This is a genomic window from Stenotrophomonas sp. STEN063, from assembly GCF_056854515.1.
Genome location: NZ_JBXFWF010000033.1, coordinates 1 through 46,883, shown reverse-complemented (window position 1 = coordinate 46,883; position 46,883 = coordinate 1). Strand labels below are relative to the sequence as shown.

45 protein-coding genes are annotated in these 46,883 nt (G+C 64.6%); 10 read left to right on the top strand and 35 right to left on the bottom strand.

Going from position 1 to position 46,883, the window contains the following annotated elements:
• Positions 1-200: 200 nt before the first annotated feature.
• A complete protein-coding gene (locus AC1VWL_RS10745; protein ID WP_482986670.1) occupies positions 201-1,649 on the bottom strand; it encodes an outer membrane protein transport protein in 1,449 nt (482 codons plus the stop codon).
• Between the two features lie 200 nt (positions 1,650-1,849).
• Between AC1VWL_RS10745 and AC1VWL_RS10740 the strand changes: the two genes are divergently transcribed.
• On the top strand, positions 1,850-2,542 hold the full coding sequence (locus AC1VWL_RS10740; protein WP_481614750.1) for a rhomboid family intramembrane serine protease: 693 nt from the start codon (positions 1,850-1,852) through the stop codon (positions 2,540-2,542).
• 221 nt (positions 2,543-2,763) lie between these two features.
• On the opposite strand, the gene AC1VWL_RS10735 is transcribed toward AC1VWL_RS10740, so the two are convergent.
• Both AC1VWL_RS10735 and AC1VWL_RS10730 read right to left on the bottom strand, forming a co-directional pair.
• A complete protein-coding gene (locus AC1VWL_RS10735) occupies positions 2,764-4,176 on the bottom strand; it encodes a S41 family peptidase (protein ID WP_482986669.1) in 1,413 nt (470 codons plus the stop codon).
• A gap of 116 nt (positions 4,177-4,292) precedes the next feature.
• Positions 4,293-5,522 (bottom strand): murein hydrolase activator EnvC family protein, encoded by a 1,230-nt coding sequence (locus AC1VWL_RS10730; protein WP_482986668.1) that lies wholly within the window; start codon positions 5,520-5,522, stop codon positions 4,293-4,295.
• A 166-nt stretch (positions 5,523-5,688) separates the two neighbouring features.
• Between AC1VWL_RS10730 and AC1VWL_RS10725 the strand changes: the two genes are divergently transcribed.
• The 3 genes from AC1VWL_RS10725 (at position 5,689) to AC1VWL_RS10715 (ending at position 8,635) form a co-directional block, all read left to right on the top strand.
• Positions 5,689-6,342 carry a DUF4097 family beta strand repeat-containing protein gene (locus AC1VWL_RS10725; RefSeq protein WP_296252547.1) on the top strand — a complete coding sequence of 218 codons (654 nt, stop codon included), beginning with the start codon at positions 5,689-5,691 and terminating at the stop codon, positions 6,340-6,342.
• Positions 6,343-6,403: 61 nt separating this feature from the next.
• The gene (locus tag AC1VWL_RS10720; protein ID WP_481614753.1) at positions 6,404-8,113 is read left to right on the top strand and encodes a M28 family metallopeptidase; all 1,710 of its coding nucleotides are present in this window, start codon (positions 6,404-6,406) and stop codon (positions 8,111-8,113) included.
• Between the two features lie 150 nt (positions 8,114-8,263).
• Positions 8,264-8,635 (top strand): VOC family protein, encoded by a 372-nt coding sequence (locus tag AC1VWL_RS10715; protein ID WP_482986667.1) that lies wholly within the window; start codon positions 8,264-8,266, stop codon positions 8,633-8,635.
• Positions 8,636-8,685: 50 nt separating this feature from the next.
• Here the strand turns inward: AC1VWL_RS10715 and rarD are convergent, their stop codons facing one another.
• Entirely contained in the window at positions 8,686-9,597 is a 912-nt protein-coding gene (gene rarD, locus AC1VWL_RS10710; protein WP_482986666.1) for an EamA family transporter RarD, read from the bottom strand.
• Entirely contained in the window at positions 9,594-10,496 is a 903-nt protein-coding gene (gene yedA, locus AC1VWL_RS10705) for a drug/metabolite exporter YedA (protein WP_482986665.1), read from the bottom strand. Before yedA ends, rarD begins: the two co-directional genes overlap by 4 nt.
• 199 nt (positions 10,497-10,695) lie before the next feature.
• Between yedA and AC1VWL_RS10700 the strand changes: the two genes are divergently transcribed.
• Positions 10,696-12,030, top strand: a complete 1,335-nt coding sequence (locus AC1VWL_RS10700; protein ID WP_482986664.1) for an MFS transporter — start codon at positions 10,696-10,698, stop codon at positions 12,028-12,030.
• Positions 12,031-12,360: 330 nt separating this feature from the next.
• On the opposite strand, the gene AC1VWL_RS10695 is transcribed toward AC1VWL_RS10700, so the two are convergent.
• From AC1VWL_RS10695 to AC1VWL_RS10680, 4 genes are all read right to left on the bottom strand, one after another.
• Entirely contained in the window at positions 12,361-14,013 is a 1,653-nt protein-coding gene (locus tag AC1VWL_RS10695; protein ID WP_482986673.1) for a M28 family metallopeptidase, read from the bottom strand.
• A gap of 257 nt (positions 14,014-14,270) precedes the next feature.
• The gene (locus AC1VWL_RS10690; RefSeq protein ID WP_482986663.1) at positions 14,271-15,203 is read right to left on the bottom strand and encodes an MBL fold metallo-hydrolase; all 933 of its coding nucleotides are present in this window, start codon (positions 15,201-15,203) and stop codon (positions 14,271-14,273) included.
• An 85-nt stretch (positions 15,204-15,288) separates the two neighbouring features.
• Complete coding sequence (locus tag AC1VWL_RS10685; protein WP_482986662.1) at positions 15,289-15,582, bottom strand: hypothetical protein; 294 nt, start codon at positions 15,580-15,582, stop codon at positions 15,289-15,291.
• Between the two features lie 22 nt (positions 15,583-15,604).
• The gene (locus tag AC1VWL_RS10680) at positions 15,605-16,906 is read right to left on the bottom strand and encodes a tryptophan--tRNA ligase (RefSeq protein ID WP_481615756.1); all 1,302 of its coding nucleotides are present in this window, start codon (positions 16,904-16,906) and stop codon (positions 15,605-15,607) included.
• Positions 16,907-17,027: 121 nt separating this feature from the next.
• On the opposite strand from AC1VWL_RS10680, the gene AC1VWL_RS10675 reads away from it, so the two are divergent.
• Complete coding sequence (locus tag AC1VWL_RS10675; RefSeq protein WP_482986661.1) at positions 17,028-17,855, top strand: hypothetical protein; 828 nt, start codon at positions 17,028-17,030, stop codon at positions 17,853-17,855.
• A 199-nt stretch (positions 17,856-18,054) separates the two neighbouring features.
• Here the strand turns inward: AC1VWL_RS10675 and AC1VWL_RS10670 are convergent, their stop codons facing one another.
• The 5 genes from AC1VWL_RS10670 to AC1VWL_RS10650 all read right to left on the bottom strand — a co-directional run bounded on the left by AC1VWL_RS10670 (position 18,055) and on the right by AC1VWL_RS10650 (position 21,693).
• The gene (locus AC1VWL_RS10670; RefSeq protein ID WP_282269033.1) at positions 18,055-18,276 is read right to left on the bottom strand and encodes a CsbD family protein; all 222 of its coding nucleotides are present in this window, start codon (positions 18,274-18,276) and stop codon (positions 18,055-18,057) included.
• 190 nt (positions 18,277-18,466) lie between these two features.
• Positions 18,467-18,604 (bottom strand): entericidin A/B family lipoprotein, encoded by a 138-nt coding sequence (locus tag AC1VWL_RS10665; protein ID WP_303748520.1) that lies wholly within the window; start codon positions 18,602-18,604, stop codon positions 18,467-18,469.
• Positions 18,605-18,658: 54 nt separating this feature from the next.
• Entirely contained in the window at positions 18,659-18,811 is a 153-nt protein-coding gene (locus AC1VWL_RS10660) for an entericidin A/B family lipoprotein (protein ID WP_296248941.1), read from the bottom strand.
• 144 nt (positions 18,812-18,955) lie between these two features.
• On the bottom strand, positions 18,956-19,876 hold the full coding sequence (rocF, locus tag AC1VWL_RS10655) for an arginase (RefSeq protein ID WP_482986660.1): 921 nt from the start codon (positions 19,874-19,876) through the stop codon (positions 18,956-18,958).
• A 179-nt stretch (positions 19,877-20,055) separates the two neighbouring features.
• Positions 20,056-21,693 (bottom strand): mechanosensitive ion channel family protein, encoded by a 1,638-nt coding sequence (locus tag AC1VWL_RS10650; RefSeq protein WP_481615750.1) that lies wholly within the window; start codon positions 21,691-21,693, stop codon positions 20,056-20,058.
• Between the two features lie 421 nt (positions 21,694-22,114).
• Here AC1VWL_RS10650 and AC1VWL_RS10645 point away from each other — a divergent pair, with 421 nt between their 5' ends.
• Positions 22,115-23,320, top strand: a complete 1,206-nt coding sequence (locus AC1VWL_RS10645) for an NnrS family protein (RefSeq protein ID WP_482986659.1) — start codon at positions 22,115-22,117, stop codon at positions 23,318-23,320.
• Positions 23,321-23,329: 9 nt separating this feature from the next.
• On the opposite strand, the gene AC1VWL_RS10640 is transcribed toward AC1VWL_RS10645, so the two are convergent.
• The 19 genes from AC1VWL_RS10640 to moaA form a co-directional block, all read right to left on the bottom strand.
• Entirely contained in the window at positions 23,330-23,995 is a 666-nt protein-coding gene (locus AC1VWL_RS10640) for a sulfate/molybdate ABC transporter ATP-binding protein (RefSeq protein ID WP_482986658.1), read from the bottom strand.
• A complete protein-coding gene (gene modB, locus AC1VWL_RS10635) occupies positions 23,985-24,668 on the bottom strand; it encodes a molybdate ABC transporter permease subunit (protein WP_482986672.1) in 684 nt (227 codons plus the stop codon). Before modB ends, AC1VWL_RS10640 begins: the two co-directional genes overlap by 11 nt.
• 2 nt (positions 24,669-24,670) lie before the next feature.
• Entirely contained in the window at positions 24,671-25,411 is a 741-nt protein-coding gene (gene modA, locus AC1VWL_RS10630; protein ID WP_482986657.1) for a molybdate ABC transporter substrate-binding protein, read from the bottom strand.
• A 21-nt stretch (positions 25,412-25,432) separates the two neighbouring features.
• Positions 25,433-26,209, bottom strand: coding sequence for a helix-turn-helix domain-containing protein (locus AC1VWL_RS10625; protein ID WP_482986656.1), 777 nt, complete (start codon positions 26,207-26,209; stop codon positions 25,433-25,435).
• A 7-nt stretch (positions 26,210-26,216) separates the two neighbouring features.
• On the bottom strand, positions 26,217-27,428 hold the full coding sequence (locus tag AC1VWL_RS10620) for a coproporphyrinogen III oxidase (protein WP_481615129.1): 1,212 nt from the start codon (positions 27,426-27,428) through the stop codon (positions 26,217-26,219).
• A gap of 44 nt (positions 27,429-27,472) precedes the next feature.
• Positions 27,473-28,804: an MFS transporter gene (locus AC1VWL_RS10615; RefSeq protein ID WP_296248926.1), complete on the bottom strand. Its 1,332-nt coding sequence runs from the start codon at positions 28,802-28,804 to the stop codon at positions 27,473-27,475.
• 23 nt (positions 28,805-28,827) lie between these two features.
• Complete coding sequence (locus AC1VWL_RS10610) at positions 28,828-29,718, bottom strand: peptidylprolyl isomerase (RefSeq protein WP_482986655.1); 891 nt, start codon at positions 29,716-29,718, stop codon at positions 28,828-28,830.
• Positions 29,719-29,721: 3 nt separating this feature from the next.
• Positions 29,722-30,426, bottom strand: coding sequence for a respiratory nitrate reductase subunit gamma (narI, locus tag AC1VWL_RS10605; protein ID WP_004146540.1), 705 nt, complete (start codon positions 30,424-30,426; stop codon positions 29,722-29,724).
• Positions 30,423-31,103 (bottom strand): nitrate reductase molybdenum cofactor assembly chaperone, encoded by a 681-nt coding sequence (gene narJ / locus AC1VWL_RS10600; RefSeq protein WP_481615131.1) that lies wholly within the window; start codon positions 31,101-31,103, stop codon positions 30,423-30,425. Before narJ ends, narI begins: the two co-directional genes overlap by 4 nt.
• A complete protein-coding gene (gene narH, locus AC1VWL_RS10595; protein WP_303748512.1) occupies positions 31,100-32,644 on the bottom strand; it encodes a nitrate reductase subunit beta in 1,545 nt (514 codons plus the stop codon). Before narH ends, narJ begins: the two co-directional genes overlap by 4 nt.
• Complete coding sequence (locus AC1VWL_RS10590; RefSeq protein WP_482986654.1) at positions 32,644-36,399, bottom strand: nitrate reductase subunit alpha; 3,756 nt, start codon at positions 36,397-36,399, stop codon at positions 32,644-32,646. The genes narH and AC1VWL_RS10590 overlap by 1 nt, the downstream gene beginning before the upstream one ends.
• A 69-nt stretch (positions 36,400-36,468) precedes the next feature.
• Positions 36,469-37,887, bottom strand: coding sequence for a NarK family nitrate/nitrite MFS transporter (locus AC1VWL_RS10585; protein ID WP_296248914.1), 1,419 nt, complete (start codon positions 37,885-37,887; stop codon positions 36,469-36,471).
• Positions 37,888-38,035: 148 nt separating this feature from the next.
• The gene (locus AC1VWL_RS10580) at positions 38,036-38,407 is read right to left on the bottom strand and encodes a DUF7009 family protein (protein WP_482986653.1); all 372 of its coding nucleotides are present in this window, start codon (positions 38,405-38,407) and stop codon (positions 38,036-38,038) included.
• A complete protein-coding gene (mobA, locus tag AC1VWL_RS10575; RefSeq protein WP_482986652.1) occupies positions 38,404-38,979 on the bottom strand; it encodes a molybdenum cofactor guanylyltransferase in 576 nt (191 codons plus the stop codon). Before mobA ends, AC1VWL_RS10580 begins: the two co-directional genes overlap by 4 nt.
• Positions 38,951-39,451, bottom strand: a complete 501-nt coding sequence (locus AC1VWL_RS10570; protein ID WP_482986651.1) for a molybdenum cofactor biosynthesis protein MoaE — start codon at positions 39,449-39,451, stop codon at positions 38,951-38,953. Before AC1VWL_RS10570 ends, mobA begins: the two co-directional genes overlap by 29 nt.
• Position 39,452: 1 nt before the next feature.
• Positions 39,453-39,713: a MoaD/ThiS family protein gene (locus AC1VWL_RS10565; RefSeq protein WP_482986650.1), complete on the bottom strand. Its 261-nt coding sequence runs from the start codon at positions 39,711-39,713 to the stop codon at positions 39,453-39,455.
• Positions 39,710-40,972 (bottom strand): molybdopterin molybdotransferase MoeA, encoded by a 1,263-nt coding sequence (locus AC1VWL_RS10560; protein WP_482986649.1) that lies wholly within the window; start codon positions 40,970-40,972, stop codon positions 39,710-39,712. The genes AC1VWL_RS10565 and AC1VWL_RS10560 overlap by 4 nt, the downstream gene beginning before the upstream one ends.
• A complete protein-coding gene (gene moaCB, locus AC1VWL_RS10555) occupies positions 40,969-41,967 on the bottom strand; it encodes a bifunctional molybdenum cofactor biosynthesis protein MoaC/MoaB (protein WP_482986648.1) in 999 nt (332 codons plus the stop codon). The genes AC1VWL_RS10560 and moaCB overlap by 4 nt, the downstream gene beginning before the upstream one ends.
• Before the next feature lie 8 nt (positions 41,968-41,975).
• Entirely contained in the window at positions 41,976-42,956 is a 981-nt protein-coding gene (gene moaA, locus AC1VWL_RS10550; RefSeq protein WP_482986647.1) for a GTP 3',8-cyclase MoaA, read from the bottom strand.
• A 195-nt stretch (positions 42,957-43,151) separates the two neighbouring features.
• Between moaA and AC1VWL_RS10545 the strand changes: the two genes are divergently transcribed.
• Complete coding sequence (locus AC1VWL_RS10545; protein ID WP_482986671.1) at positions 43,152-43,556, top strand: ribonucleotide reductase subunit alpha; 405 nt, start codon at positions 43,152-43,154, stop codon at positions 43,554-43,556.
• 28 nt (positions 43,557-43,584) lie between these two features.
• Here the strand turns inward: AC1VWL_RS10545 and AC1VWL_RS10540 are convergent, their stop codons facing one another.
• Together AC1VWL_RS10540 and AC1VWL_RS10535 are read right to left on the bottom strand one after the other, a co-directional pair.
• On the bottom strand, positions 43,585-43,911 hold the full coding sequence (locus tag AC1VWL_RS10540) for a hypothetical protein (protein WP_296248894.1): 327 nt from the start codon (positions 43,909-43,911) through the stop codon (positions 43,585-43,587).
• Positions 43,912-44,128: 217 nt separating this feature from the next.
• Positions 44,129-44,749, bottom strand: a complete 621-nt coding sequence (locus tag AC1VWL_RS10535; RefSeq protein WP_482986646.1) for a TetR/AcrR family transcriptional regulator — start codon at positions 44,747-44,749, stop codon at positions 44,129-44,131.
• 151 nt (positions 44,750-44,900) lie between these two features.
• On the opposite strand from AC1VWL_RS10535, the gene AC1VWL_RS10530 reads away from it, so the two are divergent.
• Positions 44,901-45,746, top strand: a complete 846-nt coding sequence (locus AC1VWL_RS10530) for a universal stress protein (RefSeq protein WP_482986645.1) — start codon at positions 44,901-44,903, stop codon at positions 45,744-45,746.
• A gap of 568 nt (positions 45,747-46,314) precedes the next feature.
• Positions 46,315-46,746, top strand: coding sequence for a CBS domain-containing protein (locus AC1VWL_RS10525; protein ID WP_282269090.1), 432 nt, complete (start codon positions 46,315-46,317; stop codon positions 46,744-46,746).
• Positions 46,747-46,883: the final 137 nt, after the last annotated feature.

Here is a 46,883-nt window from a genome sequence, read left to right as displayed (position 1 = left end):
CCGCCCCCCCCATCCCTCCGCGCCCGCCCCCCCCCCCTAAGCCCCTGCGCCCGCTGACCTAATAATTCCGTCCAGTTCCCCCCCCCCCCCCCCCCGCGCCCCCCCCGCTCCTACAAATGCATGGCTGCCATGCCGTGCAACACACAAACAAAAAGCCCCGCTTGCGCGGGGCTTTCTGCATGCATCAATTACAGGTCCGCTTAGAACTTGTAGTTGATCGAGGCAGCCAGGATGTCGCCGCCCACGTCGTACTTGCCCTTGACCACATTGCCAGTGGCCGAGGTGACGTTGATGCTCGGCTCATTGGTGAACAGATGGGTGTAACCGAAGTTGAACTCGGTCTTCTCCGACGGGGTCCAGCCGAGGCCAACCGACAGCCACTTGCGGGTCACGTCCGGCACGCGCACGTCGCGGTGCTCGATGCTGGTCGGCGACTCGTCATAGGCCACACCGCCACGCAGGGTGATGGTGTCGGACAGCTTGTACTCGGTACCGAGCGAAGCAAAGGTGGTGTCGTTGTAGTGGAAGCCCAGGGTGTTGTCCGGCTGGTTCGAGGCGAAGTCGACGGTGACTTCATCGAACGCGGTCTTCCATGCGGTGCGCGACACGTCGCCCATCACGGTCCAACGATCGTTGACGCGGTGGGTGACGCTCATCGAGAACGACGCCGGCAGGGTCACCGTGGCCTTGCCCGAGGTGTCCACGAACAGGCCGCTGCCCGGCTGGCCGAGGGCAACCGAGACATTCTGCGGAACGGTGAAGTTGGCCTTGCCGCCGGTGATCTTGTGCTCGACCTTGGAGCGGTACGTGAAGGCGATGTTGGTGTCTTCAGTCGGGCTCAAGGTGGTGCCGAGCAGGTAACCGACGGCATTGTTGTCGCCTTCGATGGTGACGAAGCCATCAGCGCTGCCCGGCGAGAAACCACCGGCGGCGGCGGCCTGGCCTGCTGCAGCAGCGGCGGCGGCGATCTGTGCCGGGGTGCGGCCAGCGGCAGCTGCGGCTGCGGCGGCACGCTGCTGGGCGGCACCGTTGACCACGGCGCCCATGTCCAGCGCGTTGGACAGTTCGATGGTCAGGTGCTCAACGAACACCGAGGCGCCGAACGACACATACGGGTTGACGTCGTAAGAGAACGCGGCGCCCAGGTCGATGGCCTTCAGGTCGGTGGTCACGCCGCTGTAGCGGCCCACCCAGTTCTTGTCGTAGTCGGTCTTGAAGCCGAACGGTGCAGTCAGCGACAGGCCGAAATGCATGTTGTCGTTCTCACCGAACGGCAGGTGGAAATACGCAGCCGGGACCGGCGCGATCATGCCGGCGTCGCCGCCGTTGCCACCGGTGATCTCGGTGCCGGTACCCGGGCCACCCGGGCCGGAGTTACGGCCAGAGGCCTTGGTGAAATCCGCGGAGAAGCTGATGGCACTCAGGTCAGCCTGGAACTGGCGACCGTCGAGCAGGCGCATCGAGGCCGGGTTGGTGGCGACAACCGAAGCGTCGTCCCATGCGCTGGTGGAACCAGCAAAAGCGCGGCCGAGGCCCTTGGCGCTGTTTTCCTTCAGCTGGAAGGCAGCAGCATCGGCGTGGCTGAAAGCCAGGGCGCCGGCGATGCCGACAGCAAGGGCAGTTACGCGAGCAATAGCAGAAGCGGTCATAGTGGAAGCTCTCTCCGTAAACGGTAATGGTCGTTTTGCGCCTGCACTCCCAAGCAGCAAGCTACTTGACAGTGCGCCGGAGTCCCCTCCCGACATACGACGCCGTATGCAGTATCACCCACGCTCGTTAACTAAACAATAACGACGTAAGACATATTCCCAGCCCGCACCGGGCAGTCCCGGGTTAGGCTTCCGCACTCATGTTCGTCTCCATTCCTTCCAGAAATAAGTCAGGCCTGCGCTGGGCGGTGCCCTTGCTGTGCCTGACCTTGCTGGCCGCCTTCCTCTGGTCAATCTCACGGCCGGATGAGGCGCGACGCTCGTTGTGGCTGGACTGGGGTGCACTGGCCACCGGCCTGGGCAGCGGCCAGGACTGGTGGGCGGCATTACGCGACGGCAGCGTATTAAGGTTGTTCACCGCGCTGTTCCTGCATGCCGATTGGTCACATCTGCTCGGCAACCTGGTGTTCCTGCTGATCTTCGGCCTGCCCGCAGAACGCGTACTGGGGCCGTGGCGCCTGCTGCTGCTGTTCCTGTTTGGCGGCGCCATCGCCAACCTCGCCGCGCTGTATGTGATCGGCTCACCGGAGCGCACCATCATCGGTGCAAGCGGCGCGGTGTCGGCACTGATGGGCGCGTATCTGACCCTGTTCCCAAGCGCCAAGCTGGGCGTGGTGCTACCACTGGGTTTGTTCCTGGAATTCGTGCGTGCGCCGGCGTTCCTGCTGATCGGCGTGTGGGCAGCCCTGCAGGTGGTGTTCGCCTATATCGGCCCCAGCTTCGGCATGGTGGCCTGGTCGGCACATGTAGCCGGCTTTCTGTTTGGCGTGGCTTACGGGCTGTATGTGCGTGCGGCGATCGCCCGGCGCCTGCGCAAGCGCAAGGGCTTCTAGCCCTGCCTGTTCTTTTTGTGGGAGCGGCGTAAGCGGCGAAGCCCGCGATCCATCAGATCGCGGGTGGGCCGTGCCTTGGGTAGAGCCGAACCATGTTCGGCAGGGGCCTTACCGGTGAAGCCCCTGCCGAGCATGGCTCGGCAATACCGCTGGGAAAGCCCCTTGCCGAGCATGGCTCGGCACTACCGCTGGGAAAGCCCCCTGCCGAGCATGGCTCGGCACTACAGAGGCTTCTCTTCCGCTGCAGGCTTTTCCTGGGCTTCCGGCTTCGCGGCCTCCGCCGGTGCAACAGGCTTCGCTTCTGCAGCTGGCTTCGCCTTTGCCGCCGCTGCAGCCTGCGCTGCCGCTACCGAGCCGGGGTGCTTGAGCTCCTGCAGGGCGGACTGGATCGGGGCATCGCCCGGCAACACCACGCCGGCCTTGCTGCCCACCGCTTCGTCATCACCACGCAGATGGCCGGGCAGCTTGGCCTCGCTGTAGTCGCTCAGGCTGGCCGGCAGGTCGTTGACCGCGTCGGCCGGATCCGGCGTCAGTTCCACGTCAGGCAGGATGCCGGTGGCCTGGATCGAGCGCCCGCTCGGGGTGTAGTAGCGCGCGGTGGTCAGCTTGACCGAGTCGCCGTTGTCCAGCGGCAGCACGGTCTGCACCGAGCCCTTGCCGAAGGTGCGGCTGCCGACCACGCGGGCACGACCGTTGTCACGCAGGGCGCCGGCCAACACTTCCGAAGCACTGGCCGAGCCAGCGTCGGCCAGCACCACCATCGGTGCGCCCTTGAGCAGGTCGCCCGGGGTGGCGTCGAACCTGGCATCACTGATCGAGATGCGGCCGCGGGTACTGACGATGCCGCCCCTCTCCAGCAGGTCATCCGCTACCTGCACGGCAGCAGTGAGCAGGCCGCCCGGATTGCTGCGCAGGTCCAGCACCAGACCCTTCAACTTGCCACCGGCCTGCGCCTGCAGCTGGTTCAACTGCTTCTGGAAGTCGGCACCGGTATCGGCCTGGAAGGTGCTGATGCGGATATAGCCATAGCCCGGCTCCAGCATCTTGCTGCGCACGCTGGTGACGCGGATGGTCTCGCGCATCACGGTGACATCGAAAGGCTTCTGTTCGCCGCGGGCGATGGTCAGCACCACGCTGCTGCCGGCCTTGCCGCGCAGCGGTTCGCTGGCATCGATGGCGTTGATCGGGGTGCCGTCGATGGCCACGATCAGGTCGCCGGCCTTCAGCCCGGCACGCGCGGCCGGGGTGTCGTCGATCGGCGACACCACCTTCAAGGTGTTGTCCTGCTGCAGTACCTCCACGCCGATGCCTTCGTAGGCACCATTGGTCTGCTCGTCGAAGGCCTCGGCATCTTCCTTGTCGAAGTAGGTACTGTGCGGATCCAGCTCCAGCAACAGGCCGCGCACGGCGGACTGCATCAGCTTCTTGTCATCCACCGGATCAACGTAGGCCGCACGCACGGCGTTGTAGACACCGACGAAGCGGCGGATCTCGTCCAGGGGTACGCGTGAGGTGACCGATTCCTTGGCATCGGGATCGTCCGCCTTGGACACCTTGTCCGGGGCGCTCTGGGCCAATGCAACAGCCGGTGACAGGGCCAACAGCAGGGCAGCAGCAAGACGGGCTACACGCATGAACCACTCCATGAGATTACGGATGCGCAATAACCGCGCTGGACCCGATTATGCGCGAAGCCCGGCTAAATTCTTGTTGAATCGACGCAGCCCGCTGCGCCAGCACTCAGCGGGCGTTACTGCCGCTGCAGCCAGGTCGAGGGATCCACCGGCTGGCCGTTGCGGCGCAGTTCAAAATACAGCGCGGTCACACCCTGGCCACCGGAGTTGCCGACCTTCGCCACCGCATCGCCACGCTTGATGCTGGCGCCGGCGTCCTTCAGCAGGGTGTCGTTATGCGCGTACAGGCTCATGTAACCGTTGCCGTGATCGACGATCAGGATCATGCCGTAGCCGGTCATCCAGTCGGAGAACACCACCGTGCCATCGGCCACGGCGGTTACCGTGCTGCCGGCCGGTGCACCGATCAGCACGCCGGCGCTGTTGCGGCCATCCGGCAGACGGCCGCCATAGCGTGCCAGCAGGTTGCCCGACAACGGCCAACCCAGGCCGCCAACCCGCGGTGCCGGCGCGTTGGCGACCACCCGCGGTGGCACCTTGCCCGGCGTTGAACGGGCCGGGCTGCGGGTGGAGCCGTTGTTGTTGGCAGCGGCTGCCTGCCGCGCCTGTTCGGCAGCGCGACGGGCGGCCGCGCGGCGCTCGGCTTCGGCGCGGGCAGCCGCGGCACGCAGGCTGGCCAGCACCTGCTCCAGCGCGCGCGCGTCCTTGCCCAAGGCTTTCTCGCGCTCGCTACGATCCTGATAGCGGGTATCCAGTTCGCTCAGCACGCTGGCGCGCTGGCGGCGGTCCTGGGCCAGCGCTGCGGCCTGCTGGCGTTGCTGTTCGCGGGCCTGTTCCAGTTCCTTGCTGCGCGCGACGATCTGCTTCTCGGTGCTGGTCAGCGCCTGCAGGTCGGTGGTCAGGGCGGTGATTGCCCTGGCGCGCTCGCGCTGCAGGTAGCGGTGGTAGGCCAATTCGCGATTGGCTTCGGCCACGCTGTCCTGCGACAGCAGCAGCTTCAATGGCGCGTGGTTGCCCAGCTGGTAGGCGCCTCGCAGCAGCGTTGCCAGTTGCTGGCGCTGCTGGGCCAGGCCGCTTTCCAGCGTGGTCCGGCGCTGCTGCAGGGCCACCAATGACTGTTGCTCGCGCTGCACCGCCGCCTCGGCCTCGGCCACCGCGCGGCCGCTGCGGGCGACCTTCTGGTCGGCCTCGCGCAGGCGCTGGCTGGCTTCACCGCGCTGCCCTTCCAGCTGGCGCCGTTCCTGCGAAACACTCCTGATCTCACCACGCAGCTGCTGCAGCTTCTTCTCGGTATCGCGCGAGCTGTTCTGCGCCGATAATGAACCAGCCAACAGCGCGCCCAGCATCAACAGGCAAGCACCGCACCATGGCGACAGGGCCGCAGGTCGTCGGGAACGGGGCTGGTGACTGGGCTGGCGCAAAGAGGTTCCAGTGACTTCAGGCAGATGCGGATTGTACCCAAGCGTGGTGCCATGCCGCCCAGTCCATCGGCATTTCCACAGTGGAGATCTCATGAAACGTCTATTTCTACTTCTGCTGCTGAGCGCGAATGCCCCATTGGCGCTGGCCGCCGACGACATCAGCAAGGTCAATGGCAGCATCCAGACCCAGGCCGGCAACACCTATGGCGACCTGGAAACCGTCAATGGCAGCATCCAGCTGGCTTCTGGTGTGCAGGCCAACAGCGTCGAGACCGTCAACGGCAGCGTGCGCACCGAAGACAATGTGCAGGCGCACAGCATCGAAACCGTCAACGGCGGGATCCACGGCGGCCGCAACCTGGTGCTCACCCACGGCCTGGATACGGTGAACGGCGGCATCTATGTGGATCGCGGCAGCCGCATCGGCGGCAATATCGAAACCGTCAACGGCAGCATCGGCCTGGTCGCCGTGCAGCTCGGTGGCGACATCGAAACCGTCAACGGCGACATCACCGTTGGCATTGATTCAGTTGTCAAAGGCGGCATCAAGGTCAATCGTCCCTCGTTCGGCATCTCGCTGACCGCGCCGCGCAAGCCGCGGATCGTCATCGGCCCGAACGCGGTGGTCGAAGGCTCGCTGGTGTTCGAACGTGAGGTCGTGCTGCTGGTGCACGACTCGGCGAAGATCGGTCCTGTGACCGGGGCCACGCCACAACGTTTCGATAGCGAAACCGCGCCACGCTGAACGCGCATTGCAGGCCAATCCTGCCTAGAATCCGGGTTCGATCTTGCAACCCGGAGTTCTCATGCATCGCAAACTGTTGTTGTGCCTGGCCGCGACCGCGGCCCTGGCCGCCTGCAAGCAGGAGGCCCCGGCACCGGCCTCTTCCGCGCCGGCCCCTGCACCGCCGCCGGCCCACACCTTTGCCGGTGGCATCAATGCCGCCGACTTCGGCGAGCTGGTGAAGACCCTGGCCTCGGATGAATTCGAAGGCCGCGCCCCGGGCAGCAACGGCGAAGAACTGACGGTCAACTACATCCGCGACCAGATGCAGCGCATCGGCCTGCAACCGGGCAACGGCGACAGCTGGTTCCAAGAAGTGCCGATGACCGAAACCACGGCAGATCCGGGCACCGTGCTGAAGATCCAGCAGGGCGGCGCCAACCGTGACCTGGTGTTCGGCACCGACATGGTGATCGGCACCCGCAGCGGCCAGCCGGAAATCAAGATCGACAACAGCGAACTGGTCTTCGTAGGCTACGGCGTGGATGCCCCCGAGCAGAACTGGAACGACTACACCGGCCAGGATTGGAAGGGCAAGACGGTGGTGATGTTCGTCAACGACCCGGGCTTCCACACCGACGATGCCAAGTTGTTCGATGGCAAGCGCATGACCTATTACGGGCGCTGGACCTACAAGTTCGAGGAAGCCGCACGCAAGGGCGCTGCCGCCGCGCTGATCGTGCACGACAGCGCCGGCGCTTCCTATGGCTGGGATGTGGTGAAGAACTCCTGGGGTGGTGCCCAGTACGACCTGCCCGCCGCCGAAGACAGCCAGCCGCGCCTGCAGGCACAGGGCTGGCTCAGCGCCGAAGCCGCGCGCAAGCTGTTCGCCGATGCCGGGCTGGACCTGGACAAGGCCTACAAGGACGCCAGCAAGCGCGGCTTCAAGCCGGCACCGCTGAATGCCAGCCTGTCGCTGGACCTGAAGAGCACCATCGCGCAGAAGAAGTCGCGCAACGTGGTCGGCGTACTGCCGGGCAGCAAGCGCGCAGACGAAGCCGTGCTGTACATGGCGCACTGGGATCACCTGGGCAAGCACGAAGGCGAGGAAGGCGACAACATCTACAACGGCGCGGTCGACAACGCGACCGGCGTGGCCGGCATTCTTGAAGTGGCCGATGCGATGGCGCACCAGCAGACCCCGCCGGAGCGCTCGGTGGTGTTCCTGGCGGTGACCCTGGAGGAATCCGGCCTGCTCGGTTCGCAGTACTACGTGAACCACCCGACCTTCCCACTGGACAAGATTGCCGGCGTGATCAACATCGATGCGATGTCGGTCAATGGCCGTGCGCGTGACCTCACCGTCACGGGCTTTGGCAGCTCCGAGCTGGAAGACCTGCTCAAGCCGCTGGCCGCCAAGCAGGGCCGTACCCTGCATGCGGAAAGCTCGGTGCAGAGCGGCTTCTACTTCCGCTCCGATCACTTCAACTTCGCCAAGGCCGGCGTGCCTGCGCTGTATGCCGATGGCGGCGAAGACCTGATCGACGGCGGCGTCGAGGCTGGCAAGCGTGCTGCCGAAGCCTATGGCAAGGACCGTTACCACGGCCCGAAGGACGAGTACGATCCGGCCACCTGGAAGCTCGACGGCATCGTCGAAGACCTGGAACTGCTATACGGCGTTGGCCAGCAGCTGGCCGGCGGCGATGCCTGGCCGAACTGGTATGAAGGCAACCCGTTCAAGGCCAACCGCGACGCGATGATGAAGAACAAGGACAGCAACGCGGCCAAGTAAGCCGCTGCTGATCGCGAGAGAACGGCGCCTTTGGGCGCCGTTCTTTTTTGTGTTGATACCTGTAAGGCGCTACGCACCAATCAGCAGCAGACACGTTGATGCAGAGCCGCTAACGTCAGCACTTCACCGCCAACCCGCAGGTCGCTTGAAATGCTGCACCACGTTTCCTTCCCGGTACGCGACCTCGCCCTGGGCGGCGCGTTCTACGATGCCGCGCTGGGCGCGCTGGGTTTCTGCCGTGTATTCGAGGACGACACCGCCATCGGCTATGGACTGGTCGACGATGAAGATCTGTTCTGCCTGAAGCTGCGCGATGACGCCAGCGCTGCAAGTGCGGGTTTTCATCTGGCCTTCGCCGCGCCGGATCGTCCCGCGGTTGATCGCTTCCATGCGAGCGCGCTTGCCATCGGTGGCAGCGACAACGGTGCGCCGGGCCTGCGCCCGGACTATGGGCCGCTGTACTACGCAGCGTTTCTGATCGACCCGGACGGGCACCGCATCGAAGCCGTCATCAACCGCTGAGTGGCGTAGCCCGGGTAAGCGCAGCGCACCCGGGCTACGGCACGTGCCGCTTACGCAGCCGGCGAAACCACACGCGCCATGCGCGCCTTGCGCACACCCGCCACCGCGAACACCACCAGGCCAGCCCAGATCAGGCAGAAGCCGACCAGCTGACTGGCATTGAAGGCTTCACGGAACACCAGCACACCGACCAGGAACTGCAGGGTCGGCGCGATGTACTGCAGCAGGCCGACCACGGTCAGCGGCACCCGCCGCACGCCGAAGGCGAAGGCAATCAGCGGGATCGCGCTGACCGCGCCGGCCAGCACCAGCAGCACGTCGTTGCCAACGCCCCAACCGGAAATGAAACCGCCGCCATGGCCGGCCTCGGCCCAGATCACATAAGCCAGCGCCGGTGCGACCATGAACAGGCTTTCCACACCCAGCCCGCTCACCGCATCGACAACCACCAGCTTGCGCAGCAGGCCATACAGGCCAAAGGTGATGGACAGGCCAATCGCGATCCACGGCGGACGGCCGCTCTGCCAGGTCAGCCAGGCCACGCCCAGCGCCGCCAGCGCTACCGCCAGCCATTGCAGCTTGCCCAGGCGCTCGCCCAGCACCACTACGCCAAGCAGCACGCTCAGCAGCGGGTTGATGAAATAGCCCAGGCTGGTTTCCACCACGTGGCCGGCGTTTACCGCCCAGATGTACAGGCTCCAGTTGAGCGCGATCAGCAGGCTGGACAGGCCCAGCAACCAGAACCGCCGCGGCGTTGCCCATACCTCGGTCAACCAGCCCCAGCCGCGCATGATGCCCAGGCCACCGACCAGCAGCACCGCACTCCAGACGATGCGGTGGGCAATGATCAGGAACGAGGGCACCTCCTTGAGCAGGTGCCAGTACAGCGGGAACAGGCCCCAGATGACGAAGGCCAGGGTGGTGGCCCAGAGGCCGTTGCGGGTTTCGCTGTTGCTGTTCATGCGCGACGCAGCCTTGCAAGGGTGATGACCACGACGCCGGCCAGGATCACCGCCATCGCGCCAAGATCGGAAATGCTGAAACGCTCATGCGCGATCCACGCGCCCAGCGCCACGGCAATCACCGGATTGACGTAGGCATAGCTGCTGGCCAGCACCGGGCGCACGTTGTGCAGCAGCCACACGTAGGCGGTAAAGGCGATGATCGAGCCGAATACGGTCAGGTAGCTCACCGACAACAGACCCTGCAGGTTGGGTAGCGCGCTGATGCGTTCACCGCGCAGCAGGCCAACACTGATCAGCACCACGCCACCACACAGCATCTGCCCGGCGGCCGTCATGAACGGCGATGGCAGGTCGCGGCCGCGCGACCAGATCGAGCCACCGGCCCAGCCCAGCGGCGCGATCAGCAACAAAATCAGCCCGGTCGGCGTCGCGGTCAGGCTGCTGCCGGCGTTGAGCCAGACCACGCCGACGAAACCAATGGCGATGCCCAGCCACTCGCCAAGCGTGGCCTTCTCGCCACGGATGGCGGAGAACAGCGCCATCCACAACGGAACCGAGGCCACCGCCACCGCGGCCAGACCGGATGACACATCGCGCTCGGCCAGCACCACCATGCCATTGCCGAGGAACAGCAGGCACACCCCCATCACCGCCACCGTCTTCCACTGCGCGCGGGTCGGCGCGGCGACACCCCGCCAGCGCAGGAAGGCATAGAGCAGGCTGCCGGCGAGCAGGAAGCGCGTGCCGGAGATCACCGTCAGCGGCGGCAGCCCGCTTTCCAGCGCGAGATGAATGCCGAGATAGGTCGACCCCCACACCACGTAGACCAGGAACAAGGCCAAAACGACAAGGCCACCCCTGGGAGGAGCAGCCGGCGTGGATACGGGGGAGGACATGAGGCGGTGCCACCATTCGGGGGAAGGTGAATTCTAGGGCACAGCGGCGCCGAGATCAGTCTGAAAAACAGCATGCTGTATTCGTTTGGCAAGCTACCTACATCATCCATACACGCACTGCGGTAGCGTGGAGGCAAGCACAACGTCACCACGGCGTGCGTCGTCCGGCCCTTGGCCATCAAGCGAGGACAGCTCCTGCATGAACACCGTCACCGCCAGCGCACCGGCAGCCTCCGACCGCGCCGCCCTGCGCCGCTCCATCTCCAATACCTTGAAGGGCTCGGCCGGCAATCTGGTCGAGTGGTACGACGTCTATGTGTACTCGGTGTTCGCGGTGTACTTCGAGTCGCAGTTCTTCTCGGCCGCCGACAAGAACTCCACCATCTACGTGTGGGCGATCTTCGCGGCAACCTTCCTGATGCGGCCGATCGGCGCCTGGTACTTCGGCCGTTTCGCCGACCGCTATGGCCGCCGCCGCGCACTGACGGTTTCAGTGACGGTGATGGCGGCCTGCTCGTTCCTGATCGCGATCACCCCGACCGCCGCGCAGATCGGTGGCGCGGCGGCGCTGATCCTGTTGTTCGCGCGGCTGGCACAGGGTTTCGCCACCGGTGGCGAGTACGGCACCAGCGCCACCTACATGTCCGAAGCGGCGATCCCCGGCCGGCGCGGCTTCCTGTCCTCGTTCCACTACGTCACCCTGGTTGGCGGCCACGTACTGGCGCAGCTGACCCTGCTCGGCATGTTGCTGCTGTGGGACAAGCCCGAGATCTCCGCCTGGGGTTGGCGCATCGCCTTCGGCATCGGCGGCATCGCCGCCATCGTGGTGTTCTGGTTGCGCCGGAGCATGGACGAATCACTGACCTCCGATTCCATCGAAGCCGCGAAGGATGGCCGCGCCAAGGCATCCGGCTCGATGTACGAACTGTTCGTACACCAGTGGCGGCCGTTGCTGTTGTGCTTCCTGATCACCGCAGGTGGCACGGTTGCCTTCTACACCTACTCGGTGAACGGGCCGAAGATGATCCAGAGCGCGTTTGCGGGTAACGACGTAATGACCGGGACCGTGATCAACCTCGGTGTGCTGACCTTTTTGATGCTGCTGCAGCCGGTCGGCGGCTGGCTGTCGGACATCGTCGGGCGCAAGAGCCTGCTGGTGTTCTTCGGCGTCGGCGGCGTGCTCTATAGCTGGTACATGATCACCCAGCTTCCGCAGCAGCATGATCCGCTGATGGCCTTCCTGGTACTGGCAGTCGGCTTCGTCATCCTCACCGGCTACACCTCGATCAACGCAGTGGTGAAGGCCGAGCTGTTCCCCACGCATGTGCGTGCGCTGGGCGTTGGCTTTGGTTATGCGATGGCCAATTCACTGTTTGGTGGCACGGCACCGCTGCTCTATCAGGGCGCGCTGAAGACCGGGCATGTGGATACGTTCGCCATCTATGTCACCGCGGTGATTGCGGTGTCGCTGGTGGTGTATGTGTTCTTCCTGAAGAACAAGGGGCCGAACTGGTTGGATGGTACGCGACGGTAAAGGCTTGGGCTTGGGCTTGGGCTTGGGCTTGGGCTTGGGCTTTGGATTTGGCCCTGCTCTTATGCCGTCATTCCCGCGCAGGCGGGGTATTCAACCGACGAATGTCGGGTCATCGCTCTATGCCTTTGCATTTGCCTTTTGCATTTGCCTTTTGCATTTGCCCTTTTCCCTGCCTTCGTCCTGCCAAATGCAAACAGCAAAAGCCAGAGCGATTCCCGCCTTCGCGGGAATGACGACATAAAAGCAAAAGCGAACAGCGAAGAGCAAAAAGCAAAAGCCGGCGGACTCAGTCCGCCGGTCCTCTCATCACTCAGCGCCGGGCAACATCATTCAACGCCGAGCAGCATCACTCGCTTCACGTGCAGCCTCGAACTCCGCCCCCTTCTGCCACGTCGGCCACTTCCGGCTGTTGGCCAGCTCCAACCCCATGTCGTAGACCAACAAGGTGTCGGCAGCCAAACCACGCGCGTCCCACTGCGGCGACCACGCGTCGCAGGCCTGGTGGTAGCACTTGGCAAAATAGGCATCACGCAACGCGCGGCCGGCGGCAACGCCGCCGTCCAGCTTGTCCAGGCCGGCGCCGACGGTGATCGCCGGCACGCCCTTGCGGGCAAACGCGAAGTGATCGGCGCGGTAGAAGAAGCCAGCCTCCAGGTTCGGATCCGGCGACCAACGACGGCCACGTGCCTGGGCAACGCGCTGCACATCGTCTTCCAGCGAAACCCGGCCATTGCCCCAGGTCGCGATGTCAGCGGTTTCGCCGTCCGGGCTGAACATCTCGATGTTCAATACCGCAGCGGTGGTCTCCAGCGGTGCCAGCGGGTGCGCGGCGTAGTAGCTGGCGCCGAGCAGGCCCTTCTCTTCGGCCGTCAACGCGATGAAGTACAGCGAACGCTGCGGGCGCGGGCCGGCGGCGAACACGCGGCCCAGCTCCAGCACCGAGGCCACGCCGGTGGCATTGTCAATGGCGCCGTGGCGCACGGTCTGGCCGCTTGCGTCCGGCTGGCCGATGCCGAAGGCGTCCCAGTGCGCCGAGAAGATCACCGACTCCTGCGGATGGCTGCTGCCTTCCAGCTTGGCCACCACGTTACGGGTGACCACGCGCTCACGCTTGACCCAGAAGCTGGTGGTGAGACTGGCGTCGCCGAGCTCGACAGGACGGAAGTCGGCCTTCATCGCCTTGCGCTTCTCGGTCTCGAAATCGAGGCCAGCGGCGCTGAAGATGCGCTCAGCCAGGGCCCGCTGCATCCAGCCGCGTACCGGCGTATGTGCGGCCAGGGCCTCGTCGTTGCTGCGCTCGATATCGAACAGCGGCGAAGTACCCGACGCCTTCACCGTCGCCCACGGATAGGCGGCCGGTGCGGTCTCGTGCACGATCAGCACGCCCTCGGCGCCGCGGCGTGCGGCTTCTTCGAACTTGTAGGTCCAGCGGCCGTAATAGGTGACCGCCTTGCCGTCGAACGCACCGGGTGCTTCGGTCTCGAAGTCGGCATCGTTGATCAGCACGACGGCGATCTTGCCGCTCAGGTCCAGACCCTTGTAATCGTCCCAATGCCGTTCCGGCGCGGAGATGCCATAGCCGATGAACACCAGCGGCGTGTCCTGCTGGTCGACCACACCGAACGGGCTAAGGCTCTGCAGGGTGATGTCCTCACCGTTGACCAGCGGCACCGACTTGCCGTTCAAGTTCAGGCTGGCCTGTACCGGGCCGTCCACCGTGGCGCGGACCAGCGGCACTTCCTGCACCCAGCTGCCGTCCTTGCCACCGGGCTGCAGGCCGGCCTTCCGGAATTCGTCGACCAGATAGTCCACCGTGCGCTGCTCACCGGCCGAGGCCGGGGCGCGGCCTTCGAACTCGTCCGAGGCGAGGATGCGCACATGCCGCGACAGCGCTTCCGGATCGATGCCACCGCCGGGCAGGTCATTGGCCGCCGAGGCGATGCCGCCGACAAACAGGCAGGAAGACAGCAGCAGGATGCGCATCGGGTTCACGGCAACTACCAACGACAGAATGAATGGCAGATTCTAACCGCCAACGGCCTTGTAGGAGCGGCGTAAGCCGCGAAGCTGATGAAGCAACAGCCACGGCAACAGCACAAAAGCACCCCTCCCCGACCCTCCCCTGCGCTACGCGCAAGGGAGGGAGCGGTAGTGCCGAGCCATGCTCGGCAGGGGGCTTTCCCGCAAAGTCCCTCCGCAGTGCCGGGCCATGCTCGGCACTACCGGAAGTCCGCTCGCTTTCAGCGCTTCTCGCGGTCCAGCCAGCAGGCCAGGCCTTGTGCGTTGAGTTCGATATCCATTGCCAGCACCCGCAGCACTTCAGATGCGTCCAGCGGGCTGCCCTGCAGGCGCAAGCGCGCTACATACAGCGCACCGAGCGCATCCACCAGCAGGCGATGGCGTTCCGGTTCGCCGTTGCAGCGCTGTGCGATCGCCACCATCGCGTCGATCTGCTCGTGCAGTTCCTGCGCCAATCGCGCCGTGCCTTCGACCCGGCCGTAATGGGTCAGGTACATGCCTTCCGGCGCTTCCTGCATCAAGCGCAGGATCGAGGCATGCATTGCCTCCGGCTCGAACTGCACCGGTGAGGAGGTGGGAATGATGAACGCACCGCCAGCATGATCCAGCTCGCGATACGACAGGCCAAACGTGTCGCCGGTGAACCAGCTGCGACTGGCCGCATCCCACACGCAGAAGTGATGCCGTGCATGTCCCGGCGTGTCCACGCAGACCAGCTCGCGACCCGCCAACGAAACCCGATGCCCATCCTCGGCAACCACCACGCGCTCGGCCGGCACCGGCACGATCTGGCCGTAGCTGCGCGCGATCTCGGCTTCGCCATACACCGCTGTTGCGCCGGCGATCAGCCGGGTCGGATCGATCATGTGCTGGGCACCTCGCGGGTGCACGACCAACCGCGCATTGGGCAGCTGCTGCATCAGCGCACCGGCGCCGCCGGCATGATCCAGATGCACATGGGTGACGATCAGCCAGTCGATATCCGCAGGCGTCAGACCCGCCTGCGCAATGCAGGCCAGCAGATTCGGCAGGGAATGTGTGGTACCGCAATCGACGAACGCGCCACGTCCGTCCTGCACGATCAGGTAGGCCGCATCGAAGTGATCGCGCTGGAACGCGGTATCGATGGTGTGGATGCCATGGGCAAGAGACATGCGGCAACTCCGGCAGAAACTGGCTTCGATCCTGCCAGCCGCCCTGCCCGCACTCAACCCGGACTTTTGTCGCAGCCGCGTCGGCTCAGTGCTGCAGTACGCGCGGGCGCAGCAGCAAAGCCAGCACCATCACCGCCAGGAAGCCACCGTAGGCATACAACACGGCGAGGATCTGCTTCCACAGGCCTTCGGCCACCTCGGTTGCGCCCACGTGGTAACCCCACAACATGAAGCCGATGCTGGCCGCGAGGGCCAGCACCAGCATCGATGCATCAAACACGCTGCGCCGGCGATTGCGCGGCTGGCGCGGAAACCACCAGTACAGCGCTCCCATCACGCAGAACCAGGGGAGAAACAACAACAACGACAACCAGGCCACCGACGTGCTCCTCCGCAGGTGATTACTCCTTCGCTGCAGCCTCGCGCAGTTCGCGCAACGCCGCCAGCACCGGCTCCACTTCCACTTCGACCTTGAACAGCTCGCTCTGCAGCGCATCGCCCTGCTCGGCCTGCTTGAGCACGGCGATCAGCTGGCCGGCATCGCGCGGTGAATCGAAGCCTTCGCTCTGGATCAGCAGCGTGCCTTCGCCATCGAGCAGCTTGAAATAGAAGCGGCCATCCTTCTCGCGGTACTGCTTGAACAGCGGCAGCGCCGCCTTGGCAGCGACCGCCGCCTTGGGCTTGTCACCGGCTGCAGACAGGTCACGCAGGCCAACGGCGTGGCGCAGCTCCTTCAACAGCGGGATGGCGAACTGCTCGCGCAGCTGCTGCCCACGCTTGCGCAGGATGGCTTCGATCTTCTCAGGCTCGGCCATCAAGGCGTTGTAGCGCTCGCGCAGCGGCGACAGCTCGGCGTCGATGCGTTCGAACAGCTGCTGCTTGGCATCGCCCCAGCTGATGCCCTCGGCAAAGGCCTTGGCAAAGGCTGCGGTCTGCTCCGGGCTGGCGAAGGCCTGGTACATCTGGAACAGCGCCGAGCCCTCGGTGTCCTTGGGCTCGCCCGGCAGGCGCGAGTCGGTGAGAATGGAGAACACCAGCTTCTTCAGCTCCTCGCGCGGCACGAACAGCGGGATGGTGTTGCTATAGCTCTTGCTCATCTTGCGACCGTCCAGGCCAGCCAGGGTGGCCACCTGTTCGTCGATGATCACTTCCGGCAGGGCGAAGTATTCCTTGCCATAGACGTGGTTGAAGCGCTGGGCGAAATCGCGCGCCATCTCGATGTGCTGGATCTGGTCACGACCCACCGGCACCTTGTTGGCGTTGAAGATCAGGATGTCGGCGGCCATCAGCACCGGGTACATGAACAGGCCGGCGCTGACGCCTGCATCGTCGTCGAGCTGTTCCTCGCGGTTCTTGTCCACCGCCGCCTTGTAGGCATGGGCGCGGTTGAGGATGCCCTTACTGGCGACCACGGTGAGGAACCACATCAGCTCGGTGGTTTCCGGGATGTCGCTCTGCCGGTAGAACCACACCTTGTCCGGGTCCAGGCCGCAGGCCAGCCAGCTGGCGGCGATCTCCAGGGTCGAACGCTGGGTGCGCTCGGGCTCCTGCGCCTTGATCAGGCTGTGCAGGTCGGCCAGGAAGAAGAAGCTCTCGATATCCGAGGCCTGGCTGGCGGCAATGGCCGGGCGGATCGCGCCGACGTAGTTGCCGAGATGGGGAGTGCCGGAGGGGGTGATGCCGGTGAGGACGCGGGTAGTCATGTAAACCAAGCTGACGAGCGGATGAACCGGGCCAGTGTAACCGCCCCAGCCTGTCCCCGCCCTCAACCCCGTTGCCCGCGCCCGGCCGTTTCATGCCACGTACCCCGCCAAGGAGCCTGCCATGTACCGTTTTCTAGCCAGTGTGTTGTCGGTTGTCGCGCTATGCGGGTTCAGCCCGGTACGGCCGGCGGATGAGAGCCCGGTGCTGCTGTCGGTGATCGACCGCGACGACGGGCAGGAGCTGGACCTGCATCCGCACCGGGGCCAGCAATGGGTGGCCGGCAACCCCGGCCACCGCTACAGCGTGCGCATGCAGAACCGCAGCGGCCAGCGTGTGCTGGTGGTGCTGTCGGTGGACGGGGTCAATGCCATTACCGGCCAGACCGCCTCACCCAGCCAGTCCGGCTATGTGCTGGAGCCGTGGCAAAGCAGTGAGATCACCGGCTGGCGCAAATCCAATGCCGAGGTGGCGCAGTTCGTGTTCACCAGCTCCAGCGACAGCTACGCCAGCCGCACCGGCCGCCCGGCCAATGTCGGGGTGATCGGCATCGCCGTGTTCAACGAGGCCCGCCGGCCGGTGTATGACGTGCGCCCACTGCCGATGCCGCGGCCGCGGCCGATGCCACAGTACGAGGACCGTGCCGAGGCCAGTGCGAGCGCAAATTCCAGCGGGCGGGCGGCTGAAGCCGCTGCACCCAGTGCGATGGCCAAGAGTGAATCGCGGCAGCGGCTGGGCACCGGTCACGGTGAGCGTGAGTGGTCGAGCTCGTCGCTGACCAGCTTCGAGCGTGCAAGCCGTAATCCGGTACAGGTCAGCGAGGTGCGTTATGACTCGCGGCAACGGCTGGTGGCGATGGGCATCCTGCCGCGCGGCTATCGTCACGTGGACAACTCGCCACAGGCGTTCCCCAGCGGTTTCGTGCCGGATCCACCGGCGCGTGGGCGCTAAGTTGCTTGCCTGCCGCTGATTTGTGGGAGCGGCGTAAGCCGCGAAGCTGATCAAGCCCCATCTCTCAGCAACTGTGTCATCTGATGATGCCCCTGCTTCGCGGCTTACGCCGCTCCCACAAAAGCAAAAGCGAAACCGATGCCAGAGGACTGGCATCGGTTTCTGATTGAGGCGGACGACTTCCCTCAGTCACCCGGCATCAGTGGTAATCGGGGTAGTCCTTGTGCAGCGCCTTCTGGAAGTCGCGCACTTCAGTTTCGGCGCGGTCCTTGGCCCAGCCATAGCGTTCCTGCAGGCGACCTGCCAGGTATTCGGCGTTGCCTTCAGCCACCTTCATGTCATCGTCGGTGATGTCGCCCCACTTGGCCTGTACCTTGCCCTTGAGCTGGGTCCACTTGCCGGAAATGATGTCTTTGTTCATTACGCTGCTCCTTCGGGGGATACGCGGTTGATTCGCGTGGGACCACCTTCACCGAAGCGCTGTTGGCATCAGGTCCATGTTTCGTTGTGTACTGCTGACCTTGGTGAACATCGCTTCAGCCAGCGGACCACGCGCATGAAAAAGGCCGGCATTGCCGGCCTCCTTCATTCATCTGCAGGACCCTGCCGGATCAATGACCCTTGGCAGCATCCTCCACCTTTTCACCAGCCTTCTGCACGTCCTTGCCTGCACCGGCAACGGTATTGCAACCAGCCAGCACCGCGACCGAGAACAGCGACAACATCATCAGGGCAACCAAACGCTTCATGTGTTTCTCCTGTGGTGGTTCCATCGGTGCGGTCCACAACGGACCGCGTGTTCATCAGCACTTGCCGTCTTTGCAATCCTGCGCCTTGTCTTCGACCTTTTCACCGGCCTTCTGCATGTCCTTGCCTGCGCCCGCCACGGTATTGCAGCCGCTGAGCATGCCAACCGAGAACGCGCCCACCAGGGCCAACATCAACAGTCGCTTCATCATTCGTCTCCTCCTCCCTTTCAAGGCAGATGCCGTGGCCGGTGACCGGCGGCAGGCACTTCGTGTGTGAAGACGAATCTGGCGGCTCGGCCGTGTGCTCCGCGTGAAGTCGCGCAGCACACGTTCAGTGATGTCGGCCGATTGTTAATCGCGCATCAGCGTGGATTTGCCGAACAGGCTCTCCACCAGGTCCACCGCAAGTTCGGCGGTGCGGTTCTGGTGGTCGAGCAAGGGGTTCAGCTCGACGATGTCCAGCGAGCCCATCAAACCGGTGTCGGCAATCATCTCCATCACCAGCTGCGCCTCGCGGTAATTGACGCCGCCCGGAACCGTGGTGCCCACGCCCGGCGCGATGCTGGGGTCGAGGAAATCCACGTCGAAACTGACATGCAGGTGGGTATTGGCATCGATGCCATGCAGCGCGGCTTCCATCGTCCGCTTCATTCCTGCTTCGTCGATGTAGCGCATGTCGTAGACATCAACGCGGTGCTGCTTGATCAGGCGCTTCTCTTCCGGGTCGACCGAGCGGATGCCGATCTGGTGGACCTGCCACGGTGCGATCGCCGGGGCGCTGCCGCCGAGGTGGGTCAGGCCTTCCGGGCCGAGACCACACAGGCAGGCCACCGGCATGCCGTGGATGTTGCCTGACGGGGTGACATCGGAGGTGTTGAAGTCCGAGTGCGCATCCAGCCACAGCACGCGCAGCTGCTTGTCCTGCTCACGGCACCAGCGCGCGACTGCGGTGATCGATCCAACGCCCAGGCAATGGTCGCCGCCAAGCATGATCGGCATGCGGCCTTCCTTCAGCTCGGCGTAACTCGCCTCCATCAGCGCGTGGTTCCAGGCGACTACTTCGTCGAGGTGACGGTAGCCCTGCACCGGGCCGGTCCATGGATTGCGCGGACCATCGAGGTTGCCGATGTCGCGCACGTCCACGCCGCGTTCGACCAGCGCCTCAGGCAAGCCCGCAATGCGCAGCGCCTCCGGACCCAGCCGCGCACCACGCGCGCCCGCACCCACATCGGTAGGCACGCCAATCAGCGACACCGGACGAAAACCAGCCATACGACCTCCGTTGCAAATGAAATCAGTTTAGCGAGCGGCCGCGCAAAGGCCTTGCGGCAGCGCGGCAAACCAAGGCAGGGCAAGCCTTCTGGCGGCTGCCGAGCAGGTCCGGGCGAGCTTACGCCGCGCATATGTCAGCCGTGCGCAGCCGGCTCAGGCAACGGCTACCTGCGCGGCGATCATGCCGCCGGGCCCTGCGGATCCCAATCGGCGGGCGCGACGATCTTCGGCAGTTCAGGGTCGGCAATGTAGTTGGGCGACATGATCTGCACCCCGGCCGCGTTGAACGCATCCTGGATGTTGGCGTGCAGCGCGCTGAGGATCTCCGCGCGCAGCGGGAACTCAACGATATGCACGCGCAGCACATAGGCAACATAGAAGTCATTGAGCGCGGTCTGCAGCACATAGGCGGCAGGCGCGCTCTGCACATGTGCGGTCTTGCCGGCCGCATCCAGCAGCAAGCGCTGCACCTGCCGCCACGGCGTGTCATAGCCGATGGTGACGCCGGTCTCCAGCCACATACCCGCGGCCTGGGGATCGCGCGAGTAGTTCAGCAATTTGCCACTGAGCACGTGCATGTTGGGAAGACTGACTTCCACCCCGGTCAGGGTGCGGATGCGGGTAGTGAACAAACCAATCTGGATCACCTGCCCCTCGACATCGGCCACCTTGACCAGGTCGCCAATCGACATCGTCCGCGCATAGAGCAGGGTGAAACCCGCCGCTGCCTGGCCGACGATGCTGGAGCCGCCCAGCGAAATCATCACGCCCAGCAGCACGCTCAAGCCCTTGAAGGCGTCGCTGCCCGAGCCGGGCAGATAGGGATAGGCCATCACCAGCGCAAACAGCCAGATACCTCCCACGGTCAGCTTGCGACTGGGCTCGGCCAGTTGGCGGTCGATGCCAAACAACTGGAAGCGTCCGTTCTGCACGCCCCGGAACAACAAGCCGACAATCTGGCTGCACAGCCGCGCCAGCAGAAAAATGACGATCGCGGTGACCAGCCCCGGTATCGCCGCCACGCCTGCCCACAGCCAGGCCTTGGCCTGGGCCGCAACCCAGGCCGTCATCGCCCTGGCCCAGGGCTGGGTGTAATCAAACTGATGGAAGACGTAGCGCAGCCATTCCTCTGCCAGCAACAACACCGCCACCAGCAGCAGCGCGCGCGACAGCCAATCGGCCAGTGCGTTGGCACCATGCAACATCTGCCGGACCGGCGCGCTGCGCAAGGTCCCCGCCCTTCGACCGACCCACGCCAGCATCGCCGCACGTAACCTGCGTGCCGCCCACGCCAGCAACCAGATCAACAGCCCTGCCAGCAGGGTGGCGACAAGACAATGCAGGACGCCACGGAACATACGGCCCGGCGCACGCTCAGCCGCGACGACCGCGTCGTCGAGCCGGCTGCGTACCGCCTCACGCACCTGGCCCAGCGTCTCGCCTTGCGCGGCATCCACATCGGCAGGCGTGATGAGGGTGACCACCTCGCCACCAAGCAGCAGGATCGCGCCATCAGCGGTGTCGTTGAAGGTGACCCTGGGCACGCCGGGCTCATCGACGATGCGCTTGATGTTGAACTCGGTGACCGCTGCACGCTGCGACGGCGAGCGGCCCATGAACGCACTGCGGAAGGTCAGGATGTCGCGGTTGTAGAAACGCACCGTCGCTGCGGAAGCGACGTCGACGGACGCCTCTTCGGTTGCGGCCAATGCCGACGCAGGCGCCAGCAGCAGCGAGACACACAGCGCAAGCAGCACCCATACCGTCAAGGCGAACCGGCGTAGCAGGAACCAGACTTCAAGGTCGCCACGGAACATCTTTCTGCTTCCCCGCAAGAAGAGATGACTGGCCACTGGCGTGCTGCGTCGACCTGCCGCCAACCAGCTTCACTGGCAGCAGCACGGTAGGCCGGCTGCCTGCTTGGGCCATCATCGCACCATGGCAGGCGGATTGCCTGCCATCACGATCTGCGCCCCTTGCCGCTCAGCGGCTGCACCACATGTCGACCGCACTACATCAACGTAGCCCGGGTAAGCGCCGCGCACCCGGGAAGACCGGACTGGCCATCCCTCAAATACTGCGCCAGCCCCCGGGTGCGCTGCGCTTACCCGGGCTACGGCCAGCCATCAATCAATCCCGCGATGTCCGCTGTGGCTTCTTCCTGCCCTTGCCGGCGCCACGCGGCACGGCTTGATATTGGTCAGTACCGACGGCGAAAGACGGGCGGATACTCGCCGCGTGAACACGTCCACTACCAGCCTGCCGCTGTTCAACGCGCCGCACCGGCTGCTGTTCTTCATTGGTGTCTGCAACCTCGGCCTGGCGATGGGCTGGTGGGCGTTGTGGCTGGGCGGGTTGCAGCTGGGCACTCCCCTGCCCGCGCCCGGCTTGCCGCCGGCCTGGCTGCACGGGCTGTGGATGCAATACCTGGTGCTGCCCAGTTTCATCTTCGGCTTTCTGTTGACCGTGTTCCCGCGCTGGATGGGATTGCCAGCACTGCCGCGCTGGCAGTACGCGGGCGTTGGCGGCGGCCTGTTCGGCGCGCAGATCGCGCTGCTTGCGGCCAGCCTCGGCTGGCAGCCGGGAGTGTGGCTGGCCCTGCTGTTGGCGCTGCCGGGTTGGGCGTTCGGCCTGGTCGCACTCGGCCGTTTGCTGCTGCAGGAGAAAGGCCGCACCTGGCATGCGTGGTCCTGCTGGTCCGGCTTGCTGCTGGGCTGGATAGGTCTGCTCTGCTTCGCGATTGCTGCCGCAGGCGGCGATGTCCGCTGGCAGGCACTGAGCGTGTCGATCGGCACCTTCGGACTGTTGCTGCCGATCTACACCAGCGTCGCCCACCGCATGTTCCCGTTCTTCGCCGGCAATGTGGTGCCGGGTTATCAGGCATGGCGGCCACCGCAGTGGCTGGCGACCCTGTGGGCGCTGTGCCTGCTGCACCTGCTCGGCGAAGCGCTGCTGCCACTGGTCATGCTGCTGGCCGATGCCGGCTTGCTGCTGTTGTCGCTGTACTCGCTGTGGCGCTGGTGGCCACGCGGCCCCAAACCGGCCTTGCTGGCGGTGTTGTTCTACGGGCTGGCATGGTGGCCGCTGGCGACGCTGCTGTATCTGCTGCAGGACATCGCCGCGCTGTCCGGCCATCCCGGCTGGCTGGAACGCGCGCCACTGCATGCCTTGGTCATTGGCCTGTTCGGCAGCCTGCTGGTGGCGATGGTCACCCGTGTGACCCAAGGCCATTCCGGGCGTGCACTGGTGATGCCGGTGGTCGCCTGGATCGCCCTGCTCGGCCTGCAGCTGGTTGCACTGCTACGCATCCTCGCACCGCTGCTGGACGATCCCTGGCGCTGGCATGCCGTAGCCGCTGCCGGCTGGCTGCTGGTACTTGCACCGTGGCTGCTGCGACTGGGATGGATCTACTGGCGCCCGCGTGCGGACGGCAAGCCGGACTGAGCGCCGCGCTCAGACCTGCACGCGGCCGTCGGCCAGATGCACCACCTGCTGTCCGAACATAGCCACGTCTTCCGGGTCATGGCTGATCAGCAGCAGCGGGATGCCGGTCTGGTCCAGCACCGTTTCGAGTTCCTGGCGCAGATGCGCACGCAGGGCGTGGTCAAGTGCAGCGAACGGCTCATCCAGCAGCAGCGCCTGCGGCTTGGTCACCAGTGCCCGCGCCAAGGCGGTGCGCTGACGTTGGCCGCCGGAGATCTGCGACGGCAACAGGTCCCCGAGGTGATCAATGCGGAATGCCTGCAGCCATTGCTCCACCGCATCGACGCGGCGGGCGCGCGACGGATTCAACAGACCCTGCTGCAGGCCGAAGCCCACGTTCTGCCGCACCGTCAAATGCGGGAACAAGGCGTAGTCCTGGAACACATAGCCGATGCGGCGCCGCTGCGGTGACAGGTTGATACCTGCCGCCGCATCAAACAGTGCCTGCCCGTGCATGCGGATCACACCGGCATCCGGCCGCAACAGCCCGGCCACTGCCTTCAAGGTCAAACTCTTGCCCGCGCCAGACGGGCCGAACAACACCACGTTGGGCTGGGTGCAACGCAAGGCCGCCTGCAACTGGAACTGCTGCCCCGCAGCCTGTAGCTGGCGACGGATATCCAGTTCAAGCCACATTGCGTGCCCCCTCCTGCCGCCGCCCGACCAATCGTGCAGCAAGCAGCAGCACGCTGATGCAGACCAGCGAGGACAGCAGCACCAAGACGTTGGCGCGACCATCATTGCCGGCCTGCACCGCTTCGTAGATGGCGATGGACAAGGTCTGGGTGCGGCCGGGAATGCTGCCGGCGACCATGATGGTGGCGCCGAACTCGCCCATCGCGCGGGCGAACGCCAGCAGCAGGCCGGCAAGAATGCCGCGCCATGCCAGCGGCAAGGTTATCCGGAAGAACAGCGCCAGCTCGGACACGCCCAAGGTACGCGCGGCCTGCTCCAGCTGCCCATCCACATCCTCGAAGGCCGCACGCGCCGGCTTGAACACCAACGGAAACGACGCGACTGCGGCAGCGATCACCGCTGCCTGCCAGGTAAACACAAGATTGATGCCGAAGCTGTTTTCCAGCCATGCACCAAGCGGGCCCTTGCTGCCGATCAGCACCAGCAGGTAGTAGCCCAGCACCGTCGGCGGCAACACCATCGGCAGGGTGAATACCGTGTCCAGCAACTCACGGCCGGGGAAGCGCCGCCGTGCCAACAAGGCACCAAATCCGACACCGAGCACGAGGTTGATCGCGGTCGCCCAGCCGGCCACCTTCAGCGACAACCACAGCGCGCTCCAGTCCAGATCCACCATCAAGGACTGCCGAAGCCGTGCCTGTGCAGGATGGCCTGGCCCTGCGCCGAGCGCACGAAGGCGATGAAGCGCTTGGCTTCGGCGGCATTGCGGCTGGCCTTCACCATCGCCAGCGGATACGCGATGCCGCCGGCAACCGGCACCTGGAAGGCACGCTGCACGCGCTCGCTCATCGCCTGTGCATCGGTGGCGTAGACGAAGCCTGCATCCACTTCTCCGCGCGCGACGTAGTCCAGTGACTGGCGCACGTTCTGGGTGCTGATCATCTTGGCCTGCACCGCCGGCCACACCCCGGCCTGCTGCAGCGCGCCGCGTGCATAGCGCCCGACCGGCACGCTGTCGGGATTGCCGATGGCAACGCGCTTCACATCGGCCTTGGCCAGCGCCGCCAACGTGGTCGGCTTGTTGCTGGCCTGCGGCGGCACCACCACCCACAGGCTGTTCTGCGCGAATACGTGCTGGGTTGCCGGATCGATCAGGCCTTCGGTATTGGCCTGTGCCATCGTGGTCTGGTCGGCCGAGGCCAGCACATCGACCGGCGCGCCGCGCGCTATCTGCTGCAGCAAGGTGCCGGAGGCGGCGAAGTTCAAATCAACCTTCGTGCCCGGATTGGCTTTTTCATACGCAGCGGAAATCTCGCGAAAGCTTTCAGTCAGGCTGGAAGCAGCGGAGACTGTCAGTTCAGCCGCGCCTGCCGGCAGCGTGGCGGCCAGCAACAACAACGCCCACAGCTTGTTCATGCGTGCATCCTCGGTTGGGCATCATTCGCTTGCGTCATCGGTGGCCGCCATCAAGGCCAGCCGCTCGGGTTGCAGCAGGATGATCTCGCGCTGCTTCACCGCGATGACTTCTTCGTCGCTCAAGCGCCGCAACACCCGGCTGGCCGTTTCCGGTGCCATGCGCAGGTAGTTGGCGATCTCGGTACGGGTCATGGTCAGGTTGAAGCGGTGTGCGGAAAAGCCGCGTCGTGCGTAGCGGTTGGAGATATCCAGCAGGAATGCCGCCATGCGCTCTTCGGTACGGTAGTTGGCCGCCAGCAGCGCCGCCTTGCCGATCTCGGCGCTGAGCAGGCTGAACAGCTTGGCCTGCAGGCCTGGCATGCGACTGGCCAGCATGCTGATGCGCGGAAACGAGATGCGGCACAGATGCACGGTATCCAGCGCCACCGCATTGCAGGGGTAGCGCGAACCGTGGATGGCATTCAGGCCGATCACTTCACCGGGCAAGGCGAAGCCCAGCACCTGTTCGTTGCCGAGGCTGTCGTCGACAAAGGTCTTGACCATGCCGGCGCGCACCGCAGCGATTGCATCGAAGGGTTCACCCGCGCGGAAGATGTAGTCACCGGCGTGGTACGGCCCAACGTGGTCGACCATCACATGCAGCTCGTTCAGCGCGGTCTTGTCATAGCCCTGCGAGCTGCAGGCATCGGAGAACGCACAGGTCGTGCAGAAATGCAGCGCGTCACCGTCGCCGGCAGCGGCTGGATTCGGCGTCGCGGTTCCCAGGGGCCCGCGCGGTGGGGGTGTAGGTGACGTCATTCCGTTTTCAAGCAACAGCGGCCAAGGGGCGGAAGCACGCTGCGATCATACGCCACAGCAGCTCACCTTCGTTCTGGATCAACAGCATGTCGCCGTCACGGCGCAGCCAGCCGCGTTCGATGAACATGGCGACGCGCTCCCATGCGTGCTCGAAACAGGCGTCGAACGGCTGCGCGTTGCGCCATTCAAACGCACGCATGTCCAGCGCGTGGTCACAGGCCAGGCTCTGCACCACCTCATCGGTCATGCGTTCATGCTCGGAAAGAATAAGCCCGGAGGATATCCCCGGCTGCCCAACCACCAGGCAGGCGCGCCAGTTGCGCGGCTCCGGCTCGATACGGCAGATGACATCGCCTATCTGGCTGCAGGCGCCCACGCCGATGCCGAGCAGGTCATGGCGCTCGCGCCGCGGTACCCCGAGCAGGTCGCAATGACGCTGGCCATCACCGTTGCGCAGCGGCATTGGCAGGTCCACCCGCTGGTAGTGGTCACCGCCCAGCGGCAGGTAGCCGGCCGCACGCAGCAGCCGCCATGCCTGCAGCCAGTCCGTTGGCAACGGGTACTCGGGCAGCAAGGCAGGCGACGGCAGGATGATGCGTTCGGGCGCCAGCTCCAGCACACGTTGCAGCCGCTGCAGGAACGACACATCGGCGTAGCACGGCACGCGCAGCTGGTAGTAACACGCGGTGAAGCCGGTCTGCTGGGCTTGCGCCAGCATCGCCGGGCCATCGACGCCGGCATGGTCGATCACCGTCATCCGGGTACAGCCGACCTCGCGCAATGCAGCCGGTGCGACATCGCTGGCCGCATCCAGCCGCACTTCCACCTGCGGCCGGGCGATGGTGCACAGCTGCTCCGGCACCGCGTCCAACAGGCGGCCCAGCAGGGCGGGCGGCAGGTGCTCGACGATGCCGGGCTGCAGCACCATCGCCGCCACTTCGCGGTCGCTGGCCAGCATCCTGGCATGCAGGCGCAGGCATACCAGCAGCGCGTCCAGCACGTTTTCGGCGCGCTCCAGCTCATGTGGGGGTGCGCAGAAACCCAGCGTCAAGGCACGTGGAATCAGATGCTCGTTGCTGGCCTGCATGGCCGCACGCCAGCCCGCCTCGGCGAAGCCGGGGCTCAGCTCCGCCGGCGCCGGGAACAACACGTGCGCGGGTTGCTGCAGCAATGCAACATGCAATGTGGCGTCATCCATCCCGGCGGTCTCTACTGACATGCAAGCATCCTCGCGCAGCGACCGCCGGGTTTCACTGATCTGGATCAAGCCCGCCGCTGTTTCTCCGCGGCGGCGGCATCGATGGCTTCGGGCAGGTCGGTCTCACGATCCAGCTGCGGGAAGTTGCGACGCTCCATCCGACGGATGGCGAAGTGCATCCACGCCAGCGCGATGCTGACCAGTACGAACAGCAGCATGAAGCAGCTGCTCCAGATGCCGAGCGCATCATTCAAGGCACCAAACACGATGGGCAGGATGAAGCCACCGAGGCCACCGATCATGCCGACCACGCCGCCCACCGAGCCCACGTGCTGAGGGTAGTAGACCGGGATGTGCTTGTAGACCGCAGCCTTGCCCAGCGACATGAAGAAGCCGAGCACGAACACCAGCACGGTGAACAGGGTCACGCTGATCGCCAGGTGGAAACTGATCTCGCCGTGTATGCCCTGCACGATGTAGCGGGTATCCGGATAGGCCAGGATGAAGGTACAGATCACCGACACCCCCAGCGTCCAGTACATCACCCGACGTGCACCGATGCGGTCTGACATCCAGCCGCCCACCACCCGGAACAGGCTGGCCGGGATCGAGTAACACGCCGCCAGCACGCCGGCCGTGCCCACGTCCATGCCATAGGCGCCGACCAGATAATGCGGCAGCCACAGTGCCAGCGCGACGAAGCCGCCGAACACGAAGAAGTAGTACAGCGAGAAGCGCCACACCTGCAGGTTCTTCAGCGGCGCCATCTGCTCGGCGAAGGACATCGGCTTGACGCCGCTGCGGCGGCGGTCTTCCAGCGAAGGATCTTCCTTGCTGAACAGGTAAAACAGGATGGCGGTGACCGCCAGGCCGACCGCCCACAGCTTGGCCACCATCATCCAGCCCGAGGCCACCATCACCAGCGGTGCCAGCAGCTTGGTGACCGCCGAGCCGATGTTGCCGGCACCGAAGATGCCCAGGGCGGTGCCCTGCTTCTCCGGGGGAAACCATTTGGACACATAGGTGACGCCGACCGAGAAGTTGCCACCGGCGATGCCGACGAACAGCGCCGCCAGCAGGAACTGCGGGTAGGTCTGTGCATAGGTCAGCAGCCAGGTCGCGACTGCACCGCACAGCATCACCAGGGTCATCACCTTGCGCCCACCGAACTGATCGGACCAGATGCCGAGGAAGACGCGGATCACCGAACCGGTCAATACCGGGGTGGCGATCAGCAGGCCGAACTGGGTGTCATTCAGGCCCAGCTGCTCGCTGATCTGGATGCCGATGATGGCGAAAATCATCCACACCGCGAAACACACGGTGAAGGCGAAGGTACTCAGCCACAACGCACGTTGTTGCTCGCCGCTGCTGATGTTCTGCAAATTCTGGCTCATTGCCGCTCCTGGGGGATTACGTCTTACTCAGCTTGTGCTTCGATGTCTTCCAGCCCACGTACCGGGTAACGCTCCCGCAGTTCGAGCAGGAACTGCTGCACGTCGCGCTGGCGCACCTGCAATTCGAGGTAGTCGCTGATCTGCGGCTGCACCTGCGCGAAACTGAGCGCTGTTCCGGCCTCCAGCGCATCGATGCTGACCACGTGATAGCCCCAACGCGATTCCACCGGGAAGCCCGCCAGGCCCTGCCGCAGGCGGAATACCTGGCGATCGAATTCCGGCGTGGTCTGGCCGCGTTGCAGCCAACCCAGCTCGCCACCTTCGCTGCTGGACGGGCACTGCGAATGGCGCGCGGCCAGATCGGCGAACAGGTGCGGCTGTTCCAGCAGTTCGGCAATCAGCTTCTCGGCCTGGGTGCGGGCCTTCAGCCGGCCAGCGATGTCGTCGGCCGGTGCCGCCAGCAGGATGTGCCGCACACGGATACGGTCGGGCGAGCGGAAGCGCTCGGGGTTCTGCTCGAAATAGCGCTGACAGTCGTCCTCGCTGGGCACGCGGTCTTCCAGCGTCTGTTCGATCAGCTGCTGGATGCGTGCTTCCTCGCTGGTCTCCTGGCCGACGCCGGGGGCGTCGGCCAGACCAAGCCGCTCGGCTTCCAGCCGCAGCAGCTCGCGTACCACCAGCGCACGTGCCGCATCGGCACGCGACTGCTCCGGGCGCATCGCCCGGTGGTATTGCATCTCGCGGGCGATATCGGCCTCGCTGATCGGTGTGTCCTGCACGTACAGGCTGCACGGTGCCGGTTGGCCAAGGCTGCGCGGGCCATCATCGGCGTCGTGATGGTGGCCGGCCTCGGCCGGCACCGGTGTCTGCGAGTCGATGACGGTGATCGGGAGAATGCGTGGCAGGCTGCCCATGGCTTACTCCCGCGGACCGTAGCGCAGCGTGGCCTGGCGACGACGCACAACCTGGTACGGACGCCACAGGTAGCTGATCGGCACGCTCCACACATGCACCAGGCGGGTGAACGGGGCGATCAACACCAGCGTCAGGCCGAGGAAGATGTGCGCCTTGTAGACCCAATGTACGCCTTCTACATAGTCGGCCGCACCGGCACGGAAGGTGACGATGTGCTGCGCCCACTCGGCCAGCATCACCATCACGCCGCCATCGAGATGGCCGGCGGAAACCTTGATGCTGTACAGGCCAAGGCAGAGCTGGGCGAACAGCAGCACCAGCACCAGCGTGTCACCGAAGCTGCCGATCGCACGTACCCGCGCATTGGTCAGCCGGCGTACCAGCAGGATGGTGATACCGACGAAGCACAGCGCGCCAAAGAAGCCGCCAACCACCATCGCCAGCAACTGCTTCTGCGAGGAGGTGATGAAGGGCTCGTACAGCGCGTGCGGGGTCAGCAGGCCGACGAAGTGGCCGCCGAGGATGGCGATGATGCCGATGTGGAAGCAGTTGCTGCCGAAGCGCATGCCGCGATCGGACAGCAACTGGGTGGAGCCGGTACGCCAGCTGTACATGGCCTTGTCATAGCGCGCCCAGCTGCCGATCAACAGCACCGCCACCGCGATGTAGGGATAGAACTGGAAGGCGAACTGATTGAGGTAATTCATGGCTGGATCTCCCGCGGCTGCGCGCGTGCCGGTGAACGATGGGGTGGATCGCAATCCTGCGAAGGGGCATCGGCGCCAAAGCGCACCGCTTCCTCTTCCCACAGGCGGTCCATGGCTTCGACGGTGTCGTCGCGCACTTCTTCGCTGGCCCGCTGACGCAGCACGGCCAGGTTGACCTTGCCCTCGCCCGCCTCGACCAGGATCTCCAGCAGCACCGCATGCGGCAGCTGCCGCTCGGCGGCACGGGCGGCGAGCATGCCGGCGATGTGGCCGATGTGGTGCAGCCAGTCCTTGGCCTCGGCCTGCGGCCGGTGCGAGAGGTATTCCAGCAGCAGCGGCAGGTAGTCCGGCAGTTCGCGCGCATCCAGCTCGAAACCGTTCTTGCGATAGGCGTCGATCAGGTCGACCATGGCCTGGCCACGGTCACGCGATTCGCCGTGGATGTGTTCGAACACCAGCAGGCTCATCGAGCGGCCACGGTCGAAGGTGGCCAGCCAGCGGTCCTGCGCGTCCAGCGGATCGCTGGCGAGCAGATCACGGACGAAGGTCTGCAACTGCCTGCGACGGGCCGGCGACAGCGCCGGATCGTCGCAGGCCTCAAGCAGCTCCTCGCCATGCTGCCAAAGCTCATCACGCGGATAGTCCAGCAGGACACCAATCAGCTTGAGTACACTCATTTCACCACCTCATGCCGGTGCTGGCGGTTGGGATGCACCGCGAAGGTGGTGCTCTTGCGCTGGGTGAACAGATCGGCCGGGCTGTCGCCATTGCAGCCATTGCCGAAGGTGAAGCCGCAACCGCCACGTTCGCCGAAGGCGTCGTTGGCGTACTCGCGGTGCGCGGTCGGGATCACGAAGCGATCCTCGTAGTTGGCGATGGCGAGGTAACGGTACATCTCTTCCACCTGCCTCGGGGTCAGCCCGACCTGTTCGAGCACACGCATGTCTTCCACACCATCCACGTTCTTGGCGCGGCGCCAGGCACGCATCGCCATCAAACGCTCAAGTGCGCGGATGACCGGCGCTTCATCACCGGCGGTCAGCAGGTTGGCCAGGTAACGCACCGGGATGCGCAGCGAGGCGATGTCCGGCAGCTCGCCGCTCATTCCGACATGGCCACGCTCTGCCGCCGACTGGATCGGCGACAACGGCGGCACGTACCAGACCATCGGCAAGGTGCGGTATTCCGGGTGCAGCGGCAGCGCCAGCTTCCAGTCGATGGCCAGCTTGTAGACCGGCGACTGCTTGGCCGATTCCAGCCAGCTGTCGGGAATGCCTTCAGCACGCGCGGCCTCGATCACCGCCGGGTCGAACGGGTCCAGGAAGATGTCCAGGTGCGACTGGTACAGGTCCTTCTCCGCCGCTACCGATGCGGCCTCGGCAATGCGGTCGGCGTCGTACAGCATCACCCCGAGGTAGCGGATGCGGCCCACGCAGGTTTCCGAACACACGGTGGGCTCGCCCATCTCGATGCGCGGGTAACAGAAGATGCACTTCTCGGATTTGCCGCTCTTCCAGTTGTAATAGATCTTCTTGTACGGGCAGGCCGACACGCACATGCGCCAACCACGGCACTTGTCCTGGTCGATCAGCACGATGCCGTCTTCCTCGCGCTTGTAGATCGCGCCGGAGGGGCACGCCGAGACGCAGGCCGGGTTGAGGCAGTGCTCGCACAGCCGCGGCAGGTACATCATGAAGGTCTTCTCGAAGGCGCCGTAGATCTCCTTCTGCACCTTGTCGAAGTTGTAGTCACGCGAGCGCTTGGAGAACTCGCTGCCGAGGATTTCCTCCCAGTTCGGGCCCCACTCGATCTTCTCCATGCGCTGGCCGGTCAACAGCGAGCGTGGCCGTGCGGTCGGCTGATGCTTCAGCTCGGGCGCGTCGTGCAGGTGCTGGTAATCGAAGTCGAACGGCTCGTAGTAGTCGTCGATCTGCGGCAGGTCGGGGTTGGAGAAGATCTTGGCAAGCATGCGCCAGCGGCCACCGGCGCGCGGCACCAGCTTGCCGCTGCCGTTGCGCACCCAACCGCCGTTCCACTTCTCCTGGTTCTCCCATTCCTTGGGGTAGCCGATGCCGGGCTTGGTCTCGACGTTGTTGAACCAGGCGTACTCCACGCCTTCGCGCGAGGTCCACACGTTCTTGCAGGTGATCGAGCAGGTATGGCAGCCGATGCACTTGTCCAGGTTCAACACCATCGCAATCTGGGCACGTACTTTCATCACACCACCTCCCGTGCGGCGCCCGAGGCATTCGAGTTTGATTGCTCGTCATCCAGCCAATCGATCTTGTCCATCTTGCGCACGATCACGAACTCATCGCGGTTGGTACCGCAGGTACCGTAGTAGTTGAAGCCCCAGGCCAGCTGCGCGTAGCCGCCGATCATGTGGGTGGGCTTGAGCACGATGCGGGTCACCGAGTTGTGGATGCCGCCGCGGGTGCCGGAGATCTCCGAACCCGGCACGTTGATGATGCGTTCCTGGGCGTGGTACATCATCGCCATGCCCGGCATCACCCGCTGGCTGACCACCGCACGCGCGGCAATCGCGCCATTGACGTTGAACAGCTCGATCCAGTCGTTGTCCTCGATGCCGGCATTGCGTGCATCGTCCTCGCTCAACCAGACGATGGGACCGCCACGCGACAGGGTCTGCATGATCAGGTTGTCGCTGTAGGTGCTGTGGATGCCCCACTTCTGGTGCGGGGTGATCCAGTTCAGCACGATCTCCTTGTTGCCGTTCTGGCGCTTGTTGAGCAGCGGCTCGACCGTGCGTGTATTGACCGGCGGCCGGTAGCTCATGAAGGCCTCACCGAAGTCGATCATCCACTCGTGGTCCTGGTAGAACTGCTGGCGGCCAGTCACCGTGCGCCACGGAATCAGCTCGTGCACATTGGTGTAGCCGGCGTTGTAGCTGACGTTGTCGTCTTCCAGGCCGGACCAGATCGGCGAGGAAATGATCTTGCGCGGCTGTGCCTGGATGTCACGGAAGCGGATCGCCTCGTGTTCCTTGCCCACCGCCAGATGCGTATGCTCGCGGCCGGTGAAGGTGCCCAGCGATTCCCAGGCCTTGACCGCGACATGGCCATTGGTTTCCGGCGCCAGGTGCAGGATCACTTCGCAGGCGTCGATGGCGGTATCGATCGCCGGCCGGCCCTGGCTGATGCCTTCGTCCAGCACGGTGTGGTTGAGCTTGCCGAGGAATTCCACCTCGTGCTTGGTATCCCAGCTCATGCCCTTGCCGCCGTTGCCGAGCTTGTCCAGCAGCGGGCCCAGCGAGGTGAACTTGCGGTAGAGGTTGGGGTAGTCGCGCTCGACCACCGCCATGCTCGGCATGGTCTTGCCGGGAATGGCCTCGCACTGGCCCTTCTTCCAGTCGGCAACGCCGAACGGCATGCCGAGTTCGTTGGGCGTGTCGTGCAGGGTTGGCACCAGCACTAGGTCCTTCTCGACACCGAGCACGCCCGGTGCCATGTCGCTGAGCGTGCGTGCGACGCCCTTGAAGATTTCCCAATCGCTGCGCGATTCCCAGGCCGGGTCCACCGCCTTGGACAGCGGATGGATGAAGGGGTGCATGTCCGAGGTGTTGAGGTCGTCCTTCTCGTACCAGGTGGCGGTCGGCAGCACGATGTCCGAGTACAGCGCGGTGGTGCACATGCGGAAGTCCAGCGTCACCAGCAGGTCGAGCTTGCCTTCCGGTGCTTCGTCACGCCATTTCACGTCCTCGGGCTTGACCGCGCCCATCTCGCCCAGGTCCTTGCCCTGCAGGCCGTGGCGCGTGCCGAGCAGATGCCGCAGCATGTACTCGTGACCCTTGCCGGAAGAACCCAGCAGGTTGGAGCGCCAGATGAACATCATGCGCGGGTGGTTCTGCGCGGCATCCGGATCGGCGAAGGCGAAGTCCAGCGAGCCGTCCTTGAACTTGGACAACGCGTAATCGGCCGGTGCGATGCCAGCCTGCTCGGCCTCGCGAACCAGCTGCAGCGGATTGCGATCCAGCTGCGGCGCACTCGGCAACCAGCCCATACGCACTGCGCGCAGGTTGAGGTCGGCCAGGCTGCCGCTGTACTTGGAGGCATCGGCCAGCGGCGACAGCAGTTCGTCGACCTGCAGCTTCTCGTAACGCCACTGCCCGGTATTGAAGTAGAAGAACGAGGTGCCGTTCATCTGCCGCGGCGGGCGGCTCCAGTCCAGACCGAAGGCCAGCGGCTGCCAGCCGGTCTGCGGGCGCAGCTTTTCTTGGCCCACGTAATGCGCCCAGCCACCACCGGTCTGGCCCACGCAGCCACACATGACCAGCATGTTGATCAGGCCGCGGTAATTCATGTCGTTGTGGAACCAGTGGTTCATGCCGGCGCCGACGATGATCATGCTGCGACCATGGGTCTTGTCGGCGGTGCGGGCGAACTCACGGGCGATCTCGATCACCTCGGCGCGTGACACGCCGGTGATGCGCTCCTGCCAGGCCGGCGTACCCGGCACATTGTCATCGAAGCTCTTGGCGACATTGCCGCCACCGAAGCCGCGATCAACGCCGTACTGCGCCAGCAGCAGGTCATAGACCGTGGCCACCAGCGCTTCGCCACCATCAGCCAGTTGCAGGCGGCGCAGCGGGATATTGCGCTCCAGCACTTCCTCGGCCGGTGCGGCGGTCCAGCCGTCGCTCTCGATGCCGCCGAAGTATGGGAAGCTCACCGCCTCGATGCCGTCGTGGATATCGGCCAGGCTCAGTCGCAGGCGGGTGTCATTGCCATCGCTGGCCTTTTCCTCGATATTCCACTTGCCCTTTTCGCCCCAGCGGAAACCGACCGAGCCATTCGGCACGGTGATGTCGCCGCTGTTCTCGTCGAACGCCAGCGTCTTCCATTCGGGGTTGTTGCTCTCGCCCAACCCGCCCAGCTCACTGGCACGCAGGAAGTGGCCCGGCACCAGGCGGCCATCGGCGCGGCGCTCGATGCGCACCAGCATCGGCATGTCCGAGTACTGGCGGCAATAGTCCTGGAAGTATTGCGAGGGCGTGTCGACGTGGAACTCACGCAGGATCACATGGCCGAAGGCGAATGCCAGCGCGGCATCGGTGCCCTGCTTGGGATGCAGCCAATGGTCGGTGAGCTTGGCCAGCTCGGAATAGTCGGGGCAGATCGATACCGTCTTGGTGCCGTTGTAACGCGCCTCGGTGAAGAAGTGTGCATCCGGCGTACGCGTCTGCGGCACGTTCGAGCCCCAGGCGATGATGTAGCGGCTGTTGTACCAATCGGCCGATTCCGGCACGTCGGTCTGCTCGCCCCACACCTGCGGCGAGGCTGGCGGCAGATCGCAGTACCAGTCGTAGAACGACAGGCAGGCACCACCGAGCAGGGACAGATAGCGCGCACCGGCCGCGTAGGAGACCATCGACATCGCCGGAATCGGCGAGAAACCAACGATGCGGTCCGGGCCGTATTCCTTGGTGGTGTAGAGGTTGGAGGCAGCGATGATCTCGTTGGCCTCGTCCCAGTTCAGGCGCACAAAGCCGCCCATGCCGCGGCGACGCTTGTATTCGCGCGATTTGGCCGGGTCCTGCACGATGCTGCCCCAGGCCTCGACCGGCGACAGGGTCTTGCGCGCCTGCCGCCACATGCGCAACAAGGTGCCGCGGATCAGCGGGTACTTGAGCCGGTTGGCGCTGTACAGGTACCAGGAATAACTCGCACCGCGCGGACAACCGCGCGGTTCGTGATTGGGCAGGTCCGGGCGTGTGCGCGGGTAGTCGGTCTGCTGGGTTTCCCAGGTGACCAGGCCGTTCTTGACGTAGATCTTCCAGCTGCAGGAGCCCGTGCAGTTCACGCCGTGGGTGGAACGTACGATCTTGTCGTATTGCCAGCGGGCGCGATAACTGTTTTCCCAGTCCCGCCCTTCGCTCTTGCTGAACCCATGGCCGTCGGCGAAGGGTTGTGGATCACGCTTGAAGAACTGCAAGCGATCAAGGAAATAGCTCATGGTGAATCTCCGTTCGCAAACTGCTGCATCGTGGCTGTGTGTTGCATCTGGCTGCGGTGCATTGCTTTCTCAGCAGGGGGTTTCAGCCCCGCGCCGGTAGTACCACCACCAGGTAACCGCCAGGCAGGTGATGTAGAACGCAATGAAGCCGTACAGCGCCATATCCGGGCTGCCGGTCAAGGTGATGGACGAGCCATAACTCTTGGGGATGAAGAAGCCGCCATAGGCACCGATAGCGCCGGAGAAGCCGACAACGGCGGCGGATTCGATGCTGGCCTGGTGGGCCGCGGCCTTCTTGCCTTCGGCGCCTTCATTGGCTGACAGGCGCTCGTGCAGGGTGCGGAAGATCACCGGGATCATCCGGAAGGTGGTGCCGTTGCCAATGCCGCTGAGCACGAACAAGGCCATGAACGACAGCAGGAAACCGTAGAAGTTGCCGCCCTGGCCATTGCTGGGCAGGAAGTGCAGCACGCCAAAGACGGCTGCGATCATCAGCGCGAACACCCAGAAGGTCAGGCGTGCGCCGCCCCAACGGTCGGCCATGCTGCCGCCGACCGAGCGCATCAGCGCACCCAGCAGCGGGCCGATGAAGGCATAGGCCAGTGGATTCACATCCGGAAACTGGCTCTTGACCAGCATCGGGAAGCCGGCGGAGAAGCCGATATAGGAACCGAAGGTGCCGATGTACAACCAGCACATCAGCCAGTTGTGCTTGCGGCGGAAGATCACCGCCTGTTCGGAGAATGATGAGCGGGCGCTGGTCAGATCATTCATGCCGAACCAGGCAGCAATCGCGAAGAAGGCGATGAACGGCACCCAGATGAAACCGGCGTTCTGCACGAACAAGGGGGCGCCGCCGTCGGCCACCGCTTGCGGTGCGCCGCCCATGGCGCCAAACACGCCGACGCTGATTACCAGCGGTACCACAGCCTGCGACACCGATACGCCGACATTGCCCAGGCCCGCGTTCAAGCCCAGCGCCATGCCCTGGCGCTGCTTGGGATAGAAGAACGAGATGTTGGACATCGACGACGAAAAATTCGCGCCGCCGAAACCACAGAGGATGGCGATCAGCACGAATACCCAGTACGGCGTGGCCGGGTTCTGCACCGCGAAGCCCAGCCACAAGGTCGGCAGCAACAAGGATGCAGTCGACAGCGCGGTCCAGCGGCGGCCGCCGAAGATCGGGATGACGAAGGAGTAGAAGATGCGCAGCGTCGCGCCGGACAGGCTGGGCAAGGCCACCAGCCAGAACAGCTGGTCAGTGGTGAAGGCGAAACCGATCTTGGGCAGGCTGATGGTCACTGCCGAGAACAGCACCCACACCGAGAACGCCAGCAACAGCGCCGGAATCGATATCACCAGGTTGCGGGTGGCGACCTTCTTGCCGGTGCGTTCCCAGTAGTCGGGATCCTCGGGCCTCCAATCGCTGATGACGCGACCGGGACCGGCATTGCTCTGCTTTACGACATCGCGACTGGCACTCATGCATCGCTCCAAGGCTGTGTGATACGGCGCTGGCTTGCTGTGCGGTTGCTTGCCCAGTCGCCACGGCGTCATTAGGCCCGGCGCCCCCTGGGGCAGTCTTGATCTTGATCAATCCAATGGCGCTCTCGCGCCACCTACCTGACAAATATCAACTGATGCTTACGGCGTCGGACGAATTGCGGCGCTGCACGCCGCGTTGGCGCACGCTGTCACGCACATCCACATCGAACTGAAGCTGCAGTGGCCGTGCCTGCGTCGGCAGCAAGAAGCTCAAGCCGTCACGGCATGGCAGACGTGCCTGCAGTGCCAACACCTCTTCACGCGGCAACGTGATCATCAATGCGTGGGTATCGCCATCCAGCAGGGCCTCCGCCGTGTCGTGCAGCTGCAAGCGCTGCGACAGGGCTCCTGGCCTGCCAAGCCAGGTCTGGTTCTCCAGCACCTCGCCAGCGAGCAGCTGTGCCAGCTCGCTTTCATCAATGCGCAGCCGTAGCGACTGCGACTGGATCTGGACTTTCATGACGCAACTTCCTCCCATTGGCGGGGGGTATTGCAGTTCACAAGGCGGGCGGCGGCACCGGCTGGCAGCGGCAGTTCCAGGCCGCCTAGGCGGCGTTGGAACATCCGTAGCGAGCGTGGCCCGTCTGTACCCGTGACCATTTCAAACAGCAGACTGCGGCAAGTGCCGTCGATGTTCAAGTACATTGGCACCGGTTCTTCTGAATACGTCACACAAGGCGCCGTGCCTGCCTCGCGCAGCTGTCGCAGCAATGTCACATCCAGCAGCGGCATATCGACCGGCACCACCCATGCCGGTCCATCGGCCAGGGTTTGCACCACGCTGTAGAGGCCACCCAGCGGGCCGCAACGCGGCACCGCATCGGGCACCGAATCAAAGCCCGGATAGTCGCCACTCACCTTCACAGGCTGGGCACCGACTGCACTGAGCAGGGCACAGCTGTGTTCAAGCAAGGTCCGTCCGCGCCACAGCAACAGTGCCTTGTCCTGGCCCATGCGGCTGGACAGCCCGCCGGCCAGCACGATGCCGGCGACCGGCGCTGGTTCAATGCGAGTGGTCGTGGACATGCCCATCGATATGCGCGTGCTCGGTGTCGGGTTGGCACAAGCTGCAGCCCTCACTCCACTCGCTGTCGCCATTCTGGTAATGCTCCTGCTTCCAGATCGGCGAGCGGTGCTTCACCCCTTCGATCAACTGCCGGCAGGCACGGAAGGCTTCGTCACGGTGCGGACTGCCCGCTGCGACGACCACGGCGACGTCGCCTACCGCCAGCCGACCCTTGGCATGTGCCACATAGAGCTTGATGCGGGGGCCGAAGTCGGCGGTGATTTCGTCAATCTGCCGCTGGAATTCGTTAATGACCAGCGGCTCGAACAAGTCATAGGTGATACCCAACACCGGCCTGCCCTGGTTCAGATCACGCACCTTGCCGATGAAGACATCGATGCCACCAAAGCCCGGATCGGACACGGCGGCGATACCTTCCGCTGGATCAATCGCCGCGTCGGCACGGTCCACCACCTTCCAAACACTTTCGAAGCTCATTTCAGCCTCCACTTACCGGCGGCAGGATGGCAACGCGGCCATCGCCGGGCAGCACATCGTTGTCGCGCAATACGCGTTGTTCATCGGCAAAGGCCGAGTAATCGACCAGGCCAGCCCGGAACTGCGGGAAACGCTGTTGCAGTAGCGCGCGCAACGCCCTGCGCAGGTCGATGACCTGCCCGCCTTCGACCGGCACGCGGATTTCGCGCTGCGGGTCCAGCTCCGAAAAAGCGCCAAACAGCTGCACCACTATCTCTTTCATGACATCTCCTGCGGGCCGAGCTGCACCGGCTCGCGGTGGCCCCAGCCCTGTACACGCACCAGACTGCCGGCCGTGGCCAGATCGTCGTCACCCTCCAGCACCACCCACGCATTGGCGCGCAGCATGGTCTTGAGGCGGAATGACTCCTGCCCGGCCAGCACGCTCACTCGCAACTGCCCGCTGGCATCGGCCTGCACGCGTGCGCGCGCATGGAAACGCAGGCCCGGCGGCTTGCGCACGTCGGCCTGCAATGGCAGCTGCAGAACGGTCTCTTCGGCCAGACCCAGCATCTTTCGTAGCACCGGCTCAACGAAGAAGCGCAGCCCAACCGCAGCGGAAATCGGGTTTCCCGGCAGGCCGAAGTACAAGGCGCCGTCGGCAAGGCGCGCGAACAGCAGCGGCTTGCCCGGGCGAATCGCGACTTTGTGGAAGATGATCTCGGCGCCACGCGCGCGCAGCGCATCGGGAATGAAATCGTAGCGCCCCTGCGACACCGCGCCGGTGCTCAATACCACACGTGCACCCGCGGCCAAGGCCGCATCCAGCGCGGCATCAAAGGCGGCAACGTCATCACTGACCACGCCGTTCCAGACCACATCAGCACCCGCAGCACGCAGCCGGCTGACCAGGAACGGGCGATTGCTGTCGCGTATCTGTCCAGACTGTAGTTCCGCGGTCGCATCGCTGATCAGCTCCTTGCCGGTACTGATCACCGCAACCTGCGGCTGGTGCTGTACCTGCACGTTGGCAACGCCGAGTGCATGCAGCAAGGTCATCGCATTGACGTCCAGCAGCGCTCCTGCAGCCAGCACGGTTTCGCCCAATTCCACGTCCTGACCGCGCAGGCGAACGTGCTGACCGGGCTTTACCGTTGCCTGCAGGCGCACGCGGGTGGGACGCCCATCCACGGCCTCCAGCACCTCGACCTGTTCAATCGGCACGACGCTGTCCAACCCGGACGGCATGCGTGCGCCGGTCATGATTTCCCAGGCCTGCGCGGAATCACCGTCCGCAGCAGCGGTATCGCCTGCAGCCTGCCAACCCTGCACCTGCAGTACGGTACCCGCTTGCACCGGTTGCCCGTTCGCGCACAGCGCGAAGCCATCCATCGCGGCGTTGTCGAACGGCGGCAGGTCCTGCGCGCTGTTTACCGGTGCGGCCAGTATCCGATCAGCGGCAGCATCGATGGATACCTGTTCGCTGCGCGCTGCCGGTGCAGCCATCAGCAACTGCTGCAGCGCCTGCGCATAACTGATCATGCGTGCGAGCCCCCATCCATCATCGCCAAGGCATGGCCGAGCACAGGGATGAGGATATTCATGCATTGCGCGGCGGCACGTGGACTGCCTGGCAGGGCGATGACCAGCAGATCATCCAGTTGCACCACTTCAGCGCGGCTCAACCAGGCCATCGGCGTGTGCTGGGCACTGAGCCCGCGCAGCATCTGCGCCAGTCCGGGCACCGGGCGTCCAGCCAATGCCTGCAAGGCCTCGGGCGTCAGATCACGCGGGCCCAGGCCAGTACCGCCAGTGCACAGGCAGAGGCGCACACCGTCCACAGCCAGCGCGCGCAGGCGCGCGACCAGTGGCTCGATGCCGTCCGCCAATACTTCACTGCTGACCACATCGCCGCCCAAGGCCTGCAGGCCCTGAACCAGCACCGGCCCCGACTCGTCGACGTAATCGCCGCGGCTTGCGCGGTCACTGAGAGTGATCACCGCGCAGCGCGCCGCGCCCAAGGTCTTGGGCGGACGCGGCCGGAAACGTTCAAGTTCGCCCGCATCCATGCCTTGCGGGTGCGTCCACACACCACTCTTGCCGCCTTCCTTGAACAGCAGGCGGATACCACTGATTTCCAGTGCCGGCTCGACCGGCTTGCTCAGGTCGTACAAGGTCAGCAGGGCTGCATTGACGCCGGCCAGGGCCTCCATCTCCACGCCGGTACGCGCTTCGCTGGCGCACTCGCACCAGACCCGGATCGCCTGCCGTTCCGGCACCGGCGCGCAATACACGCGCACCAGCTCCAACGGCAACGGATGGCACATCGGCATCAATGCCGAGGCCATCTTGGCCCCTTGCAGGCCAGCAATCTCAGCCATCACCAGCGCGTCGCCCTTGGGCAGGCGCCGCTCGACGATCAACGGGTAGGCAATCGGCCCGGCGATCAGCTCGCCTACCGCCACCGCGCGGCGACGGGTGATGCGTTTGTCGCGTACATCGGCCATGTGGAATGCCGCACTTATCTGCCCACTCATTGCGTGTTTCATCCTCCAATCGAGGCCAGGTGCGGGGTAAGCCCGGTCTGGCCGAAATGCAATCCATGCCCGGCTGCCTTGAGCCCAAGCTGGGTGGTGATGCGCGCCAGCAGCGCGTCCTGATCGTCGTCGGATTGCAGCAACGGCCGCAGCGCCACGCCGAAGTCGCCGAACAGGCACAGGCGCAGGTCGCCGCGTGCGGTGACACGCAGGCGGTTGCAACCTTTGCAGAAGTCCTTTGAATACGGGGCGATGATGCCAATGCTGCCGCGATGCTCGGGATGGCTGAACTCACGCGCCGGGCCGGCATCGGCAGCGCGCTTACGCTCACTCCAACCGGCAGCCAGCAGCTGTTCGATGACCACATCGGCACGCAGGTGATGGCGCTCGTAGTACTCGCGGTTGTCACCGGTGCGCATCAGTTCGATGAAACGCACGCTGATCGGGCGCTCGCGCAGGAATTCCATCCACGCCGGCAGCTCGTCATCGTTGAGACCACGCAGCAATACTGCATTGAGCTTGATCGACTGCAGGCCCAGGGCCTGCGCCAGGTTGAGGCCCTCCATGATCTCGGGCAGGCGGTCGTGGCCGGTGATGGCATGGAAGCGCTCACGCTGCAGACTGTCCATGCTGACGTTGAGCGCGGTCAGGCCAGCGCGGTGCCAGCCAGGCAGGTGCCGTGGCAGCAGGCAGCCGTTGGTGGTGATGGCCACCTTGCGGATGCCCGGCACCTTCGCCACGGTGGCGATGATCTGCGGCAGGTCCTTGCGCAGGCTGGGCTCGCCGCCGGTCAGGCGGATCTTGTGCATGCCCAGTGCGGCAAACCCGCGCACCAGCCGCTCGATCTCATCCACCGCCAGGAACTGCGGGCGGCCATCGGCCTGGTAACCGTCGGGCAGGCAATAGCTGCAACGGAAGTTGCAGGCCTCGGTCAGCGACAGACGCAGGTATGGAAAGCTGCGACCGAAGCCGTCGGTGAGTTGGCTCATGGCTGTTTCACCTTCTGACTCCACGTTTGCACGCTCGCCCGGCATGCCGGGATGCCCTCGCCTCTGTTGACAGGCTGCCAGCCTACGCGGGGCATTGCGTCGATGGCATGACTTAAATCAATCCGGCCCCCCGCCGGACCTGACCCAGCTGTGGCAGCATGACCACTCGATGGCTTCCTCCTTGTGAAAACGACCATGATGCTGAGTGATTTCGACGACCTGTTGCGTGCCGCACTGGAGCAGACCGAGCCACAACGCCTGTTGTTCGTCTTCGTCAAAGCCGACCTGCCTGAATCCCCAACCGCTGATCAACATGCGCGCCATGACAGCGGTGAAGGCGGCACCCTGAGCCCGGTGCTGTGCGTGGACAAGGCGCCGCAGGAAATCGCCTCCTTCGCTGCACTGGCTGCCGAGTCGGCCAACACCGGCCTGGCCTGGGACCTGGTGTTCGTCGCCTCGCTGGACGGCCGTGCTGGCGTTGCTCCCTCCAGTGATGAAGCCGCGCAACCGCTGCGACTGATGGTCAATGCCGTCAACGACGGCCAGATCAGCCGTTTCGCCGCGTTTGACCGCGACGGCGCGCCCGTGCAGTTCTACTAGCGCGCAGCGTTGCCAGCTTGCAACCCGGTCAGGTCGCAAGCTGCAGCAACAGGAAGAAGATCACCAGCACGGTGTTCAGCCCCCACGCCACGGTGAGGCCGCGTGCGGCCAAGCCATAGTTGGGGTTGTGCGCGCTGGGCGCGGCCCGCCACACCGTGGGGATGATCCAACCGGTGTAGAGCAGCAATACGGCGAACAGGCCGAGCAGCAGGCTGGTCTTGCCTTGCATCAGCGCCCATAGCGCGGCGGCCCATAACAGGTTGCTGGGGATCACCCCCTGCAGCCAGAACACACGCCACAAATGCGAGGGCGGCGACTTGTCGCCCGGGGTACTCATCGAACCGACAGCAGTCATGATCGGGACTCCTGAGTTGCGCAGCACTGTATCCGAGCTTGCACCCGCCAAGCGGCCGGGTCAAATCCGCTGGCAATCCTTGCATTGGGTGCTATCGCCCTGCGTGATCACCCGGCTCGCCGAGCTCGCACACAGCAAGCCCTGCGGATGTCGCTCCGCCAGGTTCATGGGCAGCGCTCGTCTGCAGCACCTGGTCACGCATCTTCAATCCGCATCTTCAATCCGCATCTTCCAGCAGGCAGCGCACCAGCTTCTCGACCAAGCGGCTTACCTGTTTTCGATCAACCTCCGCCCCCACCGCACCGCGCACCATCACGCCGTTGAAGATCGCGGAGATCATGTTCATCCGCAGCTCCACCTCTGCCGCCTCCATCCCCTCTGGCAGGCCGACCCGATTGGACAGCGCCATGAACTCGCCGGTCACGACCTTGTCCGATTGGCGCAGGATGCGGCGGATGGCCGGATTGCGTGCGGCTTCGGCGGCGAGCTCCAGTTGCAGCTCCAGGTAGGCCGGGTCCAGGCAGCGGTCCACCGAGTCACTCGCCTGCCGCGCGACGCGGGTTGCCAGGCTGCCACCGCTTTCGTCTTCCTGCAGCTTGCGGGCCAGCTCGGAGAGGTTCTGCTCCTCGCGCTTGGCGATGGCCTCGACGATGGCTTCCTTGTTCTCGAAGTAGTGGTAGATGTGCCCCGGGCTCATCCCGGCCGCCTTCGAGATCTTGGCAATGCTGGTGCCGTGGAAGCCATTGCGCCGGAAACAGGCGCTGGCCGCGTCCAGCACCTGCTGGCGGCGCGCCTCACCCTTTTCCTGTCCCATCGGAACGCCGCTGCTCGCATTCATGAAGTGAACCTGGAGATGTCTGGATCGGATTGATGCATGACCGCGGGCATGCACTGTAGTACGATCATTCTAACTAGAACGATCATTCTAATTCTGGTTGGACGCCGGGTTGGCCTCCCCGCCGCCAAGCCGAGCACAACGGAGCATGCCCATGACCACCCTGCTGAAAGACATTGCTGTGCTGTTCGACGCCAGCGAATCCGGTCAACAGATCCTGAATACGGCAAGCCGGCTTGCCGGCGGCCATACCTCGCATCTGATCGGCATCACCGCACTGGCCCAGCAACCAGCCACCCTGCAGGCAGGTTTTGCCAAGGGTGAGGCACTGCACGAAGTGATCCTCCGCCACCAGTCGGTGATGGCCGCGCGTGCGCTTCAACTCGGACAGCACTTGAACGATGCCTTGAGTCGTCACGCCGTGAGTGGCGAGCTGCGGGTGATCTCGCATGCCGAATCAAGCAGTGAGTCCTCTCTCCACGCCCTGTACTGCGACCTGCTGGTGGTCAGCCACCCGAACATCCCGGCCTCACCACTGACCTGGTCCGCGCCGCAGATCCTGCAGCAATCCGGCATACCCATCCTGATCGTGCCGCGTGACTGGGCGGATAAACCCATCGGGAGGAAGGTACTGGTCGCATGGAACGGCAGCCGGCAATCACGCCGCGCCATTGCCGATGCGATGCCGATGCTCATCAAGGCCGAAGAAGTCAGCTTGCTGATCATCGATGCCGAACGCAACGCCGAGTTGCACGGCGACGAACCGGGCGCCGACATGGCCGCCTATCTCGCCCGCCATCACGTGAGAGTTGATCTACAGCGCGTCACCTCCGCAGGTGTTCCCATCGCCGAGGTGATCGTTGCGCATGCACAGGACGCGCAGTGCGATATGGTGGTGTTTGGTGCGTATAGCCGCCCAAAACTCAGTGAAGCGCTGTTCGGCGGTGTGACCCGGACCCTGCTTGCGGAGGTTCCAGTCCCGCTGTTCGTTTCACAGTAGCTGCAACGATCACGTCACTGCATCGAACAACAGCTGGGCGCACACGATCAAGCGGGTGCGTCAGGCCAAACCAATCTCCTGCTGACTCTCCTTCAGCGGGGATGCCTCCCGGTCTCTCCCCCGACCGTGGAGTCCTGCAGTCCCTTGGACTGCGCGAATGTCGCGATGACGTCCGCGCCGGGAGGCGGTAGAGCCCCGCCTCCCGGCTTTTTGCAGATGACGATGGAGTAGCGAAAGCGCATTTTGAAAGCGCACCAATGCCTGTATCCGCGCTGCGCCACCACACGCGACTGGCTACATCAACATGCCCAAATCATGTCGCGGAAGCGCACCGCCGGACGCACAAGAGAACAACGCCCGCACAGTGTCATACGTAACCTTTCTGCCTAAACGAACACGGAATGAATCAGCCGTAAATCCGCGACAAACCGTCTCAAATACGCAAATACATCGCGGCTTTTCCACTCGTAGAATCGAAAGTGCCGAGGACATCGCGGCAGTACCGCTACCACCACACAGGTAGCAAGGCGAACTATCCCGTTTGAGTAACCTGCAACAGGAAACATCAATGAACGTCCGCGAACTCCTGCAGTCCAAGAAACAAACCGTAGTCACCATCGATGTGGAAGACACCATTGGCGCTGCCGCGCACAAGATGAGCGCGCACAAGATCGCCGCGTTGGTGGTGATGAAAGACGACGCACCGGTAAGCATCATTTCCGAGAAAGACATCGTGCGCAGCCTGGCCGATGATGGCCCGCAGGCAGGACGCCGCGTCATTTCCACCCTTCCCTCCACCGGATTGGAAGGCATCGCACCCGAGGCAAGCCTCAAGCAGGCCATGGCATTGATGACCTACTCGCGCCACCGCCACCTGATGGTGACCGAAGGTTCGAAGCTGGTCGGCATCCTCAGCCTCGGCGATATCGTCAAGAACCTGCTCAGCGAACTGGAACTCGAGAAAGCAGTGCTGCAGGACATCTACACCGCCGCACACTGAACCCCCTGTGTTCGAGCTGAGCCTATGAGAGCAAACCGGGGTGGGGGGGGGGGGTTGGTGGGGGGAGCCCGCCGGGGGCGGCGGTGGTGGGGGGGTATGCCCCAGGCCGGGCGCGGCCGGACGTGGGGGGGGGGCGG

Coding starts and splice junctions, on each gene's coding strand:
- AC1VWL_RS10745 (WP_482986670.1), bottom strand. CDS start 1,649: ATGACCGCTTCTGCTATTGCTCGCGTAACTGCCCTTGCTGTCGGCATC.
- AC1VWL_RS10740 (WP_481614750.1), top strand. CDS start 1,850: ATGTTCGTCTCCATTCCTTCCAGAAATAAGTCAGGCCTGCGCTGGGCG.
- AC1VWL_RS10735 (WP_482986669.1), bottom strand. CDS start 4,176: ATGCGTGTAGCCCGTCTTGCTGCTGCCCTGCTGTTGGCCCTGTCACCG.
- AC1VWL_RS10730 (WP_482986668.1), bottom strand. CDS start 5,522: ATGCTGGGCGCGCTGTTGGCTGGTTCATTATCGGCGCAGAACAGCTCG.
- AC1VWL_RS10725 (WP_296252547.1), top strand. CDS start 5,689: ATGAAACGTCTATTTCTACTTCTGCTGCTGAGCGCGAATGCCCCATTG.
- AC1VWL_RS10720 (WP_481614753.1), top strand. CDS start 6,404: ATGCATCGCAAACTGTTGTTGTGCCTGGCCGCGACCGCGGCCCTGGCC.
- AC1VWL_RS10715 (WP_482986667.1), top strand. CDS start 8,264: ATGCTGCACCACGTTTCCTTCCCGGTACGCGACCTCGCCCTGGGCGGC.
- rarD (WP_482986666.1), bottom strand. CDS start 9,597: ATGAACAGCAACAGCGAAACCCGCAACGGCCTCTGGGCCACCACCCTG.
- yedA (WP_482986665.1), bottom strand. CDS start 10,496: ATGTCCTCCCCCGTATCCACGCCGGCTGCTCCTCCCAGGGGTGGCCTT.
- AC1VWL_RS10700 (WP_482986664.1), top strand. CDS start 10,696: ATGAACACCGTCACCGCCAGCGCACCGGCAGCCTCCGACCGCGCCGCC.
- AC1VWL_RS10695 (WP_482986673.1), bottom strand. CDS start 14,013: ATGCGCATCCTGCTGCTGTCTTCCTGCCTGTTTGTCGGCGGCATCGCC.
- AC1VWL_RS10690 (WP_482986663.1), bottom strand. CDS start 15,203: ATGTCTCTTGCCCATGGCATCCACACCATCGATACCGCGTTCCAGCGC.
- AC1VWL_RS10680 (WP_481615756.1), bottom strand. CDS start 16,906: ATGACTACCCGCGTCCTCACCGGCATCACCCCCTCCGGCACTCCCCAT.
- AC1VWL_RS10675 (WP_482986661.1), top strand. CDS start 17,028: ATGTACCGTTTTCTAGCCAGTGTGTTGTCGGTTGTCGCGCTATGCGGG.
- AC1VWL_RS10670 (WP_282269033.1), bottom strand. CDS start 18,276: ATGAACAAAGACATCATTTCCGGCAAGTGGACCCAGCTCAAGGGCAAG.
- AC1VWL_RS10665 (WP_303748520.1), bottom strand. CDS start 18,604: ATGAAGCGTTTGGTTGCCCTGATGATGTTGTCGCTGTTCTCGGTCGCG.
- AC1VWL_RS10660 (WP_296248941.1), bottom strand. CDS start 18,811: ATGAAGCGACTGTTGATGTTGGCCCTGGTGGGCGCGTTCTCGGTTGGC.
- rocF (WP_482986660.1), bottom strand. CDS start 19,876: ATGGCTGGTTTTCGTCCGGTGTCGCTGATTGGCGTGCCTACCGATGTG.
- AC1VWL_RS10650 (WP_481615750.1), bottom strand. CDS start 21,693: ATGTTCCGTGGCGACCTTGAAGTCTGGTTCCTGCTACGCCGGTTCGCC.
- AC1VWL_RS10640 (WP_482986658.1), bottom strand. CDS start 23,995: ATGTGGCTTGAACTGGATATCCGTCGCCAGCTACAGGCTGCGGGGCAG.
- modA (WP_482986657.1), bottom strand. CDS start 25,411: ATGAACAAGCTGTGGGCGTTGTTGTTGCTGGCCGCCACGCTGCCGGCA.
- AC1VWL_RS10625 (WP_482986656.1), bottom strand. CDS start 26,209: ATGACGTCACCTACACCCCCACCGCGCGGGCCCCTGGGAACCGCGACG.
- AC1VWL_RS10620 (WP_481615129.1), bottom strand. CDS start 27,428: ATGTCAGTAGAGACCGCCGGGATGGATGACGCCACATTGCATGTTGCA.
- AC1VWL_RS10615 (WP_296248926.1), bottom strand. CDS start 28,804: ATGAGCCAGAATTTGCAGAACATCAGCAGCGGCGAGCAACAACGTGCG.
- AC1VWL_RS10610 (WP_482986655.1), bottom strand. CDS start 29,718: ATGGGCAGCCTGCCACGCATTCTCCCGATCACCGTCATCGACTCGCAG.
- narI (WP_004146540.1), bottom strand. CDS start 30,426: ATGAATTACCTCAATCAGTTCGCCTTCCAGTTCTATCCCTACATCGCG.
- narJ (WP_481615131.1), bottom strand. CDS start 31,103: ATGAGTGTACTCAAGCTGATTGGTGTCCTGCTGGACTATCCGCGTGAT.
- narH (WP_303748512.1), bottom strand. CDS start 32,644: ATGAAAGTACGTGCCCAGATTGCGATGGTGTTGAACCTGGACAAGTGC.
- AC1VWL_RS10590 (WP_482986654.1), bottom strand. CDS start 36,399: ATGAGCTATTTCCTTGATCGCTTGCAGTTCTTCAAGCGTGATCCACAA.
- AC1VWL_RS10585 (WP_296248914.1), bottom strand. CDS start 37,887: ATGAGTGCCAGTCGCGATGTCGTAAAGCAGAGCAATGCCGGTCCCGGT.
- AC1VWL_RS10580 (WP_482986653.1), bottom strand. CDS start 38,407: ATGAAAGTCCAGATCCAGTCGCAGTCGCTACGGCTGCGCATTGATGAA.
- mobA (WP_482986652.1), bottom strand. CDS start 38,979: ATGGGCATGTCCACGACCACTCGCATTGAACCAGCGCCGGTCGCCGGC.
- AC1VWL_RS10570 (WP_482986651.1), bottom strand. CDS start 39,451: ATGAGCTTCGAAAGTGTTTGGAAGGTGGTGGACCGTGCCGACGCGGCG.
- AC1VWL_RS10565 (WP_482986650.1), bottom strand. CDS start 39,713: ATGAAAGAGATAGTGGTGCAGCTGTTTGGCGCTTTTTCGGAGCTGGAC.
- AC1VWL_RS10560 (WP_482986649.1), bottom strand. CDS start 40,972: ATGATCAGTTATGCGCAGGCGCTGCAGCAGTTGCTGATGGCTGCACCG.
- moaCB (WP_482986648.1), bottom strand. CDS start 41,967: ATGAGTGGGCAGATAAGTGCGGCATTCCACATGGCCGATGTACGCGAC.
- moaA (WP_482986647.1), bottom strand. CDS start 42,956: ATGAGCCAACTCACCGACGGCTTCGGTCGCAGCTTTCCATACCTGCGT.
- AC1VWL_RS10545 (WP_482986671.1), top strand. CDS start 43,152: ATGATGCTGAGTGATTTCGACGACCTGTTGCGTGCCGCACTGGAGCAG.
- AC1VWL_RS10540 (WP_296248894.1), bottom strand. CDS start 43,911: ATGACTGCTGTCGGTTCGATGAGTACCCCGGGCGACAAGTCGCCGCCC.
- AC1VWL_RS10535 (WP_482986646.1), bottom strand. CDS start 44,749: ATGAATGCGAGCAGCGGCGTTCCGATGGGACAGGAAAAGGGTGAGGCG.
- AC1VWL_RS10530 (WP_482986645.1), top strand. CDS start 44,901: ATGACCACCCTGCTGAAAGACATTGCTGTGCTGTTCGACGCCAGCGAA.
- AC1VWL_RS10525 (WP_282269090.1), top strand. CDS start 46,315: ATGAACGTCCGCGAACTCCTGCAGTCCAAGAAACAAACCGTAGTCACC.